Annotated in this window: 48 protein-coding genes and 5 pseudogenes; 19 read left to right on the top strand and 34 right to left on the bottom strand. The window is 62.4% G+C overall.

Going from position 1 to position 57,183, the window contains the following annotated elements; genetic code table 11:
* Nucleotides 1-449 precede the first annotated feature (449 nt).
* A complete protein-coding gene (locus tag AC3WL8_RS18920; protein WP_492378577.1) occupies nt 450-2,270 on the bottom strand; it encodes a tannase/feruloyl esterase family alpha/beta hydrolase in 1,821 nt (606 codons plus the stop codon).
* A gap of 1,400 nt (nt 2,271-3,670) precedes the next feature.
* Between AC3WL8_RS18920 and hisN the strand changes: the two genes are divergently transcribed.
* Nucleotides 3,671-4,456: a histidinol-phosphatase gene (gene hisN / locus AC3WL8_RS18915; protein ID WP_492378576.1), complete on the top strand. Its 786-nt coding sequence runs from the start codon at nt 3,671-3,673 to the stop codon at nt 4,454-4,456.
* An 85-nt stretch (nt 4,457-4,541) separates the two neighbouring features.
* Here the strand turns inward: hisN and AC3WL8_RS18910 are convergent, their stop codons facing one another.
* From AC3WL8_RS18910 to AC3WL8_RS18900, 3 genes are read right to left on the bottom strand one after another with little or no spacing between them, the layout of a single operon-like run.
* A complete protein-coding gene (locus AC3WL8_RS18910; protein ID WP_492378575.1) occupies nt 4,542-5,435 on the bottom strand; it encodes a beta-keto acid cleavage family enzyme in 894 nt (297 codons plus the stop codon).
* A 2-nt stretch (nt 5,436-5,437) separates the two neighbouring features.
* A complete protein-coding gene (locus AC3WL8_RS18905) occupies nt 5,438-6,199 on the bottom strand; it encodes an SDR family oxidoreductase (RefSeq protein WP_492378574.1) in 762 nt (253 codons plus the stop codon).
* A 46-nt stretch (nt 6,200-6,245) separates the two neighbouring features.
* A complete protein-coding gene (locus AC3WL8_RS18900; protein ID WP_492378573.1) occupies nt 6,246-7,013 on the bottom strand; it encodes an SDR family NAD(P)-dependent oxidoreductase in 768 nt (255 codons plus the stop codon).
* Nucleotides 7,014-7,273: 260 nt separating this feature from the next.
* Here AC3WL8_RS18900 and AC3WL8_RS18895 point away from each other — a divergent pair, with 260 nt between their 5' ends.
* Genes AC3WL8_RS18895 through AC3WL8_RS18885 form a run of 3 tightly spaced genes read left to right on the top strand, consistent with a single transcriptional unit; the run spans nt 7,274 to nt 11,677 of the window.
* Entirely contained in the window at nt 7,274-9,346 is a 2,073-nt protein-coding gene (locus AC3WL8_RS18895; RefSeq protein WP_492378572.1) for a hydantoinase/oxoprolinase family protein, read from the top strand.
* 13 nt (nt 9,347-9,359) lie between these two features.
* On the top strand, nt 9,360-11,156 hold the full coding sequence (locus AC3WL8_RS18890) for a hydantoinase B/oxoprolinase family protein (RefSeq protein WP_492378571.1): 1,797 nt from the start codon (nt 9,360-9,362) through the stop codon (nt 11,154-11,156).
* Nucleotides 11,156-11,677, top strand: a complete 522-nt coding sequence (locus AC3WL8_RS18885; protein ID WP_492378570.1) for a gamma carbonic anhydrase family protein — start codon at nt 11,156-11,158, stop codon at nt 11,675-11,677. Before AC3WL8_RS18890 ends, AC3WL8_RS18885 begins: the two co-directional genes overlap by 1 nt.
* Nucleotides 11,678-11,736: 59 nt before the next feature.
* Here the strand turns inward: AC3WL8_RS18885 and AC3WL8_RS18880 are convergent, their stop codons facing one another.
* From AC3WL8_RS18880 to AC3WL8_RS18870, 3 genes are all read right to left on the bottom strand, one after another.
* Nucleotides 11,737-12,537: a GntR family transcriptional regulator gene (locus tag AC3WL8_RS18880; protein ID WP_492378569.1), complete on the bottom strand. Its 801-nt coding sequence runs from the start codon at nt 12,535-12,537 to the stop codon at nt 11,737-11,739.
* Nucleotides 12,538-12,691: 154 nt separating this feature from the next.
* Complete coding sequence (locus AC3WL8_RS18875) at nt 12,692-13,738, bottom strand: Leu/Phe/Val dehydrogenase (protein WP_492378568.1); 1,047 nt, start codon at nt 13,736-13,738, stop codon at nt 12,692-12,694.
* Between the two features lie 99 nt (nt 13,739-13,837).
* Nucleotides 13,838-17,368: an indolepyruvate ferredoxin oxidoreductase family protein gene (locus AC3WL8_RS18870; RefSeq protein ID WP_492378567.1), complete on the bottom strand. Its 3,531-nt coding sequence runs from the start codon at nt 17,366-17,368 to the stop codon at nt 13,838-13,840.
* Between the two features lie 143 nt (nt 17,369-17,511).
* Between AC3WL8_RS18870 and AC3WL8_RS18865 the strand changes: the two genes are divergently transcribed.
* On the top strand, nt 17,512-17,988 hold the full coding sequence (locus tag AC3WL8_RS18865; protein ID WP_492378566.1) for an Lrp/AsnC family transcriptional regulator: 477 nt from the start codon (nt 17,512-17,514) through the stop codon (nt 17,986-17,988).
* 89 nt (nt 17,989-18,077) lie between these two features.
* Here the strand turns inward: AC3WL8_RS18865 and AC3WL8_RS18860 are convergent, their stop codons facing one another.
* From AC3WL8_RS18860 to AC3WL8_RS18835, 6 genes are all read right to left on the bottom strand, one after another.
* Nucleotides 18,078-19,301: a porin gene (locus AC3WL8_RS18860; RefSeq protein WP_492378565.1), complete on the bottom strand. Its 1,224-nt coding sequence runs from the start codon at nt 19,299-19,301 to the stop codon at nt 18,078-18,080.
* A gap of 84 nt (nt 19,302-19,385) precedes the next feature.
* Nucleotides 19,386-20,138, bottom strand: coding sequence for an ABC transporter ATP-binding protein (locus AC3WL8_RS18855; protein WP_492378564.1), 753 nt, complete (start codon nt 20,136-20,138; stop codon nt 19,386-19,388).
* The gene (locus AC3WL8_RS18850; protein ID WP_492378563.1) at nt 20,128-20,943 is read right to left on the bottom strand and encodes an ABC transporter ATP-binding protein; all 816 of its coding nucleotides are present in this window, start codon (nt 20,941-20,943) and stop codon (nt 20,128-20,130) included. The genes AC3WL8_RS18855 and AC3WL8_RS18850 overlap by 11 nt, the downstream gene beginning before the upstream one ends.
* Entirely contained in the window at nt 20,940-21,884 is a 945-nt protein-coding gene (locus AC3WL8_RS18845; protein WP_492378562.1) for a branched-chain amino acid ABC transporter permease, read from the bottom strand. Before AC3WL8_RS18845 ends, AC3WL8_RS18850 begins: the two co-directional genes overlap by 4 nt.
* Nucleotides 21,881-22,741 carry a branched-chain amino acid ABC transporter permease gene (locus tag AC3WL8_RS18840; RefSeq protein ID WP_492378561.1) on the bottom strand — a complete coding sequence of 287 codons (861 nt, stop codon included), beginning with the start codon at nt 22,739-22,741 and terminating at the stop codon, nt 21,881-21,883. The genes AC3WL8_RS18845 and AC3WL8_RS18840 overlap by 4 nt, the downstream gene beginning before the upstream one ends.
* A gap of 17 nt (nt 22,742-22,758) precedes the next feature.
* The gene (locus AC3WL8_RS18835; RefSeq protein ID WP_492378560.1) at nt 22,759-24,000 is read right to left on the bottom strand and encodes an ABC transporter substrate-binding protein; all 1,242 of its coding nucleotides are present in this window, start codon (nt 23,998-24,000) and stop codon (nt 22,759-22,761) included.
* Between the two features lie 243 nt (nt 24,001-24,243).
* Here AC3WL8_RS18835 and AC3WL8_RS18830 point away from each other — a divergent pair, with 243 nt between their 5' ends.
* Nucleotides 24,244-25,452: an alpha/beta hydrolase family protein gene (locus AC3WL8_RS18830; protein WP_492378559.1), complete on the top strand. Its 1,209-nt coding sequence runs from the start codon at nt 24,244-24,246 to the stop codon at nt 25,450-25,452.
* Nucleotides 25,453-25,719: 267 nt separating this feature from the next.
* Here AC3WL8_RS18830 and AC3WL8_RS18825 read toward each other — a convergent pair whose 3' ends face one another.
* Nucleotides 25,720-25,929, bottom strand: coding sequence for a helix-turn-helix domain-containing protein (locus AC3WL8_RS18825; RefSeq protein ID WP_492378558.1), 210 nt, complete (start codon nt 25,927-25,929; stop codon nt 25,720-25,722).
* Nucleotides 25,930-26,114: 185 nt separating this feature from the next.
* Here AC3WL8_RS18825 and AC3WL8_RS18820 point away from each other — a divergent pair.
* Nucleotides 26,115-26,669: pseudogene (locus AC3WL8_RS18820) on the top strand (cysteine dioxygenase family protein); the annotation flags it as partial.
* Nucleotides 26,670-26,768: 99 nt separating this feature from the next.
* Here the strand turns inward: AC3WL8_RS18820 and AC3WL8_RS18815 are convergent.
* The 8 genes from AC3WL8_RS18815 to AC3WL8_RS18780 form a co-directional block, all read right to left on the bottom strand.
* On the bottom strand, nt 26,769-26,906 hold the full coding sequence (locus AC3WL8_RS18815; protein WP_492378557.1) for a hypothetical protein: 138 nt from the start codon (nt 26,904-26,906) through the stop codon (nt 26,769-26,771).
* A gap of 1,297 nt (nt 26,907-28,203) precedes the next feature.
* Nucleotides 28,204-28,524, bottom strand: a complete 321-nt coding sequence (locus AC3WL8_RS18810) for a type II toxin-antitoxin system RelE/ParE family toxin (RefSeq protein WP_492378556.1) — start codon at nt 28,522-28,524, stop codon at nt 28,204-28,206.
* Nucleotides 28,521-28,802 carry a type II toxin-antitoxin system Phd/YefM family antitoxin gene (locus tag AC3WL8_RS18805; RefSeq protein WP_013958564.1) on the bottom strand — a complete coding sequence of 94 codons (282 nt, stop codon included), beginning with the start codon at nt 28,800-28,802 and terminating at the stop codon, nt 28,521-28,523. The genes AC3WL8_RS18810 and AC3WL8_RS18805 overlap by 4 nt, the downstream gene beginning before the upstream one ends.
* Before the next feature lie 549 nt (nt 28,803-29,351).
* Nucleotides 29,352-30,170, bottom strand: coding sequence for an enoyl-CoA hydratase (locus tag AC3WL8_RS18800; RefSeq protein WP_492378555.1), 819 nt, complete (start codon nt 30,168-30,170; stop codon nt 29,352-29,354).
* Nucleotides 30,171-30,194: 24 nt separating this feature from the next.
* Nucleotides 30,195-31,610, bottom strand: coding sequence for an aldehyde dehydrogenase family protein (locus AC3WL8_RS18795; protein ID WP_492378554.1), 1,416 nt, complete (start codon nt 31,608-31,610; stop codon nt 30,195-30,197).
* The gene (locus tag AC3WL8_RS18790; RefSeq protein WP_492378553.1) at nt 31,607-32,377 is read right to left on the bottom strand and encodes an enoyl-CoA hydratase/isomerase family protein; all 771 of its coding nucleotides are present in this window, start codon (nt 32,375-32,377) and stop codon (nt 31,607-31,609) included. The genes AC3WL8_RS18795 and AC3WL8_RS18790 overlap by 4 nt, the downstream gene beginning before the upstream one ends.
* A 2-nt stretch (nt 32,378-32,379) precedes the next feature.
* On the bottom strand, nt 32,380-34,482 hold the full coding sequence (locus tag AC3WL8_RS18785; RefSeq protein WP_492378552.1) for an acetate--CoA ligase family protein: 2,103 nt from the start codon (nt 34,480-34,482) through the stop codon (nt 32,380-32,382).
* On the bottom strand, nt 34,475-35,479 hold the full coding sequence (locus AC3WL8_RS18780; RefSeq protein ID WP_492378551.1) for a Bug family tripartite tricarboxylate transporter substrate binding protein: 1,005 nt from the start codon (nt 35,477-35,479) through the stop codon (nt 34,475-34,477). The genes AC3WL8_RS18785 and AC3WL8_RS18780 overlap by 8 nt, the downstream gene beginning before the upstream one ends.
* A 127-nt stretch (nt 35,480-35,606) precedes the next feature.
* Here AC3WL8_RS18780 and AC3WL8_RS18775 point away from each other — a divergent pair, with 127 nt between their 5' ends.
* The gene (locus AC3WL8_RS18775) at nt 35,607-36,515 is read left to right on the top strand and encodes a LysR family transcriptional regulator (protein ID WP_492378550.1); all 909 of its coding nucleotides are present in this window, start codon (nt 35,607-35,609) and stop codon (nt 36,513-36,515) included.
* Between the two features lie 271 nt (nt 36,516-36,786).
* Nucleotides 36,787-37,308 (top strand): hypothetical protein, encoded by a 522-nt coding sequence (locus tag AC3WL8_RS18770; RefSeq protein ID WP_492378549.1) that lies wholly within the window; start codon nt 36,787-36,789, stop codon nt 37,306-37,308.
* Nucleotides 37,309-37,804: 496 nt separating this feature from the next.
* On the opposite strand, the pseudogene AC3WL8_RS18765 reads toward AC3WL8_RS18770, so the two are convergent.
* The 5 genes and pseudogenes from AC3WL8_RS18765 to AC3WL8_RS18745 form a co-directional block, all read right to left on the bottom strand.
* Nucleotides 37,805-38,055: pseudogene (locus tag AC3WL8_RS18765) on the bottom strand (biotin/lipoyl-containing protein); the annotation flags it as partial.
* 159 nt (nt 38,056-38,214) lie between these two features.
* Nucleotides 38,215-39,021: a sterol desaturase family protein gene (locus AC3WL8_RS18760; RefSeq protein ID WP_492378548.1), complete on the bottom strand. Its 807-nt coding sequence runs from the start codon at nt 39,019-39,021 to the stop codon at nt 38,215-38,217.
* Between the two features lie 127 nt (nt 39,022-39,148).
* The gene (locus AC3WL8_RS18755; protein ID WP_492378547.1) at nt 39,149-40,528 is read right to left on the bottom strand and encodes an MFS transporter; all 1,380 of its coding nucleotides are present in this window, start codon (nt 40,526-40,528) and stop codon (nt 39,149-39,151) included.
* A gap of 141 nt (nt 40,529-40,669) precedes the next feature.
* Nucleotides 40,670-41,950: an iron-containing alcohol dehydrogenase gene (locus tag AC3WL8_RS18750; protein WP_492378639.1), complete on the bottom strand. Its 1,281-nt coding sequence runs from the start codon at nt 41,948-41,950 to the stop codon at nt 40,670-40,672.
* Complete coding sequence (locus AC3WL8_RS18745) at nt 41,947-42,708, bottom strand: alpha/beta fold hydrolase (RefSeq protein ID WP_492378546.1); 762 nt, start codon at nt 42,706-42,708, stop codon at nt 41,947-41,949. The genes AC3WL8_RS18750 and AC3WL8_RS18745 overlap by 4 nt, the downstream gene beginning before the upstream one ends.
* A 138-nt stretch (nt 42,709-42,846) precedes the next feature.
* Between AC3WL8_RS18745 and AC3WL8_RS18740 the strand changes: the two genes are divergently transcribed.
* The gene (locus AC3WL8_RS18740) at nt 42,847-43,560 is read left to right on the top strand and encodes a GntR family transcriptional regulator (protein WP_492378545.1); all 714 of its coding nucleotides are present in this window, start codon (nt 42,847-42,849) and stop codon (nt 43,558-43,560) included.
* Nucleotides 43,561-43,576: 16 nt separating this feature from the next.
* Nucleotides 43,577-43,735 carry a hypothetical protein gene (locus AC3WL8_RS18735; RefSeq protein ID WP_492378544.1) on the top strand — a complete coding sequence of 53 codons (159 nt, stop codon included), beginning with the start codon at nt 43,577-43,579 and terminating at the stop codon, nt 43,733-43,735.
* Nucleotides 43,736-43,749: 14 nt separating this feature from the next.
* On the opposite strand, the pseudogene AC3WL8_RS18730 reads toward AC3WL8_RS18735, so the two are convergent.
* The 3 genes and pseudogenes from AC3WL8_RS18730 to AC3WL8_RS18720 all read right to left on the bottom strand — a co-directional run.
* Nucleotides 43,750-44,217 (bottom strand): annotated as a pseudogene (locus AC3WL8_RS18730) (altronate dehydratase); the annotation flags it as partial.
* Between the two features lie 253 nt (nt 44,218-44,470).
* A pseudogene (locus tag AC3WL8_RS18725) lies at nt 44,471-44,587 on the bottom strand (IS5/IS1182 family transposase); the annotation flags it as partial.
* Nucleotides 44,575-45,207 (bottom strand): TetR/AcrR family transcriptional regulator, encoded by a 633-nt coding sequence (locus tag AC3WL8_RS18720; RefSeq protein ID WP_013958643.1) that lies wholly within the window; start codon nt 45,205-45,207, stop codon nt 44,575-44,577. The pseudogene AC3WL8_RS18725 and the gene AC3WL8_RS18720, both read right to left, overlap by 13 nt.
* A 281-nt stretch (nt 45,208-45,488) precedes the next feature.
* Between AC3WL8_RS18720 and AC3WL8_RS18715 the strand changes: the two genes are divergently transcribed.
* The 5 genes from AC3WL8_RS18715 (at nt 45,489) to msrA (ending at nt 51,296) form a co-directional block, all read left to right on the top strand.
* Nucleotides 45,489-46,382, top strand: coding sequence for an NAD(P)/FAD-dependent oxidoreductase (locus AC3WL8_RS18715; protein ID WP_013958644.1), 894 nt, complete (start codon nt 45,489-45,491; stop codon nt 46,380-46,382).
* Nucleotides 46,383-46,478: 96 nt separating this feature from the next.
* A complete protein-coding gene (locus tag AC3WL8_RS18710) occupies nt 46,479-47,342 on the top strand; it encodes a class I SAM-dependent methyltransferase (RefSeq protein WP_013958645.1) in 864 nt (287 codons plus the stop codon).
* An 803-nt stretch (nt 47,343-48,145) separates the two neighbouring features.
* A complete protein-coding gene (gene msrB / locus AC3WL8_RS18705; RefSeq protein ID WP_492378543.1) occupies nt 48,146-48,664 on the top strand; it encodes a peptide-methionine (R)-S-oxide reductase MsrB in 519 nt (172 codons plus the stop codon).
* 40 nt (nt 48,665-48,704) lie between these two features.
* The gene (locus tag AC3WL8_RS18700; protein ID WP_492378542.1) at nt 48,705-50,537 is read left to right on the top strand and encodes a cytochrome c biogenesis protein DipZ; all 1,833 of its coding nucleotides are present in this window, start codon (nt 48,705-48,707) and stop codon (nt 50,535-50,537) included.
* A 24-nt stretch (nt 50,538-50,561) separates the two neighbouring features.
* Nucleotides 50,562-51,296 carry a peptide-methionine (S)-S-oxide reductase MsrA gene (gene msrA / locus AC3WL8_RS18695; RefSeq protein ID WP_013958648.1) on the top strand — a complete coding sequence of 245 codons (735 nt, stop codon included), beginning with the start codon at nt 50,562-50,564 and terminating at the stop codon, nt 51,294-51,296.
* Between the two features lie 521 nt (nt 51,297-51,817).
* On the opposite strand, the gene AC3WL8_RS18690 is transcribed toward msrA, so the two are convergent.
* The 3 genes and pseudogenes from AC3WL8_RS18690 to AC3WL8_RS18680 form a co-directional block, all read right to left on the bottom strand.
* Nucleotides 51,818-52,009, bottom strand: a complete 192-nt coding sequence (locus AC3WL8_RS18690; protein ID WP_018310244.1) for a hypothetical protein — start codon at nt 52,007-52,009, stop codon at nt 51,818-51,820.
* 761 nt (nt 52,010-52,770) lie between these two features.
* A pseudogene (locus tag AC3WL8_RS18685) lies at nt 52,771-52,913 on the bottom strand (IS5/IS1182 family transposase); the annotation flags it as partial.
* 126 nt (nt 52,914-53,039) lie between these two features.
* Entirely contained in the window at nt 53,040-53,243 is a 204-nt protein-coding gene (locus AC3WL8_RS18680) for a hypothetical protein (protein ID WP_492378541.1), read from the bottom strand.
* A 194-nt stretch (nt 53,244-53,437) separates the two neighbouring features.
* On the opposite strand from AC3WL8_RS18680, the gene AC3WL8_RS18675 reads away from it, so the two are divergent.
* From AC3WL8_RS18675 to AC3WL8_RS18665, 3 genes are all read left to right on the top strand, one after another.
* Nucleotides 53,438-53,809: a tautomerase family protein gene (locus AC3WL8_RS18675; protein WP_492378540.1), complete on the top strand. Its 372-nt coding sequence runs from the start codon at nt 53,438-53,440 to the stop codon at nt 53,807-53,809.
* A 396-nt stretch (nt 53,810-54,205) separates the two neighbouring features.
* The gene (kce, locus tag AC3WL8_RS18670) at nt 54,206-55,129 is read left to right on the top strand and encodes a 3,5-dioxohexanoate:acetyl-CoA acetone transferase (protein ID WP_492378539.1); all 924 of its coding nucleotides are present in this window, start codon (nt 54,206-54,208) and stop codon (nt 55,127-55,129) included.
* Nucleotides 55,130-55,731: 602 nt separating this feature from the next.
* On the top strand, nt 55,732-56,601 hold the full coding sequence (locus AC3WL8_RS18665; protein ID WP_492378538.1) for an AraC family transcriptional regulator: 870 nt from the start codon (nt 55,732-55,734) through the stop codon (nt 56,599-56,601).
* Between the two features lie 120 nt (nt 56,602-56,721).
* On the opposite strand, the gene AC3WL8_RS18660 is transcribed toward AC3WL8_RS18665, so the two are convergent.
* Nucleotides 56,722-56,844, bottom strand: coding sequence for a hypothetical protein (locus AC3WL8_RS18660; protein ID WP_492378537.1), 123 nt, complete (start codon nt 56,842-56,844; stop codon nt 56,722-56,724).
* Between the last annotated feature and the right edge of the window lie 339 nt (nt 56,845-57,183).

Here is a 57,183-nt window from a genome sequence, read left to right as displayed (position 1 = left end):
TTTGCGGTTCGGGTTGCGTCCTGATAGCCGACCAAAGCTGTTCTAATGTCCGACCTCGTGGGGTACGGTCCGCCGTGGACCATGGCATGGCATGGCAACTTCCGCGCCTGTCCGGAGATCATTGAACACTTCTTTGCAAAATGCCTGCGCGCCGGGGGGAGATGAATCGGCTGAGAATCGAATGACCGGTCTGGGAAGCCATTGGAAGCGACCTTCCAGGCTGGCGACCCGCTTGATCCCTACAACATACATCGCCGGACTGGACGGCGGGCGAACGCGTCGTCGGCGGCAAGAGGTGCTAGATCAGCGGCGCTTGCGGTTGCTCATCGGAGTCTCCTGTGTGGGTCGATAGGGAGTATCCGACGGCGTTCCCTTGAAATTGATTCAACAATCACGCGGTAGGCCTGCGCCCCCTCTGCCATACAACCGGAGAGGGGGATAGACAAAGGTCAGGGCGCCGGCGCGCCTCGGACCTGGGCCGCGTACGGCGTGTAGAAGCTGGAGCCCGCCCACGGGGCTGTGGCGACGTTGTACAACGCAGCGCCTTGCGTGTAGTTGGCGCCGTCGCGCCAGTCGCCCGAGCCCTTGTATTTGGCAATCGCCGGGTATGGATACACGGGGCGCGACGCGGTCACCGCGCTCGTCGTCGCATCGGTCTGGTAAGTCATCACGTCGTTAGGCGCCGTGCCCTGCTCCACCCAGGCGGTCACGCGCGACACCAGGTCGATATTGGGATTGCCCTCGCCACCGCCGCAGTGGCTCACGCCAGGAACCAGGTACATGCGCGCAAATCCGTCAACGGTGGAGGCCCCCATCGTGTCCTGCATCGCCTCGTAGTAGGCGATGGTGAACAGCGGCGAAATGTGCTGGTCGGCCCAGCCGTGCCACAGGATCAGCTTGCCGCCAGCCTTCTGGAATGCGGACAGGTCTGGGTTGGTCGCATCGTTCAGCGAATGGTTGGCCCGCAGGTAGTCGGCGAAGAAGTTGGCGTCGTGATAGCCGAACGTATTGATGTTCGGCATGGTGGGCGAGCCCGTGAAGATCAGGTTGTAGGCCCCGGTCACGATCATGTTGCTGAACAAGCTCGTCACGGGCACGGCCCGGTCGGTCGAATTCGAGCTTGGCACTTCTACGCCGATCCAGTTGGCTTCCGAACCGAATTGCGGCGAGCCGGCCAGCATGCGCTTGCCATTGGTCGTATCGAAGGGGCCACTGTAGATCTGGCTGGCGGTGGCGACCTCGGCGGCCGTCAGGCATTTGCTCGTGTCGGTGGCGCCCGCCGCGCACTGGATCGACACCGGATTGAAGTGGCAGACGCGCGGGTCGGCCAGCAGCCCATCAGGCGCACCGCTGGTGCCGCCACACGCCGCCACCACGGCCTGGTGCAGCACGCGGGCCTTGTCCGCATACAGCACAACATTGCCGGTGTTGTCGCCGGTGGTGCTGTTCGAGATCACGTTCCAGCCGTGATACAGCGAATTCTGGGTCTGGAAGTGCGCGGCCGGCGCGCCGGCAATGATGCCGTTGTAGTCGTTCGGATACCGCTGCGCGGCCATCAGCGCCTCACGCCCGCCATCGGAGCAGCCTACGAAGTACGCGTACTTCTGTGGCTGGCCGTAGTAGGTCTGGATCAGCTTCTTGGCCGCCAGTGTGGTGATGTGCTGGCCGCGATAGGCGAAGTCGGCCTGCTTCTGCGGGTCTGTAGACCACGTCGCATCCGCGCCGGTGTGCCCCATGTCGGTTGCCGCCGTCGCAAAGCCGCCCTGCTGCACCAGCGGGCAGTTGTAGCTGAAGCTGAATGAACTCTGCTTGGTCGGATCACTGAGGTTACCGCACAGGCCGCCGCAGCCCAGTTCGGCAAAGCGCTGCGTCCAGGTGCTGACTGGCAGTGCCACCTCGAACGTATTCGCCGGCGCCAGCGTGCCCTTGACCGTGCAGAACTGCACCGATGCACCGTTGACGGTTGCGGTGGTGACCGTGGCCGACGCAATCGTGCTGCCGGCGCCGCCGATGTCCGTCAGGTCTACCGAGGCGAGCTTCGCGCAGTCCACCACGGGCGCCACCACCTGTAACGTGGTGGTGGTTGTCCCGGTGCCCGGCGATGGGGTGGCCGTGCTGCTGCCCGATGAAGCGGTGGCACTGCCGTCGCCCCCACAGCCTGCCAGGCCCGCGGTTGCCAAGCAGAGGGTAAGCCACGCCAGCAATGACGTGGCTGAAGCGCGCGCGATGGGGGCGAACGCAAGCCGCCCGGCGCAAAGCCGATTTCTCATGGATGTCTCCTGGAACGGTCGCCTCTCATTGAGGCGGGGCCGGCAGCAGCGCCAACCTCGCCACGACAGTGGGCGATGAGTGAAATGTCGGCGTCGGACCTGCACCACGGTACGCGCCAACGAGACGAAGGATGCGCGTAACCGCCTCTCGCGCGGTTGCAATGTGACGCATCCTCCGTTGCCGTTCGCTAATTGGCGACGACCGCCCGACTGTTCCCGAAGCGCGTCAATTCCACCAGGCGGCATTTCGTTCAGGAGAACTACGAGTGAACCCTGAAACTGAACAACAAACGGGTCGATCTGACGCTGTTGTTCGACTTCAGCCGCATCGCGCTGACGGTTGGTTGAGCGCGAAATCTGTGCGGCGGGGCTGATGTCGACTGCGTAAGGGTTGGTTGTGGGTATCGGCGAGGTGTTTGGCGGCGGGGTCACACCAGTCGTTGCCGACTAACCTGGCATCCCGTACATCGTGATCTCGGAATGGGCGCACTGGCGCCCTCGCGCTGCCGGTTTCGTACCGTGCGTAAAGGAAACTAGGCCGCCGAGCCACCGTATGGAAGCGCAGGCGGTTCAATGACCCATGGCTCTCCCGAGCCTCCGAGTCCCACGACCGCCGATGAAGTCCGGGCAGTCTCTTTGATCCGCCTCGACTTGTCGAGGCTTACCGCGATACAGCCGCCAAAGAACAACGGACACGTCGGCCACTAGCCGGCCAACTGGCGCCTGTAAAGAATGCATCACGACACTTGCGTCACTCCCAGCACTGCTGTCGACTACGACCGTCCGCTATGTTCAGCTTCGGTCATTGTGGGAAGGGATCGCCGCCGGCGGCTATGGGTCGTATAGAGACGACGAGCATGACCGTCCGCGCGGTCCCTCGTGACGCCTGATGGAGATGGCTGTTACCGAGCGGCAACACTTCCTGATCAAGCCGCGGAGCGTGATTCGGAGTTGTAAGACGGGAGGGGTCGAGGATCGGTAGCCATTAGCGCATTTTAGGTGGCTCATTGGCCTCGGAGCTGGAGTCAAGGACTTCGCCCCCGCTTTGGCGCAGTCTCCTACAAGGGCGTATCTTGGTCGTAGGCCTATCTTGGTCGCAGGCCATTGTCGCTGCCGTAAGGGCGCCGCGGCCTATCTCGATATCAGTGTGGTGCTACACCGACCGACGCCTGGGGGCTCGAAACGGTGCACCGGCGCCACCTCCGTCTCGCTTTTCCGGGCACTTAGCGGCGGGGCGAATCGAAGGAAGCCGGAAATGAGGTGGCGCTAAGGCGTTCGCCCCGCTCCTGCCTGAAGACGCGGAGACAGCGCATTGATGCCTGAACATGTTCCGGCCTGACACCAAGGACTACAATAGCGAGCACGATTTCTCTATGCTGCACGTCTAAATCGCTATGCCAATGCACGCAGATCAGCAAGCCGAATTTCTCACCTTTGCCGGTCGCCTGGCCGATGCAGCCAGCGCTGTCACGCTCGCCTATTTTCGTGCGGTATTCGAAGTGGTGGACAAAGGCGCCACACGCTTTGATCCCGTTACCGTAGCCGACCGGGAAGCTGAGCGTGCCATGCGCGAACTGATCCGAAGTACCTATCCCACCCACGGCATTCTGGGCGAAGAGGAACAGCGAATTGCCGGGACGGAGCCGTTCTCGTGGGTACTGGATCCCATTGACGGGACGCGTGCATTCATCACGGGGCTGCCGCTTTGGGGGACGTTGATCGCACTCAATGATGGCCAGCATCCGGTACTGGGAATCATGGATCAGCCATTCACGCGCGAGCGCTTTTCCGGTGACGGCAAGCAGGCCTGGCTGAATGGCAAGCTATTGGGGGGGCGGTCCTGCAAGTCGCTTTCGGATGCCAAGCTGCTCTGTACCACTCCCGACATGTTTGAAGCCGGTGAGCAATGGGAGGCTTTCCAGCGCGTGGCGCGGGCGGCCAAAATGCAGCGATACGGCGGCGATTGTTACGGATATTGCATGGTCGCCGCAGGCCAGGTCGACGCAGTGGTCGAGGCGGGATTGCAGCCTTATGACGTGCAGGCCCTGATCCCGATTATCGAAGGCGCCGGCGGGATCATGACAAGTTGGACGGGCGGCGACCCTCAACACGGCGGGGCCGTGGTCGCTTGCGGCGACGTTCGCGTGCACGAGGAGATTCTTCGGCTACTGAACGGGCAAGGCTGAGTGATGTGCGATGCCATTCGATCCGCTCACGGAGAATGGCTGGCGCCAGGGACAGGATTCTTGCATGAACCCCGTCCCTGCCCCGCTAGGCGGGTCGAGACAAGCCCATGATGTCACGGGCTTCAGCCGGTGTGGCGACGGACATGCCCAGGTGCTCGATCACGCTGCACGCACGCTCGACAAGCTGACCGTTGGTGGCAAAAACGCCACGGCTCAGGTACAGATTGTCCTCCAGGCCAACACGCACATTGCCGCCCAGCAAGGCTGCCTGCGCCATCATTGGCATTTGGTCTCGTCCAATACCGAAGGCCGCCCACTGGGCATTCGGTGGAATGAGGTTGCGTTGATAAAGTATTGTCTCCGTGTTCGCCGGCGCCCCCCACAGGACGCCCAGCACCATCTGGAAGAGCGGCACTCCGTCAATCAGGCCCTCCTCGATTAGCGACTTGCCGAACAGAATGTCTCCGGGACCGAATACCTCCAACTCCGGCTTGACACCGAGTTCCTGGAAACGCCGAGCCATCGCACGCAGGGTTCGAGTGGTATTCAGGTAGACAAACTCGAGTTTGCCTTCTACCTGGTTTCCAGTCGTAATATCGAGTGAGGCAATTTCCGGCAAACAATCTTCGAGATGCTTGACCCGCTCAGCCACGGGGATGACGTCACTTTCGGGTAGCGCCCTCGATTCGTCTTCGGGATCCGGCAGCAGGAACGCGCCTAGGCCACAGGTGAGATTCAGCACGATGTCCGTACCCGAAGAGCGTACCCGATCGACCACCTCCTTGAATAGCATCGGATCGCGGCTGCCTCCGCCCGTCTTGGGGTCGCGCACGTGAACGTGCGCGACAGAAGCACCGGCCTTCGCCGCCTCCACGCAGGCATCAGCAATCTGTGCCGGTGTAATCGGCATCGAAGGATGCTTGGGATTAAACGGAGCGTTTCCTGTTACGGCACAGGTAAGGATAACTTTTCGTGACATTGTCAGATCTCCCATTCGACGTTTCCACTGACGGCCAGTAGCTCGCCGGTAATCTTCGCCGCGGCATCCGACGCGAGAAAGAGAACGGTCTGCGCAAGGTCTTCTGGCTGAACCTTGCTGCGCAACGATATGTACTTCAGGTAGTCCGATTCCACTTCGTCGGCGGCGCGCCCCGATTCCTGTGCGATGTTGGCGACGATTCGCCGCATCCTGTCGTTGTCGATCATGCCCGGCAGGATCGCGTTGCAACGAACATTGAACGGACCCAGCTCGCGGGCTGCATTCAAGGTAAGCGACTCGACTGCGGCTTTTGACACCACATAGGGCGTGCGCATTGGCAGCCGGGTACGCGTGGACCCGGTCGAGAAATTGATGATTGCGCCATGACGGTGCCGCTTCATGGCGGGGACGACACGCTTCATGAACTGGAACATCGCGCCAACATTGACGTCGAGTGTCTCGCGCCATGCCTCGTCGGAGATATCTTCGATCACCGCTCGGGGGCCCGCGATGCCGACGTTGTTCACGAGGACCGAGATATCGCCAAATTGGCGCTCGGCCTCCCACACTACTCTCGCAACGTCATCGGGCTTGCCCACATTGGCGACCGTTCCGGTCATGCCGGGGTTGGCGCGCAGGGTCTCGGCCAGCGCATCGCCACGTACGTCACAGATGTGCACCAGCGCGCCTCTAGCGCGGAAATGCTCTGCGATAACGCGGCCGACACTATCGGCACCACCCGTCACCAGGACTCTTTCTTTCATCTCGGAAATGCCTTCTTTTCGTTGATTCGAACACCCGGTCACGCCTTCACAGCCCGGCGGATATGCCCTCGTCCATCAACAGGCAACTGCCGTGCATGGCGCGCGCGGCGTCGGAAGCAAGGAATGCGATGGCGCCAGCGATGTCCTCAGGCTCGGAGAACGTTCGCGTGCTGGGCGTACGTGCCGCCATGAAATCGCGCAGCCCCTGCATGGCAGCCTCATTGCGAATGTCGTCGTTCATGGCGGTGGCCGTATTGCCGGGCGCCACGCAATTGACGTTGATGTTTTCACGGCCCAGTTCGCAGGCCAAGGCACGCGTCACGAGGATGATGCCGGCCTTCGTCGCACAATAGATCGCATAGGAGCCAAACCCGGTCAGCCCGGCGACCGACGCCACATTGACGATTCGCCCCCCACCGTTGGCCTTCAACACAGGCACTACCGCGTCAATGGTGTTCCATGTGCCCTTCAGGTTCGTGTCAATCATCTGGTTGACATGCGTGGCGTCGGAACTGCCAGCCGGTGTCGGCTTGAAGATTCCCGCGGCATTCACCAGAACGTCGATACGGCCGAACGCGTCGTGAACCTCCGCGATAAGCCGGCGGGCCGCGTCGGGATTACGGACGTCGCATGCGAAACCCGCCGCATCGCCCCCTTTGGCATTGATGGCTTCCGCAACCTTGCCAGCCTTCGCCTGGTCCGCGCTGGCAACTACGGCGACGCGGAAGCCCTCCGCCGCAAGCTTCCTTGCGGCGGCTTCGCCAATGCCTTGTGAACCGCCGGTAACGATGGCGACTTTCGTTGTGTCGTGCATTTTCCTGCTCCTCCGTTCTGAATTCGTCGGCCGTCTTTCGGCCGGGGTCTCGCTCAGGAGCAAAGGTAATCGTTTTGTGATCACAAATCAAACATAATTTCAGCTTCGCCGCAGTTTTCCTTATTTGGTTAGTGGTTTACCCTTATTTTTTCCGTTTTTCTGACGATGTTGTTGTGATCACAAAGAGCAGTAAATATACTGATCTCGCTGGCGGCGTCATGAGGCGACGCCCCACCGGGTTGGCTCACAGGAGACAGTTCATGCGTTTTGCAGTAGACACAGGCGGTACCTTCACCGACCTCATCGTTGAGGATGAGGCCGGCGACTTGCATATGTTCAAGTCCCCGACGACGCCGTCGGACCCTATCAGCGGAGTCCTGAATGCCCTGCAGGTTGCCGCCGACGGCCTTGGGCTTGCGCGCGACACCATGTTGTCGCGCGGCGAGATGTTCATCTATGGGACCACTCACGCGATCAACGCCATCATCACGGGCAACACGGCGCGTACGGCCTTGATCGTGCCGTCTGGCCACCGCGATATCCTTACCTTGCGGGAGGGGGGGCGCCTGGAGCCGTTCAACTTCACGGTGGCGTACCCCGATCCGTTTGTGCCAAGGGCGCTCACCTGGGAAGTCCCTGGCCGCATCCTGGCTGACGGCACCGAGCTGGAGCCACTGGACGAGGCCGCCCTCATCCGATCCCTTGATGAGATGCGACGCGCAGGGATCGAAGCCGTTGCAGTATGCCTGCTGTGGTCGATCGTGAATCCTGCACACGAACTGCGGATCGCGCAGCTCATTCAAACCCAACTTCCCGGCGTGCCGTTCACGCTGTCGCACCGGCTCAACCCGATTCCGCGAGAATTCCGTCGGGCCTCGTCCAGCTGCATCGATGCTTCCCTGAAGCCCATGATGCGCGCCTACATGCATACGCTGGTGGACCGGCTCAAGTCAGCGGGCTTCCCGGGACGCGTCGTCGTGGTCACCTCGCAGGGCGGCGTCATGGATGCGGACCACGTCGCGGACGCGCCCATTCATCTCATCAATTCCGGCCCTTCGATGGCCCCCGTTTCCGGCCGCTACTTCGCGCGGGCCGACGAAGACACCGGGACGGCAATCGTGGCCGACACCGGCGGCACGACCTACGATGTCAGCCTGGTGCGCCGCGGCCGCGTACCGTGGTCCCAGGAAACCTGGATCGGCGCGCCCTACCGCGGCGTCATGACGGGCTTCCCTTCGGTGGACGTGAAAAGCGTGGGCGCAGGCGGTGGCTCCATCGCCTGGGTAGACAGTGGCGGCATGCTGCACGTTGGCCCCAACAGTGCCGGCGCCGTGCCGGGCCCCGTCTGCTATCGCCGGGGCGGAACGTTGCCGACAGTCACGGATGCCTCGCTCGCGTTGGGCTATATCGACCCCGACTTCTTCCTCGGCGGCACCATGAAACTGGATGCGGCCGCTGCTCGTGAGGCAATTCAGGCCAATATCGCTACCCCGCTGGGCATGTCAGTGGAAGCTGCCGCGGCCTCCATCATCAGCATTGCCACTGAGAACATGGTGCAGGCCATCTGCGACATCACCATCAACCAGGGTATCGACCCAAGCGAGGCCGTCCTCATTGGCGGCGGTGGCGCTGCCGGACTGAATTCCGTACTGATTGCACGTCGCCTGAGTTCACCCCGCCTAGTCATCCCGCAAGTCGGTGCCACCATGAGCGCTGCCGGCGCCATGATGTCCGACCTGACGTCTCATTACCACGCCACCTTCTTCACGCGAAGCGATGCGTTTGACTTCGCTGGCGTGCGGGAAGTCCTAAACGACCTCACTGGTCGTTGCCAGGAATTCATCGATGGGCCAGGTGAGGGCTCCCTGGCTCAGACCGTAACACTCTGGGCAGAGGCACGCTATCCGGAGCAGGTATGGGAACTTGAGGTTCAGTTGCCGCCGCATGGCATACATTCGGAGGCGGACATTTCCGCGCTCGTTGAAGGCTTTCACCGGGCCCACGAGGAAGTCTTTGCTATCCGCGATGCAGACTCGCCCATTGAAATCGTGGGATGGCGAGCGACGGTTGCCTGCCGCATCCGTGCGCAGGAGGGCGGCACGCTTGCCAACTCGATCGCGCGCCCGATAGCAAATCCCGTTCGCAAAGCCTATTTTGAGGGCGCGGGCTATGTCGACACTGCCGTGGTCCGCTTCGAAGCACTTGACTCCACCGAAACGGTCCACGGGCCCGCCATCATCGAGTCGTCATTTACCACTGTCGTGTTGAACCCCGGCGCGAGCGCCACGCGTCGGGCGAGCGGCAGTCTTTCTATTTTTCCCGGCCGCGATTAATCAGGAGCCACTCATGCAACGAGACACGATCGAGCGTCCCGCCACGGATGGCGTCCAGCTCGCATTGATTACCAACCGGCTTGAAGGCGTCGCCCGCAAGATGGCCAATACATTGCTTCGCAGTGGTCGGTCCGGCGTGCTCAATATCGCGCGGGACTTCTCTTGCTGCATCGTCACCGCGGATTGCCAACTGCTGGCGGCTGCCGAAAGTCTACCCATCCATGTGCTGAGCGGTCCGGACATGATGAGCGCGACAATGAAAAAGTTTCACCCGCAACTGCGCCGTGGCGATGCATTCCTGCACAATTCACCCTATCACGGCTGCTCTCACCCGGCCGACCACACAATCCTGGTGCCTGTAATTGACGACCAGGGCGTTCACCGCTTCACGGTGGTCGCCAAGGCGCACCAGGCCGACTGCGGCAACTCGGAGCCAACCACTTATATGGGCGGTGCCCGCGACATCTACCATGAGGGAGCCTTGATCTTCCCCGCGGTCAAGGTGCAGCAGGACTACAGCAATATCGACGATATTGTGCGCATGTGCAAAATGCGCATCCGCGTGCCCGAACAATGGTGGGGCGACTATCTCGCGATGGTCGGTGCCGCCCGCATTGGAGAGCGCGAGCTGCTGGCGATCGGTGAAGAACTCGGATGGGACCGACTGGAGCAGTATGCAGTCGACTACCTGGATTACTCCGAGCAGCGCATGATAAGCGCCATTCAGTCCCTGACTCCCGGTCGAGGGACGGGCACCAGCACTCATGACGCGCTATTCCCCGGCATGCCGGAGGAAGGCGTAACGATCCGCGCCGAGATCGAAGTGGATGCCGCCAATGGCAAGGTGACGGTGGATCTGCGTGACAACCCGGATTGCCTGCCGTGCGGTCTCAATCTCAGCGAAGCGTGCGCACGCACGGCGGCGATGGTCGGCGTCTTCAACAGTATCGAGCACACCGTGCCGAAAAACTCAGGGTCCTTCCGCCGCATCGATATTCGCTTGCGCGAAGGCTGCGTGGTTGGCATCCCGCTGCATCCCACCTCGTGTTCAGTCGCCACCACGAATATGGCCGACCGCGTCGCCAATGCCGTGCAGACCGCCGTGGCCGAGATGGCAGATGGCGCCGGACTGGCTGAATGCGGTGCCGTGATCCCACCGGCAATCGGTGTGATTTCGGGCATCGACCCCAGTACGGGTCACCGTTTCATCAACCAGTTGTTCCTTGGCTTCACCGGCGGCGCCGCGGGGCCGATGGCCGACGCATGGCAGACCATCGGACACGTTGGTAACGCGGGCCTGTGCTTCCAAGACAGTGTCGAACTCGATGAAATGCGCCACCCTCTGTTTGTTCGCTCTCGCAGCTTTGTACCCGACAGCGAGGGAGCCGGTCGCCACAACGGTGCGCGAAGCATGTTTGTCGAGTTCGGCCCGCGCGGTTGCGAAATGGAGATTGGCTATGTCAGCGATGGCTCTGTCAACAGTCCCAAGGGCGTCCGTGGCGGTCTCGCCGGTGCTAACTCCGCGCAGCAGCGACGCCTGGGATCCGGCAATCTCGAAGCCCTGCCGGCCGGCGGCGTCATCACACTGCGCGACGGCGAGACCATCCTATCCTACTCCTGCGGGGGCGGAGGCTACGGCGACCCGCATACCCGAGACCCCGAGCTGGTTCGAAAGGACGTGACCGAGGGTTACTTGAGCATCGAGCGTGCGCGTGACGTCTATGCCGTGGTAGTGAGCCACGATGGCGCACTGGATAGCACGGCGACCGCGAGATTGCGTAACGAATTTTCCCCACGGAAGGCGGCGTGATGCGGGTACGTTTTGGCAAATCGATACCGTCGATCGGCAAGTCCTGCTTCCTTGCCGACAATGCGACTGTAGTGGGCGCCGTGACACTGGGAGAGAACAGTTCCGTATGGTTCTCCGCGGTACTGCGTGCGGACGTGGAACCGATTACCATCGGGGCCCGGACCAACCTCCAGGACGGCGTTGTCGTGCATGCCGACCCAAGGCATCCCGTCATCATCGGCGATGGCGTAAGCGTCGGCCATCAGGCTCGCTTGCACGGATGCAGCGTCGCGGATGGGGCCTTGATCGGAATCGGCGCCACGGTGCTGGACGGGGCGCAGATCGGCAAACAGTCCCTGATCGGGGCCGGTGCGCTGATTCCTCCCGGAAAAGTCATCCCGCCGCGAAGCCTTGTCATTGGTGCGCCAGGCCGTGTCGTGCGAACGTTGACCGATGAGGAAGTCGCCGAACTGGCTTGGGCAGCCGATGAATACGTGAAGCTTGGCCTGGCCTACCTACAGGAGGCGGAACAGGTCATTTAGGACCCGCGAGGGCTGGCGGGCCACTGGCGCTCGCCGTTCCTGTCGATGATGCCAGCGTATTACTCCGTCGTCGCCGGGGCCCTGCCCCGGCGCTTTCGCTCTGCGGCTGGCACCAGGATCGGCGTACCGTCCGCAGCGAAGATCTGCGTCTTGTACCACTTGGCCGCATCGAGGATATCGGACTGCACCGCGTCGCTGGATGCTTGCGGATCGCGCTTTGCAAGCGCGGCCAGAATATTGAAGTGGTGCATGATGCCCCGGTCATGCAGGATCTCGCGGGTCGACTGCATCTGCTTCATGACAGCCGCAATGTAGGGCCCGCTCTGCAGCCAGAGCATTTCAATGATCGAGACCAGCAACTCCGAACGGGAGGCCCGGTAGATCGTAAAGTGCAGTTGCTCGTTTGCCGCGACCGCGGCCGGCACATCGCCAGCGTCCACAGCATGACTGTAGTCTTCCGCCGCAGCTTTGATCAGGGAGAAGTCTGCCTGCGTCATGCGCTCGGCAGCCAGCCACGCAGCGCGCCCCTCGAGCGTGGCTCGCGTGTCGATGAGATCGTCCAGGCGCTCCATCGACACATCCGGGACACGCAGCGTCCGATTCGGCAGCAGTTCCAGGGCGCCCTCGGTCACCAGGCGGCTTACGGCTTCGCGGACAGGCATTGTGCTGGTGCCGAGCAAGGTGGCAAGACCGCGAATGGTTACCGGGCTCCCCGGAGAAAAACGCCCTGATCGCAATGCGTTGGCCAGTTCGGTATAAGCGCGTTCGCGAAGCGCAACGTTGGTCAGCCGGGAAACCGCCGGACCGTCGTCGTCGAACCCGTCCTTGTCCTGGCGCCCCTGTTCGCCCAGCCCGCCCATTGGATGCTCCTGTGATCTCTGATAGTAAAAGCGCCCTAAAATCGGCATCGAACGCCTCGAATGCGCTTTTAGGGCTTATTTGTGATCACAATTATAGGCGATCCAGCATTGGACTGTCGAATCGCCACAGGAGCAATGGCTCAGGAGCAATGGCTCAGGATACGCCAGCGAGTTTCTCCAGCGCCCAGTGGTCGGCTGCACGCGATAGGGGCTCGGCCGTATCGCGTGCGCGCAAGAACAACGACTCTACCCGGTCGGCGATGCGCAGCACCTCAGCATCCACATCCGATTCAGCAAAGCCGCCCTCGTATTCACGGACGCAGCTGATAATCCCGCCCGCGTTCACGAGATAGTCGGGCAGATAGGCGATGCCACGCTCATGCAAGGCGTCGCCATCGGCATCCGTGGCCAACTGGTTGTTGGCCGCCCCTGCTACCAAACGCGCACGCAGGGCAGGAATGCTGTGCCAATTCAGCGTCGCGCCCAGCGCGCAGGGTGCCAAGATGTCGACATCCTGCGCGGCGATATCGTCCACCGCAACGATGGTGGCGTCGAACGCACGACTTGCCGCGGCGGAGCGGCTCGCGTCAATATCGGCAACCACCAGCTTGCAGCCCGCGCGGTGAAGGCGCTCGGCCAGCGCCCAGCCTACTGCGCCAAGACCCTGCACCGCGACGCGGAGGCCCTTCAGCTGCCGAGCGCCGAACACATGCAACGCGCCACGTTCGATGGCGGCAAATACCCCCAGCGCCGTCTTTGGAGAAGGATTGCCACCGAAGCCGTTTTCGCGCGGAATGCCCGCCGCATATGGCGTGACTTCGCGCACCGAAAGCATATCCGCCACCGATGTGCCGACATCTTCCCCAGTGATATAGCTGCCGGCCAAGGCTTGCACCGCCCGTCCGAAGGCCTGGTACATGGCCTTGCGCTCATGCTGCCGATCTCCGCGCAAGATGACGGCCTTCCCTCCGCCAAACGGAAGATCCGCCATCGAATTCTTCAGGCTCATTCCCCGCGACAGGCGCAAGGCGTCTTCCATGGCCGCAAGGTCAGATCCATAGCTCCAGTAGCGGCATCCTCCGAAGGCCGGACCGCGCGCCGTGCTATGGATGGCAATGATGGCCCGTAGTCCGGTCTTCTCATCCGTGACCAGCGTGACGCGCTCATGGGGCGTGGTGCCGCCTAGGCCAAATAGGCTCACGGAGTGATCATCCGCGCCTGAAACTTCGTATGCGTTCATTGGGAAAAGTAGTAAGTGCCATAGAAATTGTGCCGACCGAAGCCGGCACGCATGATTGCGTCATCTGTCACTGCGCCCGATCTTCTCGCGAAGGCGTTCGAACTCCGGCCTCGCCTCTTCGAAATGACGCATCTTGATGTGCCCAAATCCCCGGACCTTCTCGTACAACCGAACCAGCGCTATAGCGTCATCCATGGTCTTCAATGACAGTCGTTCGAGAACCGCATCGACGTCGCGCTCGAATTCGATAATCAGCCGACGCTCCAGCTGACGATCGGCCTGCAGACCAAAAGGATCGAGCACCGTTCCACGCAGTACCTTGCCGTGCCGCAGCACATGCATCAGCGGCACGATGAACCAGCCCTTCAAGGCAATCTTGCGACGCATTCCACCGGCACTGCCCGCTCGCGCCAGTATCGGAGGAGCCATATGAAAGACACGCTTCGCTCCGGGTGCAAAGCCCTGCATCAGGGCTCGCGATGCCAGAGGGTCGGTGTGAAGGCGCGCCACTTCATACTCATCCTTGTAAGCGAGGACCTTGAAATAGTTGCGTGCGACGGCTTCCGTCAACACGCCCGGCGCGCCCGAGATATGGCCTTCCGCTCGGGCGACACGGTCCACCAGGACGGCATAGCGCCGGCCATATGCGGCATTCTGGTAGGCACCAAGGTCTTGGGCGCGCGCGCTGACGAATCCCCCGATGGTAAACGGCGCGCTTGGCGCAGCGGCGGCTTGCCCTGCCTTCTGCAACGCCGTCGGGTCGTGGGCCAGAATCCGGCCCCACAGGAATGCCCGCCGGTTGGCCTCCACAGCAGCGCCATTGAGTTCAATGGCACGCTGGATCGCGATCTCCGAAACCGGCAGCCAACCGCGCTGGAAGGCATGGCCTACCAACATCAGGTTAGCCGCGAAGGTGTCGCCGAAAATCGTCTGCGCTGCGGCGCTCCAGTCATGGAATTCCGCCCTGCCCTCACCAAGCACACGTTCAATTGCTTGCTGGTGGGCCGGCAGTGAAATCTGCATATCGCCATCGCCGACAAAATCCGCGGTCGGTGTCATTGCGGTTTCCACCACAGCATGCGCCGAGCCTGGATGAAGCCTTGCCAGCACGTCTGGAGAGGCCGCCACCACAGCATCGCAGCCAAGCAAAAGGTTGGCGCTCTTCGGCTCGATGCGTGCCGTGGCAATGTGGTCAGGCGACTGGGCCAGCTGAATGTGGCTGACAACCGCCCCATTCTTCTGGGCCAGTCCGGTGAAATCGAGCGTCGAGGCGCCCCGGCCCTCCAGATGAGCCGCCATGGCGAGGATCGCGCCGACGGTGACGATCCCGGTCCCGCCGATCCCTGCCACAAGTACCCCACAGTGCTGCAGCAGCTCGGGCGACGTTGTTGCGGGCGGCGGCAACGTAAGCTGCCACTCGGCTTCCAGACGCTGCAGCGTGCCCGATTGCACCGCACTTTGCCGCTCCCCCTCGATGGTCACGAAGCTGGGGCAGTAACCTTGCACGCAGGTCATATCCTTGTTGCACGCCGACTGGTTGACAGCGCGCTTGCGGCCAAGCTCCGTCTCCAGCGGCTCGACGGCGATACAACCGGAGCGTGCCGAGCAGTCTCCACAGCCCTCACACACGGCAGGATGGATAGCGATGTGCCGCTTGGGCGTTGCCAGCGAACCGCGCTTGCGCCGGCGTCGCTTCTCGGCGGCACACGTCTGGTCATAGATGACGGCGGAGACGCCACGGTATTCACGCAGGCGTTTCTGAACGGTATCAAGTTCGCTGCGGTCAACCACGGCCACACCGGCGGGCATCTCGTCCGTCGAGCGATACCGCGCGGGTTCCTCCGAAACCACCACGATCTCTCTCACCCCTTCGGCCACGAGCTGTGCGGCGACCTTCGATACTGTCAGGCCCCCTTCGGTCGGCTGCCCGCCGGTCATCGCGACCGCATCATTGAAGAGGATCTTGTAGGTCACGGCGGTCCTAGCCGCCACGGCCTGCCGAATCGCCAGGCTGCCCGAATGCTGGTAGGTCCCGTCGCCCAGGTTAACGAACAGATGTGGCATGGTGGAGAAGCTCGAAAGGCCGACCCACTGCACGCCCTCGCCACCCATCTGACAGAAGGTAGCGGTTCGCTCGCGCTGCCCCAGCGCCATGATGTGGCATCCGATGCCGGCCGCAGCATACGAACCGTCCGGCAGGCGCGTGGAGCTGTTATGCGGGCAGCCGGAACAGAAGAACGGCTTGCGCGACAATACCGGCGCCGCCGCATGAATTGGAATCATCCGTGAACCGGCAGCCGCTTCAGCGCCGGCACGCTGCGTCCCACGCGCCTCGGCAACAACAACGCCCTGAGTGCCGAAGAACCGGCGAAGGACGCCCGCCACCTGCTCGGGAGAAAACTCCATCGTTGCAGGCAACCATGTTTCACCGTCAGGTCCATGCTTGCCGTACACCGCGGGACGGTCTTCCGGCCGGTGGTTGTACAACAACGCCTGGATCTGCTGCTCGACGATACTGCGCTTTTCTTCCACGACGATGAGCGCCTGCATGCCCGCGCAAAAGCGCTCCACCCCTTGCCCTTCCAGCGGCCAGGACATGCCGACCTTATAGACGCCGATACCGAGGGATTCCAGCTTGGCCGTATCCAGATCGAGGCGCCGCAGCGCCGCCATCACATCGAGGTGAGCCTTGCCCACGGTGATGATCCCGACCCTGGCGCCTGCCGGTCGTACCACCGTGCGATCAATCGGATTGGCACGGGCAAAGGCAAGCGCGGCGGGCAGCCGTTCCTCGATCAGGCGCCGCTCCAATTCGGCACGCTGCTGCGGCCACCGAATAGCCGTATCGAGACCGAAACCTCGCTCGGGAATCTCGATATCGGTGGGAACGGCAAAGCCGCCGTGCAAGCCCGCGCCAGGCAGCGTCATCGACCTGCCACTCTCCACCGTCTCGGTAATTGCCTTGAACGCGACCCACAAACCGGAAAAGCGTGAGAGCGCGTAGCCAAACAGGCCGAACTCGACGTACTCCTCCACGGAAGACGGAAACAGGATGGGCATCATTGCCCCTTCGAACACGTGGTCGGTCTGATGCGGGAACATCGAAGACTGCGCCGCGTGGTCATCCCCCGCCACCGCCAGCACGCCGCCGTGGCGCGACGTACCAAGGATATTGGCATTGCGGAATACGTCGCCGGTCCGGTCAACGCCTGGCCCCTTGCCGTACCACATCGAGAACACGCCCTCGACCCGCTTCCCTGGAAAGGCATCAATCTGCTGTGCTCCCCACAGCATCGTTGCCCCCAGATCTTCGTTCAATCCGGGTTCGAAGCGAATATCATGCTCGGCGAGCATCTTTCGCTGTCGCCACAACTCTTGATCCAGACCGCCAAGCGGTGATCCACGATAGCCAGAAACCAGACCACCGGTGCGCAACCGGGCGACGCGGTCGGCACGTGCCTGTTCGAGCAGGATGCGCACCAGCGCCTGTGTCCCCGTGAGGAACACCCGCCCGGAAGCGCGCAGATAGCGATCCTCCAGTCGGTAGCTTTCATCGGTAAGAAAGTGGTTTTCGTTTGCGCGCTGATTCATGCTTTGCCTCCGTGCTTCTGATTGCCTATGCGGAAAATTCTAGGTATCCATCGCCTTTGATATGTGCCAAACTGACTCAAAGAATTGACTCCAATTAGCACGTTTCTCTGATCTTTTTTCCGAAATACCTCCAGGTGTGCCAAATGCGTTTTGACCGTACCGATGTGCGTATCCTTGCCGAACTTCAGCGCGACGCGCGAGTGCGGGCCAATGAACTAGCGGAGCGAGTTGGTCTCTCGCCGTCTCCCTTCTATCGACGTATCCGGCTGCTGGAAGAAGAGGGAATCATCGAGGGCTATGTCACGCTGCTGAATCAGGAGAAAGCAGGCTTTCCCGTCAGTGCATATGTGCAAGTGGCGATCGAAAAGAAGACGGAAGTCCGGCTGGCGCGCTTTGAGGCGGCCATCGCGAAGCTCGATGAGGTGATGGAGTGCAATTTGATGACCGGCAGCTTCGACTACATGCTCCGTGTCGTGGCCGCGGATATTGCGGGTATCGAGCGATTCGTCATGACGCAGTTGACGACCATTGAAGGTGTCAGTGACATCAGTACTTCGTTAGCGCTGCGCCGGGTGGTGTACAAGACAGCGCTGCCGGTCCAGGAGCCCAGCGGCTCCTGATGACTTGCGCCGGATGTATTCCTCCGGCGCAGCCGATGCAATGGTGAGCTGGCCACGCCATGGAAGGGCCGGCCAGACTGTGGTGGCGTCTAAAACAACGTGCGGATACCAGCGCCCACCGCCAGCTGATTGTGGCCGATCGTCGCAGGGCTGGCGAGGATGCTCGTGTTACTCCCCGCACCCAACATTCCCTTGGGCTTGTTGTTTGAGTACGCCACGTCGACATACAAGGTGGTGCGCTTCGAGAACGCGTAGCCAGCCCCGATCTTGAAGAGATCTGCGCCGGCCTCGCTGACCTGCTTGTCCTGGAGGTGCAGCCAGTCGGCAGTCAGACGCCACGCAGGTGTCGCTTGATAGGCAGCTCCGACGTAGTAGTAATTCTGGTCCGCTCCGGTCGTCGGATTCTTGAATTTGGCAAAATTCACCCCAGTCTTAAGCGCTCCCCAGGTATAGGTAACGCCAATGGTATAGGCGCGCATCCAGGGATTGTTGGTCTGCCCCGTTGGATCCTTGCCATCGAAATATCCCGACGCGAAGCCCAGTCTTCCATCGGTCCAGTTCAGGTTGGCCGTCAACGTGGACTTGTTCGAGAAGCTGCCCGGGGTACCACCAAGGCCGTAGGTGACGCCACCGCTGAATCCATAGAACTCATCCGGCAGCATGTACTTGATTGACTTGTTGACCCACGTGTACATCAGGCCGCCGTTGGCGGCGCTGTAAGCACCGGAGGCAATGCCGGGAAACCCTTCGCTCGGCTTGAAGTTCGAGGAGTTCTGGAATGTCGCGTTTGCGAGCGAACCAAAGTTCATATAGCCCGTAGCATCGCCGGCCGAGATGCCATCGAAGAATGAAGACCAGTTGCGCCCTAAGCGTACAGTCCCCCACGGCGCAACCACACCTATCGTTGCTCCACGGTCGAACAATGATCCGGTGTCGTGCGGAAATGGCACGGAAGCATTGGCGACGCCCGTATCCGCCGCGAAGCCGCTTTCCAGCTTGAACGCAATCTTGTATCCCGCGCCAATGTCTTCGAGACCGATAAGCCCCCAGCGACTGGTCAACTCATTTCCGGAGGCCAGCGCGAGCGCTCCGGCCGCGCGCCCCGTGGACGGATCCACCCCGGCCACCGACCGATAGTTCAAACCGACGTCGAGCACGCCATATAGGTTCAGGCTTGCGCGGGCGGATCCACCAAAGCCCATACCGATAGCAGCCAGCGCTATCCCGATTCGACTGACTGCCTCCCTGCGCCGCTGCCGATAGGCCACGCCTCGCATTGACTGCACGACTGCCACTTCCTGATTCCACCTCATGTGTCTCCTCCAAGAAAAGCATTTCAATGCAATACCGGCTCCCCTTGCCAGCCCCGGGAACGCGTCGTCGCTATGCGTAGCTCCTCAGGCCAGCGCCGGTGTTTCGGCCGACGCAACGCCCAGGAAGCGCTCCATCAGTACCGGCTGGCTTGCCAGTTCTGTCGCGCGATCCGTATATGCGACGCGTCCACTGACGAGAACCGCCACGTCATCAGCGACCGAAAGGGCAATCTTGCTGTTCTGCTCAACGAGCAGGATCGACAGGCCAGCCTCCCGCAGCCGCGCAACGATCGCAGCGACTTCGTCAATCATTTGGGGAGAAAGCCCTTCCGTGGGCTCATCCATCAACAGCACGCGCGGGCGGCTCATCAGCGCCCGGCCGATTGCCAGCATCTGTTGTTCGCCACCGGAAAGCGTTCCGGCACGCTGATGGAATCGTTCCCCTAGTCGTGGAAACATTTCCACAATCTGGGCGATAGTCCAGGGCGGGCCTGAATGGGCGGCGTCGGCGGTCCTGGCAACGGTCAGGTTTTCGCGTACAGACAAGAATGAGAAAAGGCGACGCCCTTGCGGAACCAGTGCCACACCGTGTCGGACAATGCTGTCAACCGGCAGCCTGACGATGTTCTCGCCGAACAACTGAATGGCACCTCGATACGCGGGCACCATGCCCATGACCGTGTGGATGCAGGTAGTCTTGCCCGCGCCGTTTCGGCCAAGCAGCGCAAGCACGGTACCAGGGCGAACGGTCAGCGAAACGTCCTGCAGAATTTCACTTTGGTCGTAGCCCGCGGTGACGCCGGACAGCGCAAGTGCGGGAAGGGTATTAGTGAGCAAGGTATATCTCCTGCGTGCGAGGGTCAGCCAGGACCGAGTGCTTGTCCCCATCGACGACAACGCGGCCGCTTTGCAACACCGTGATTGACTCGGCATAGGCAAGCGCCACATCCATGTCGTGCTCGACCATCACGATGGTCAGAGTCTTCGGCAGGTGCGACAGCAGTTCGGCAACGCCCACACGCTCAGCTCCCGACAGCCCCGCCAACGGCTCGTCCAGGAGCAGGATGCTGGGCTGCTGTGCCAGGGCCATAGCAATCTCCAGCCGCCGCAGTTCTCCGTACGAGCAGGCGTGCACGGGCGTCTCGGCGCGGACCTCGAGGTCCACACGAGCTAGCACGGCACGGGCGTCAGCTTCGAGCGCTGAGCCGCCGAAACGCTTCCAAGGGCTCAAGCGCTCGGCCGAACGTGTGGTCTGCCCCCCCGTCAGCGACATCAGCACGTTATGCAACAGCGTCTTGTCGCGAAAGGGTGTGAGTATCTGATAGGTCCTGCCCACGCCCATGCGCGCCCGGGCATGCGTAGGCTTGGCTGTGACATCTTGTCCAAGCAACGAGATACGGCCGCGCGTGGCACGCAGGTCGCCCGCGATCAGATTCAGCAAGGTTGTCTTTCCGGCGCCATTCGGCCCTAGGAGTAGCCGGCGCTCCCCCCGCCGAATCGTCAGATTTACACCCTCCACGACGCGCAGGGCGCCGAATGAAATAGACAGGTCAACAAGGCCGATTGCAGTCGAACTGCCGTCGACAGAGACCCCCGAAGTGGCGGCATGCGTGCCCACCGAAAGGACTGAGGAGTGGATCATCGAATGCTCCTGCTACGAAGGAGAGAGGCCAGGCCAGGCACGATCCCCGCGGGAACAAACAGCACCACAGCAATGAGCAGCAGGCCCAGGCACGTTGGCCAGCTCTCGATATAGCCACTTAAAAGTACGCGAAAGCCGACGACGATCCCTGCACCGACCACAGGTCCGAGCAGTGTGGCAGGCCCGCCGACTATTACCATCAGCAAGCTTTCTGCGGTTTCGCCAAGCGATAGCGAGTGGGGACTGATGAATTGCTGGTGAAAAGCAAGCAGCACACCTGCAATCGCTGCTACCAGTCCGGCAAATGCGAAGGCGAGCAGTCGGATACGCCAGACGTCAAAGCCCAGGGCCGACATCCGCCGCGGCTGCGATCTCGTGCCGTCCAGACACCGGCCGAGTTGCGACTGCATGAACCTTTGCACCAGGCATAGCATCGCGAGAAAGCAGACCGCCACGAACTCAAACCAAACGATGGGGTTGTTCGTATCCACCCACGGCAGCACAGGCCTGGCAATTCCAGTCATGCCATTCTCACCGCCCGTCACGCTGCCCCAGTGCATTGCTACCCCCCACAGCACCTGGGCAATGGCCAGCGTGATCATGCCGATACTGAGTCCACTGGTTCGTAGCGCAAGAATGCCGACGACTACCGAGAGCGCTACGGCGGCGCCCACCGCAATCACTGCGAGCACCCAGGGCCCCAGCCCAGTGTGCTGGCCGGCGATAGCCACTCCGTAGGCCGCCGCACCCGCTAGCGCCGATTGCGCGAACGACAGCAGTCCGCCCAGCCCAAGTAGCAGGTTAAGACTGGTGGCAATCAAGGCGGCGAGCATGATGTGGACCGCCAGGTCCAGGTAGAACGGCGACTCGCTCGCCAGCGGCAGCATAAGGACCAGCGCACCAGCAATGCAAGGGCCGGCGAAAGATGTAAAGGCCTTCATGCGACGACCCTCCCGAACAGTCCCTGAGGCCGATACGCCAATACGACAATCATCGGCACGAACAAGAGCACGTATGACATCTCCGGGACAACCGACTGTCCGAAGCTATGAACCAGGCCCGTGATCAAGCTTCCCAGCATCGCACCGGGGATACTGCCTGTTCCGCCTAGCACTACAACGATCAGCACCAGAGGAAGCACCTCCATATCGAGACCCGGGAAGACCGACAGGATTGGTGCACCCATTGCGCCGCCAATGCCGACAAGCGCTGCACCGACGAAGAAGATCGTCATGAAGAGTCGGTCGACGCGAATGCCAACTGCGCGGGCCATGGTCCGGTCCTCTACGGCTGCGCGCAATCGAGCACCGAGCAGCGTCCGAGACAGTGAGAGGTCCAGAGCTACCGCCGTAACCACTGCAAGTGCCATGACGAACAGTCGGTATAAGGGAAAGATAAGTTCGCCAAGCGATACCGCGCCCATCAGGAGCGGTGGCACAGCGACCTCCAGTGGCATGCCGCCCCAAACGGTCTTGCAGCTGTCGGCAATGACGAATGCCATCCCGAGGGTCGCGAGCACCTGTGCCAGCTCGTTATGGGCAAGCCGCCGCAAGATCGCGCGCTCCAGTGCGATGCCGAGAATGCCGACGACCATGGCGCTGCCCAGGGCGGCAAGCGCGAATGGAAGTTCTGCATCGACCAGCGTGACACAGAGATAGCCCCCCAGCATGAACAGCGCTCCGTGTGCCATGTTGGGGACGCTCATCAGACCGAAGATCAGCGTGAAGCCCGCCGCCATCAGAAACAGCACCGAAGCGAAGGTCAGCCCATTAAGCGTCTGGATCAGAAACGTAGACATGGTGAATCCTTGCCGCATCAGTCGAGGTTGCGTGACGGTGGGTAGTCCCGCGAATAGACGGGATTGGCCAGGAACGCAGACGGGTCATACGTCCAGAACTGGGTGACACCCGGGTATTCGCGGACGACCGTGTTGACCAGCTTGCCCCCGACGCGCGCGACCTTGCGGATGTAGACGGTCACCACGGGGTTCCCGAGGCGATCCAGCGTTAGCGGACCGCGAGGGCTTTGCGATATGCGAACCGCGTGCATCGCGTCGGCAAGGGCTCGGCCAGAGAGTGCGGTTGTGCCACCCGCTTGCAGTGCCTGTTCGAGAATCAGCCCGGCGCTGTAGCCGCCGGTTGCATAGAAGCCTGGCGCGATGTGGTACTGCTTGCGAAAGCCCGCGACATAGCGGTCGTTGGCGGGCGAGACGATGGCACCGCTATACCAACCAGCGGAGACGATTCCGAGGGCCTCGTCGCCCATTTTCTCAAGCAGGGATTCATCGACCGTATTCATCCCTGCCAGCAAGGGAATCCTCTGCTTGAGCCCGTAGTCGCGGTACTGCTTCAAGAAGCGCGCTGCATTACCGCCGGAGAAATTGATCAGGACCGCGTCAACGTTCGGGCGAATCTGCGCAATCACGGTCGCGAAATCCGTAGCGTTGAATGGCGCCCACAGCTTTTGCACAATCTTCCCGCCGGCTTCCTCGAAGGTCCGCTGAAATCCAGCTACCGTTTCATGGGAAAAGGAGAGGTCCTCCGCTACGACCGCGATGCGCCGGTACTTGAGGGTATTGGCGGCGTACTCGCCAAACGGATGCATGGCCTGCGCGGAAGTCGACGAGCTTCGCACCATCCAGGGGTCCGCCTTGCGCTGGGTCAGGTCTTCCGCCGCGGCGGAACTGAGAATGACCGGGATCTTCGCCCGCGCGATATCGTCGCGAATGGCAACGGCCTCGAAGGCGGCTAGCGGGCCGATCACCACCTCGACACGATCGCGCTCAGTCAGTTGCAGGAACTTCGCCTTCGCGACTGCCGGCGACGCCGCAGTATCGGCTACCACAAGCTCCACGTCGCGGCCGGCGAGCTTTCCGCCCCGCTCTTGCAGCAGGTATTCGAAACCGTCCTGCATCTGTTGCCCGATCCCCGCGGCAACACCTGTCTTGACGGTCAGCAACCCCACGCGCAGTGGCGCGGGTTGCGCCGCCATCAGCGACCCGTTGAACACGCTGGCGACCAACGCGGCCAGCACCATCCGAAGCCTTTGACGTGACATCTGTTCTCCCCTTTTGGCGGTCAGGCACCAAGCACGGCCTGCGTGTTTGCACTATCGTTTTAGTGATCACAAATATCAACTAGGGTATACGAGGCGAACAGCAAAGTTACGCGGTCCTGGCAATTTTTCGGCGTATCACTGCCATTAAGTGCCGCAAAGGGCATTTTTCATGTGGCGACAACTTTCTATTGCGTGATCACTGATACCACACTATATTTCTGCCGAAACTCACAGGAGAAACCAATGGATGCAATGCGAAAAGGCCAGCGTTGGGTGCTCGACGCGTTCCTCGCTGTCGGTGGACTGGACGTCCTTCACCCGGACGCCGGCGCGATCTTCGAGCAGATTGGCTACGACTCGACGGACCTGAAGCGGGTATTCGGGCCGGTCAAGGCGGGCTCGATGCTCCCTTCCGCGTGGAGCGCGGCCGCCAGGGAGATTGAGCATCGTGCCCGGCATTGGGAGGAACGTGGCTTCAGCCAGACGGCGCGTCGGCTATATGAGCGCGCCACGCTGCTATACGCACGCACGCATTACTCGATCCTCGGCGACGACCCTCGCCGGATGCGATACCTCGAGAAGGTGGTTGAGTCCTTTGAAAAGGTGATCGCGTTCGCCGACCACCCGATCGAGCGGGTTGCCCTGCCTTTCGAGGGTCACCACCTGCATGGGATCCTGGAAATGCCCCCCAACGCCGAGAAACTACCCTGCGTGATCCTGCTTCCAGGCATGGATATGTTTAAGGAGGACTGGCATAAGCTGATGGAGCAGCGGATCCTCCCCCGCGGTTGGGCAGCCTTTGCGCTCGACGGCCCAGGTCAGGGCGAGAGCCTGACCAGGGGCCTGAAAATGTCGCTCGATAACTATGATCGAGCCATTACTGCGGTGATCGATTGGCTGTCCGCAAACCCGGCTATTGACTCCGAGCGAATCGTGATCATGGGATCCAGCATGGGATCCTGGTGGGCAACTCGTGCTGCCGCAGTCGAACCGCGCATTCGTGCCATCGCCGCCAACATGTCGAACCTGGGCGACAAGTACGTGCTGCTCAATCAGGCACAGCCCAGTTTCATGGCAAACCTGATGTTTATGACCGGCATTACCAATACGGAGGAAATTCAGGCGCTATCGAAGGCCATGACGCTCGAAGAGATCGCCCCCAAGGTCGACATTCCGTATCTGATCATCACTGGCGAGAATGACGAACTGACAACGCTGGACTCCAGCATTGGTGTGTATGAAAAGCTGCGCGGCCCCAAGGAACTGTGGATTTACCAGTATGAGTTCCACCCGATCGGTCCACAGTCCGATGAATGGCTGACAGCCTCACTGGACTGGCTCGGACACGCGCTGGCGAATGAGTTCGCTCCGAAGCACGAACTTCGCACCTTTATTACGAAGCAAGGGGAATATCTCGAGGGCAGCGGTGAGCCGCCCTGGTGGCATCCCTGATTCCTCGAACGGGCGAGCATGGACTGACCCGGGCATCCGCACAAGCGGATGCCCGGTGAGCCTTGGTGAATCATCCCGCCGCCCTCTATGCCACATCCGCTCACCGGACAGCGGCAGGCTTCAGGAAGATCTCTGGGTAGTTGATTTCCGTTACGACGCGCCCCTGCAAGCCGGCCTCGAGGGGCCCTCCCTCATCTTCGGTAAAGCACCGCAAGCATCGGTCCGCTGATGCTCGCGTTCATGGCACACTTTGCACGAAAAGTACGATTACCCCTGAGTGAGCTCTACACCCGCCGCGTTCCGGTTGACGAGTTCCGTCCCGAGCGCCCTTTCCAGGGCACGAAGCAAATGGCTGGTGGCCGAAGGCGACATGCCGAGCTTGGCACCCGCGCCGGCGATGCCATCCGCCGATACCAATGAAAGCAAGAGTTCGAGTTGCCTGAGCGTTGGCACAACGCTGGCAGCGTGACGGAACATATTGAACTCCCTTTCATGGTTTCCCGCGCTGCGCGGAATCTTAGATGATCGTGCTGCAGGTAGCCACCCTCCTTTCCTGGCGTGGCGCGCTTGAGTGCAAGCTCAATTGAGCATGAAACAAGCTCTCGCTAAACTCACCGGACAAAAGTCCATCGATCAATGGAAGCAAGCAACGGAGCCACCCTATGCACCTATCCTGGCACTTCGATCAATTTGTACGCAGCTTCACGCAACTCGTTGACAACGCTGAGGGCAACGAAGCTCAGATACTGGCCCAGGGACGCCAGCTTCTGGCCGACCTTGTGAGCCGGGACGATTGGCTGCCGAGCCAGTATGCGCAGCCCGATCCGCTCTTCTATCAGCAATACCTGCTTCACGCCGATCCCACGGATCGTTTCTCGGTGGTCAGCTTCGTTTGGGGGCCCGGCCAGCGGACGCCGATCCATGGCCACACCGTGTGGGCACTGATCGGCATGCTGCGCGGCGGCGAGCGCGCGGAAGGATTCGGGGTGGCGGAAGCAGGGAAGCCCATGCGCTCGCTGGGCGTTGGCGATCTCATGCCCGGCACGGTCGAGTGTCTTTCGCCAGTTACGGGTGACGTGCATCGGGTCTCCAACCTCTACGACGACAGGGTCTCGATCAGCGTCCATGTTTACGGTGGCAATATCGGGAAGATCCACCGGCACGTCTTCGACCCACACACCAGCGCCACGAAGCCATTCATCTGCGGCTACTCCAACGAGAAAGCGAAGGCTCGCCGATTGCCCGTTCCGATGCGGGCATCCGCCACGGGTTTGGTCGCGGCTCGCCGCCATCGACCCGGCAGATGCCTGCAAAGCTCACACGTAACCGGCATCCAGTGACCAGACGACGAACAGCTCATGGCGCTGCTTGTGCCGTAGCCATTGCACCGCACAGGTGGCGCAGCGGTACCAGGCATCCCCCGACACCGAGGGCTGCGCAGCAATGAGGCGCATGGCCGGATGCGGCCTGTAACGCCGCGCGTCAAGCCGCAGGGCGGCGCAGTCTTCACACAGGATCGCGCGGGGCCGCCCTACTGGACACCTGCCCGGGCACTCCCGCTTGCAGCCGCGGCAGACTAGCGGCATGCCGCCGCGCCGACGTCCAGAACAAGACCCGCAATGCCTCGTCGCCTTCAGACCGCAGACTTGCGTCGCACAGGCGGATATGTTCCGCCTGCAAGACGTTGAGCTCAGCTGCGCTGCCTAGGCACAACAGTTGCCGATGCCCTTTGCTGCGTCGAATCCAGTCGTCAACCAGCTGCGCCAGAACTATCAGGTATTCCGCCGTGCCAGGCGCGGCGGAATACCTCTATCGACAGCATTGCGACACTGGTGGGCATTGCCAACACCGCGGCGTTCTCCCGCGCGTTCAAGGGCTGGATGCAGCACAGCCCGACTGCCTACCGCAAGGGACGCAGAAACATAGAGCCGCCCTGCCCTGCGGCTAGCCGCCACGACTGATATCTGCCTTCGCAAGCCAGCCCCTGCTCGTTCCTCCCGGCACGCTACCGGTCTCGCTGAAGGTCCGCGCAGCGTCTTACTGCCCCGAGGAATCACCGAAAGAAGCCCTGAGTACCGTCTCGCAGCGTTTGCCCGAGCCCTCCTTGAAGCCGCCGGTTGGCACCGACGTGCCATGTGGCGTGTCGAAACTGCTTCACAACCGGCGAAGGGGTTCCGTTCGATTATCTCTGATAAGCACAACGTTATCGAACCTTATCGCCGCGCCTTGGCCCAGTCGGCAAGGGCCGACCGCCTTGCGGCTGACGGAAGTCGCTTCCCGGCCATAACGGGTCATTCGTATGAGCTGTAGCCGCGACGTTCGGGCGGCCGCTTCGCAACCGGAAGCCGCCGCAGACTTTGTGTGTGCCCGAAGGACGCTTCAGGGTCGGGAAGCGACGCCCGGGATCAGGAAGGCCAAGGCTGCTGATCGGCCATCAGGGCCATTTACCGATGGCCATTGTGGTAGACGAATTCGGCGGCACCTGGGGATCGAAACGCACGCATCCCACCTATTCCCACGCGAACTCCTTTCCCCTGGGCATTGGAACCATAGATACATGCCAGCACTGCAATTCACACGAGGATCCCGTGAGCCCAGATCCGTGAAGGTACCCCGCCAGATCGAAGACCTATGACCTCGACCGCGAATTCGCTGCGCGAGCAACGTAAAGTTTGGCTCTGTGTGAGCTAGGTGTTGCGGGAGCAAGCGTAGGCTCCCACGGAGGACAGGCAAATGAGAACTTCTTAGGTCCTACGTTCTTAGGAGCCGTTTTGCGAGTATTGCTTTAAGGTCTCGCCTGGTGTCGCTTATGATGTGTATGTAAACGGTGTCGTTTGCAATCTGGTAGATGATTCTGTTCATGCCGCTGATGACTTGATAGTATTTCGTTGGTTGGAAATCTATCAACTCGGGTGGGTTGCTACCCTTCAGTGGGAAATCTTCTACCTGCTTGATTGATTGTTGAATCTTGCTTCTGGTCTCAAGCCAAGTCTTGTTGCCAAATTTATTAATGATGTACCGTCGCAAGTCTTGCAAGTCGGACTTGGCAGGCCCGAGAATTACAGACTTCATTCGATCCCTTCCTCCCTGTCCATGCGCTCCAGTTCGGCAAACACTTCGTCCGTCGGGGTGAAGTTGCCCGTCTCGATGTCATTCTGACCCATCGCCAGAATCTTCAGAAGGGCAACCGTCTGTTGCATGTCCTCATAGGATTGGGCATCCTGCACGACTACCTTTGCCTCGCCGTTCTGTGTGATCAGCATGGGCTCGCCGCTCTCGGTGATGTCCCGGACGATTTCTGCTGCGTGGCTTTTCAGATAGCTTATAGGCTTGACCTGACTCGGTTTCATATCCGCTCCCTAGGCTTGAGACTACCGGTCCAAATATAGACCTGAATTCAGTCTGCGTCCAGCACAAGGAATTTCCTGCGCTATGCAGTGGCGCATAGGGCAGGCAATCGATGCATGTCCTCGGTGAGGAGCCGACTCTACCAGTGGGCGCCAGACCTAGCCCAGACAGCCGCGTAAAGTTTTCCGCCCCGTATAGGTCAGGCAGCCATCGCTGTGGGCCAATAGTCCACTCATTAGACGCTCGACGTTACCTAAACTGCATTGGCCGCCCGGCTTGGGCGGGGAAGGAGTGCGTTTTTAATCACGCATAGATATGCGGAACGTTCTTCGACCAGTACAGTCATCCCGAGAACAGACATGACGCATGTCCATGTCGATGATCTGCCGGCTGTAACGCAGCGTTGAATGACCGCTGTACTTCAGAAGTTGACGCCGGAGCCGTACTGGGGCGAACGACGGCAGCGGGTCGGTCAGAGACGGTCGAGCTTCGAGGTCAGCAATCATGCGCAGAAGCAGAGTCTTGCCGCCGCGCATGGGACCGATTGCCGGTCACCGGCCGGAAAATTGGGCAGGTCTGCGCTCGAGGAAATGCGCAACCCCTTCCGTAAAATCCTCGCTCTGGATGCTTTCGAACATTTCGGCATTGGCGACTCGTGTGGCCTCGGCCAATGACTGGAACGGCTGCTCCCACAGTTGCCGCTTCATCACACGAATAGATCGGGGCGAAACGTTCTCGGCCAAGTCGTCGGCATAGTCGAGCGTGGTCGCCATGAGGGCGTCCGCATCCACCGCACGGTCGACCAGGCCGATCCGCAGCGCCTCGTCAGCCAGCAGCTTGCGCGCCGAGTACAACAGGTCGGCCGCATGACCGGGGCCGACCACGCGCGGCAGCAGCCAGGAGATGCCGTGCTCGGCAATCAAGCCCCGACGCGCGAACGCGGTACTGAATGCGGCGTCGGCACTGGCGAAGCGCATGTCGCTGTAGAGTGCGAACACCAGCCCCAGCCCCGCTGCCGCACCATTGATCGCCGCGATCACGGGCTTGCGCATGGCCGGGAAGTAGCCATAGCGGGTCTGGTAGTCGGCGCGCCGGTTCATGTCGAACGGGCGCATCCACTGAGAGGCGCGGATATCGCCCGGTGGCAGCACTTCGAGCTCGTTGATGTCCATGCCGGCGCAGAAGCCCTTGCCTGCCCCGGTCAGCACCACCACGCGGACGTCGTCGTCGCGATCGACGGCCTCCATGGCGTCGCGCAGTTCGGCCTCCATGACCTTGGTCAGCGCATTGAGCTTGTCCGGCCGGTTCATGGTGACCACGGCGATCCGCTCGCTTTTTCCGGCGCGAGCAACGGTAATCTGACTGTACATGTTGCGATTCCTTTCGATGTCGTACTAAGGGAGCTGAACGGATCTCGGTTCCAGGAACTCCTCCAGCCCATACACGCCGCCTTCCCGCCCGACGCCGGACATGCCGAAGCCGCCGAACGGTGCTGCAGGATTGAACCGGGCGCCGTTGACGTCCACCTGCCCTGCCCGCAGCCCGTTGGCGACCACTTCGCCAGCACCGTCATCGGCAGCCCAGACACTTGCTGCCAGCCCGTAGCGCGTGCTGTTGGCCAAGGTGATCGCCTCGTCGACGCTGTCATAGCACAGCACCGCCAGCACCGGTCCGAAGACCTCCTCATTCGCCAGCCGGCTGTCGGGTGCGACGTTGCCGTAGATGGTCGGCGCGACAAAATAGCCGGTCGCCGGCACCGGCACATCGACACCGCCGGCGATCCGATCAAAGCCTGCCTGCTCCGCTTCGGCGATATGCGCCTGCACGCGTTGACGCTGCCGCGCCGATAGCAAGGGGCCGATCCGGGTTTCGCCATCGGCGGGATCGCCGAGCATCATCGCTGCTGCCGCCTCCGCCAGCAGTTGCCGGCACTGCGGGTAGTCCTCGCGGGGTACGATCAGCCGGGTAGTCGCGCTGCAAGTCTGCCCCGAGTTGAGGAAACATGAGTTGACCGTCGCCTTGACCGCCCTGGCGAGATCCGCGCCCGGCAGCACGACGGACGCGGACTTCCCGCCCAGTTCCATCGACACACGTTTCATGTCGCCGGCCGCCTGCGCGGCGACCTTGCGGCCGACAGCCGTGGAGCCGGTGAACGACACCATCTGGATGTCGGGATGCGATACCAGCGCCTCGCCGACCGCCGCGCCGCCCAACACGAGATTCAGGACGCCCGGCGGCAGCTTCGTCTGCTCGCACGCGGCCATCATCCGTTCGGTTACGGCCGGAGCCAGCTCTGACGGCTTCAGCACCACCGTGCAGCCGGCCAGCAGCGCTGGCGCCACCTTGGCCGTGATCTGATGCAGCGGGTAGTTCCACGGCGTAATAGCGGCTACCGCCCCGACCGGTGCCAGCGTCACGCGGGAATTGCCGATCGTCCGGACGAAGGCGAACGTGTCCGCCAGCGCCGCCGTGGCGCGCCACGCCGCGATTGGTGCATCGACCTGGATCCGACGCGACAGCTTCAGCGGCATGCCGACTTCGCGCGAGATCTCATTGGCCAGCTCCGCCGCGCAGTCTTCCAGCGCGTCGGCCAGCGCGCGCAGATACGGCGCCCGTCCGGCTGCGCCCAGCGCCTGCCAGCCAGGCTGCGCCCGCGCGGCCGCCGCCACGGCTTCGGCCACATCGCCCGCGGTGCCGAGACTGACATCGGCCAACGGGGCTTCGGTCGCCGAATCGTAGACGCGAATTGACTCGCCGGCTCGAATCGGGCGACGTGCGCCGTCTATATAATGTTGGGTAAATTGCTTCACTGCGACTCCCTTGTGTTGCGTTTGTCGAGGAACGCAGCCATCACGCGCTGCGGTTCGCCGTCGGCATAGCATTCGAGTTGCGCCCGGATTCCGGCGACACAGGCGTCATCGAATCCCGGCTGCGTCATGGCGCGAAAGCGCTGCTTGGACAGGCGCACGGCGGTCGGCGGCAGCGCCGCGAGCGATCTGGCCTGCGCGAGCGCCTGCGCCATCAGTTCGGTCTCGCCGCATAGTGCCGTCACCAGACCGATATCGAAGGCGCGCTGGCCACTGACCAGATCGCCCGAGAGCGACATCTGCACGTTATGGGTGTGCCCCACGTGCAGCGCCATCAGGTAGGATCCGACGATGCTCGCCAGGCCTGCCTTGACCTCCGGCTGCCCCCAGCGACTGTCTGCTGTGGCCAGCCGCCAGTCCGCACACAGCGCAAGCTGGAACCCCGCGCCTGCCGCCACACCCCGCACGGCGGCCACGCAGGGCTTGTCCAGGTCGCGTACGGCCTGGTACATCGCCCGTTGCCGATTCAGCCAGGGCACGAGCTGTTGCCAGGTCACCGTGGCCGCCTCATCAAGATCCTGTCCGGCACAAAACGCCCGCTCGCCGGCACCGGCCAGCACGACGGCGCGCACCGAAGGCTCGGCGTTGAGCCGGCCAAGGGCTTCGATCAACTCGCCGCGCAAGGCGTCATTGACCGCATTCATTCTGGTCGGGCGGTTCAGCGTGACGATGGCAATGTCGTTATCCCGTTCGACGCGTACAGTTTCCATGTTCAATTCCACTTGAGTTCCACCACGGCATCGACCGCCATGACCCCTTCGCCGGCAGCCATCACCATCAGCGGGTTGATATCCACCGATGCCAGCGCAGTACGGTGACACAATGCCCAGTCGCCGAGCGCCACTGCGGACGCTGCCAGCGCGTCGAGATCAAGCGCCGGGATGTCGCGATAGCCATCGAACAGCGGCGCCAGGCGCAGTCTTGCGCAGGCCGCCTTGACGTCTTCGGCCGTGAACGGCGCCAGGAGGGTCACAACGTCCTTGCGTAGTTCGATCAGTGTGCCGCCCTCCCCGATCATCACCAGCGGCCCGAACACATGATCGACCGAGACCCCCAGCGCAAACTCATGACGGCCCTTGACCATCGTCGCCACAATTACCCGTGGCGATTCCACGCCCAGCCGCTGCAGCGTGTCGAGGCAGTCCTGCGCCGCCCGGGCCACGCTGGAGGCATCGGTCAGTCGAAGCTGCACGAGGCCGTGCTCGCTCTTGTGCGGGACGTCCGCCGCACAGCCCTTGACCACCACCGGCACCCCGCCGAGCGCGTCAAACGCCGCTACCGCCGCATCCACGCTGTCACAGAGTCGGTGCGCCACGATCGGTACGCCGGCTTCGGCGAGCAAGGCCAGGCTACGGGCTTCGTCCTGCAAGCCGCTGCCGTTGAGGCGCTGCGCGTCAGGCCAGGTCGACGCCGTCTCCGTCACCGTTGCCGCCGCGGCCAGCCGATGATGCGCGACATACTGCGCAAGCGCTGCAACGGCATCGGCTTCGGTGACAAAGGCCGGCACGCCGTGTCGCACGAAGACCTCGCGGACCGATTGTTGCGTCGCGCTGGCCACCAACGGCTTGGCTTGGCCCGCGCTGAAGGCGGCGGCGTCGCGCGCCAGTGCCTCGACGTCGTAGCCGGGACCCGCCACCGGAATGCCAACCATCACCATGTCGGCCTGCGGATCGGCGCCCAGCGCCTGGAGCACGCGCGGGAACATGTCGGCCTTGCCCAGCAGCGCCGCTGTCATGTCGAGCGGATTGCTGGCCGTGCCGAACTCGGGCAGGATCGCGCCCAGTTCGCGCAGCGTTGCCGGCTGGAGTTCGGTCAGCGGCAGATCGTGCCGTTCGGCCAGGTCGGCCGCCATCACACCCACCGCACCGCTATGGCTCATCACGACCGTGCGGCCCTGCCCCGGGGCGCGCTGCTGCAAATACAGCGGCACCGCGCGGACCAGTTCGCCAATGTCACGCGCACGCCAGATGCCGTGACGTGCCAGGAAGGCATCGATCGCGGCATCGTTGCCGACCAGCGCACCGGTATGCGAGGCCGCCGCCTTGGCACCGCGCTGGCTGTTGCCGGCCTTGATCGCCACGATGCTGGCGCCACGCGCTCGGGCCACTTCCGCCGCGCGGGCAAGCTGGGCAGGGTCGGACACCGATTCGAGGTAGACCAGGATCAACCGCACATCGGGGTCCGCCGCCACGGCTGCGGTCATCGCGCAGGCGTCGAGATCGGCGTCGTTGCCCGTCGCCACCAGGTAGCGCACGCCGTAGCCAGCCTGGCGCAGCAATGCATAAGGCATGACGCTCGCTGCGCCACTCTGGCTGATGATCGCGATCGGGCCGTCCTGGGGCGCCACCTCCATGAACATCGTCGAGAAATTGAGCACCGCGCCGCTGGCAAAATTGGCCGTGCCTTGCGCGTTCGGGCCTACCAGCCGCATGCCGCTGGCATTGGCCACGGCCACCAGTTCCTGCTGCCGCTGGCGTCCCGCCTCGCCCGTTTCGGCAAAACCCGACGCCATGATGACGGCAGCCTTGACGCCCGCGGCGCCGCACTTGCGCACCTGCCCAAGCGTGGCTTCGCCCGAGACTGCAATCACGACGGCGTCCGGCGCCTTGCCGATCGCATCAAGATCGGGGTACGCACGATAGCCCTGGATGACCTCGCGCGCCGGGTTGACCGGAAACACCTCGCCCGCATAGCCGAAGGTGCGCATGTAGTGGATCGGTCGTCCGCCCACCTTGTTGGGGTTATCCGAGGCGCCGATGACGGCCACCGATGCGGGCGAGAACAGGGCGTCGAAGGTTGCTGTGGTCTCAGTCAAGGGTCGCTCCCGATGCCTTGACCACCGGCGACCATTTGCCCGCGTCATGCTGGATCAGTTTCGAGAACTCGGCCGGCGTTCCCGGCAGGGGCCGGGCGCCCAGCGCGGCAAGCTGTTTCTGCACGTCTACCTGCGCCAGCACGGCCTGTAGTTCGCTGTTCAGGCGACGGATCACGTCCGGCGTGGTGCCCTTCGGCGCCGACAGGCCGAACCAGATCGTCACGTCGAAGCCCGGCAGGCCGGCCTCGGCAATCGTCGGCACCCTGGGCAGCGCTTCCGAACGGGTCGCGCCGGTCACGCCTAGCGCCTTGACCTTGCCCGCGTTGATGTACTGCCCCTGGCTGGATACCGTGTCGAACATCATCGAGATGCGTCCGCCAAGCAGGTCAGTGAACGCCGCGGCCGAGCCCTTGTACGGCACATGGACGATATCAATGCCGGCCATCGACTTGAACAGTTCGCCGGACAGATGGTTGGAGCTGCCGTTGCCGGCTGAGCCGAACGTCAGCGTGCCCGGCTTCTGCTTTGCCAGCGCGATCAGTTCCTTGATATTGCCGACCGGCAGGTTGTTCGACACCACCAGCACGTTGACCGTGGACGCCACCGAGCCCACGGCATCGAACGACTTGAGGGGGTCCACCTTCAGCGAGCGGTAGAGCCACGGGTTGATGGCCATGGTACCGGTGGTGGAAAAGAAGAGCGTATAGCCGTCGGGTGCCGCCTGCGCGGCGGCCTCGGTGGCGATGGTGCCGCCGGCGCCGCCGCGGTTGTCGACCAACACTGGCTGTCCAAGCTGTTGCGACAGGTGCTGGCCGATCAGTCGCGCCATCGCGTCAGTGGGTCCGCCGGCCGGAAACGGCACGACCAGGCGGATCGGTTTGGCGGGATAGCCGGTCGAGGCGGCAGCGGCGGCACTGAAAGCCGCCGGGGTGGCAGCGACCAACAAGGCGCATAACGGCCGCCGGAATGCGCGAAGCACAGCGGAAAAGCACGGCATGTTGTCTCCAAATGTTGCGTAAGCCCTCTCTGCAGGGAGGGATGTCCTCAGTGTATGGAGTCCTGAGCCAACTCAAAAGAGTAGAATCATCGATATCTGATATCGACTTTTTGGATGGAGTACCAGTGTGAACCTGAAACAGCTCGAAACCGTGGCACTGGTGGCCGAAGTGGGATCGCTGTCACGTGCGGCACGCTCGCAGGGGATTGCCCAGTCACTGGTGAGCCGTGCGATTGCGCAGATCGAGGCGGAATGGGGCGACCGGCTGTTCGAACGAACCGGCCGAGGCGTGGTGCTGTCGGAATTCGGCCAGCGGGTCTTCCCGCATGTCCAGTTGCTGCTGGCCCAGTCGGCACGGCTGCGCGATGAGGTCAAGGACGCGGCGGGCGTCCCGTTCGGACAGGTGAGGATCGGCGTGCTGCCGTCAATGGCGCCGCGCCTGATACCGGCGCTGTTCGAGAATCTGCGCGCTTCGGCGCCCGGTGTCCGGCTGCGCGTGGCCGAAGGCTTCAGCGGACAACTCGACGAGGAACTGGAATCGGGCCATCTGGACCTGGCGGTCATCAACCGCTATGGTCCCGGGCCCCGCCAGGGAGAAGACGTGCTTGCTGAGGTCGCCACTTACCTGATCTGCGCGCCCGGGCATCCGCTCGCCGGGGCGGCGACGGTGCCGTTCCGCAAGCTCGGTGGCCTGCCGCTTGTCCTGCCACCGGCCCCCAACGGGCTGCGATCGATTCTCGACCAGCACGCGCGTCAGCTCGGCATCTCGCTGGATGTGGCGCTGGAAGTCGAATCGCTGAATACGATGAAGGAGGTTGCGCTTTCGGGTGGCGCTTTGACAATACTTCCAATCCTCGCGGTGGATCACGAAGTTGCCACCGGGCACTTGTCCGCCGTCGAGATTGTCGAGCCGCGCTTGCCACGGATCATTGCCATGGGCGTCACGCGACATCATCCGTTGTCCCGGGCGGCACGACTCGTTCTTTCTCGACTTCATGAGTTGGTGCCTGAAGTCGCAAGTAACACGAGTGCCTAGTTGGTGCCCAATCAAGGTGTCTTACACACCTGAGTTCGGGGAGGGTCGGCTGCTGGCGGCCGGCGGTGGACCGTTTGCGGCCATGAGCGGTCACTCCGGTCTGTGCTGTCGCACCCGCGTAACACCGCCTCGTCGTGCTTCTAGCCTACGGCTGCTGGTCGGTGATACGTTTCTCATTGGCCGGACCGGCCGTTTCGGGAAATGCATATGAGCGAGCTAGTTAAGGCACCCAGACTCTCGGTTTGGATAAAGAAGGAACGGGAGACCGTTGATGAGGCCTGACACGAAACTTTCCGACGCCCGCGATCGCTTCCCGAGCATGAACTGGCTGGCCAGTCCTTGGGCGGTGGCAATTGCAGGTGGACTCTGGTTCGCCGTTACTGCCGTCATTAGTTTGCCTCTCCTCGATGCGGGATTCAGGCGCGGCCCGCAAGCGTATGGGGACATCTCACAACTTGGGCGTCTCGCTTTTATCCATTTCGCCTTGCCATCGTTCATTGCCGGTATGGCTTTTGCCAATCACATCGTGTTTGTGAGCTCACCGTGGCTTTCATTCTGGCTCGGAGCCTTGCTCGTTGTCCTTGCCAACATTGGTGCAGCGGCTAACACGGCATTGCTCGTCGAAGGATGGAATCATTTCGGGACGGCGTCTATTGTGGCTGCCGTGATGTATTTCATTGTTGATGTCGTTGCCTTCCGGGGCATTCCTTTTCTAATCGGTGGAGTTTCCGCAGTTCTGTTTCGGGGCGCAATGAGATTCTATTTTGAGTCCTACGACGATCCCAATCCGTAGATCCCGGTGACGCGCGCGACGCGAGCGACGGCCGTAGGTCGCATGGCAGCTTGAGACACTCACCCCGTAGATCAACGATGAGTTTATGTTTTGGGAGCGCGCCTGACCGACCGCTAAAGCAGAGGGTTTTTTGATTAGCGGTCGCGGCCGCAGAGGGTGCAAAGCGGTGAAACTGAAACGAAGCAATCAGGGCAACCGCCCCAGCCACAATCAACAGCGTCACACCGAGATAGAACGATGCGGTTACGATTTGCGCTGTAGCTTCGCCATCCGAGGCGAATGTCGGCGATGCTTTGTGAAGTGCCGCCAGGCGCGGAACGCTCGAACGGGCGCCCTTCTTGCGTTCCACCGGCTGAGAAAGCAATTCGCCCAGCGCGCCCAGCCTATGCCGAGGGGGCGTGGCGCATTAAGACAGAGCGCGTATAAGCGACCAAGCCGCATCTGAACAGTGCATCTTCATGTCGCCCCAGCTTGACACGAGGTCTCATTGTCAGAGTCAATCTGGCCATTTCAACTCTATCAATAACCCGTTTGCGGCCACCCGATATCCCTGTCGCACATGTACGGCGGCGACCTCGCAATCGCTATCGACGGCAATATGAGTCTCGATCTTCATCGCCTCCAGCGCCGGCCAGCAGTGCTCGAGGCCGCGCGCTACCCCGGCTGGACTGCCACGGTGATGATCGAGCCCGCCATCGGTTCGGCAATATGTCGCGGCTTGCCCGGCTCGGCCACCTGCCGGGAGTGGCAAACCACGGCAGCATTCGGCCACTTTCGGTCGATTTGACCTTGATCAACGAGTGACCCAACCTTGCAGAGATTCGGACAGTCGTTAGCAAAGCGTTCGAGTGGTTAGGGGAGACCCAGCAGCGATAGCGCAGGACCATCCCCATTTTCATGAGAGGGTCACGCAACCATCGCGCGGCGCTCCTCGTCGTCCAGCAGGGGTCCGTCGAGCGTCACGCGCGAATGGTCCGTGCGGAACTTCTGGATTACCGGCTTCAGCTCTTCCTTGACGTGCGCTTCGCTGTAGCCGTTGAACAGATGCCCGATCAGTCCCCGGCGCAGGTCCGAGGTCCCCATGATGTAATCCGCGATCGGGAACGTCAGGTTCATGTTGTACTTCATCATGATGCCCATATTGTGATGGGCGGTGTGATGGCGCCGGATAGTGTTGATAAATGGCATGTTGCGCACGAACCAGTTGTCGTGCACGTGGCAGCAGTAATGGAACGTCTCGTAGACCAGGTACTGGGCCACCATCGTGATGAACACGAAGTAGCCGGCGTTGGCGTTGAGGATCAGGGACGCCGCATAGCCCAGCGCACCGCCGCCCACGCCCAGCGTCGCCAGCACGCGCCACGGGAAGAACACGATGCGGAATTCACGCGTCGTATCGATGGTGGGCTCCTGATCGGTGAAGTACTGGTGATGCTGGCGCGTGTGGCGTTCGTAGATCGCGCGCAGGGCAAAGACGTCGATCCGGCGGTGCATGACGTAGCGGTGCATGAACCATTCGACGAAGTTGCCGGCCAGAAACACCGGCAGGATCAAGGCCCACTCCCACGTAACGTCGTGCAGGCGATGGATCGCCCAGTACAGCGCGGCGATGCCCACGCCATAGATGACAGTGATGTGCAGCAACCCGTTGTAGAGCGGGCTGATGTCGGCCTCGTACTGCTCCCTGAACTGACGTTGGCGTTCAGTCATCATGATTGCATCTCCGGTAAAAGCCCTCTCACTAACATATTAGTTGGATATAAAAAGGCCAAGATCCAAAAAATGCCCCTGTCGCACAGGGGGCTCTCAGCCGCGGCGCGCTGGCCGCGCTGGCGAATCGTTATTGAGAGACTTCCTCCAGCGCCCTGCCGCGTGTTTCCACACCGAGCATCAGCACCGTCGCCGCTGCCACGGCGAAGGACATCGCCCCCAGTGTGAAAATCCCGCCCTGCCCGGTCACCGGCAGCAGCACGCCGACCAGGTAGGGCCCCGCCAGCGAACCGATGCGGCCAATCGACGAGGCAAAGCCGGAGCCGGTGGCGCGCGAGCGCGTGGGATAGAGTTCCGGGGTGTAGGCATAGAGCACCGACCACATGCCGAACAGGAAGAACTGCATGCACAGCCCGGCGGCGATCAACTGCTCCACCGGCACCTTGTGCACCGCCGCCTGTCCGTAAGCATATGCGGCCACAGCGCTGCCGAGCAGCATCAGCGCGCAGGTTGGCTTGCGACCCCATTTCTCGAGCAGCCATGCCGAGAACATGAACCCGGGAATACCAGCCAGCGAGATGTAGACCGTGTAAAGCACGGACTTGGTCACCGCATAGCCGGCCTGCTGGAGCAGCGCTCCGAGCCAGGTGGTCAGGCCGTAATAACCGAGCAGTGCGAAGAACCAGACCGACCAGAGCATGATCGTCCGGCGCGCATAGGGACCTGACCAGAGTTCCATGAAACGTGCCTTGCGGCTAGCGGATGGCGCACTCCGGTAGGTCGTCGCGACGGGGGGCAACGCGCGGCCCCAGGCGCGCTCCACGCGCTGTTCGATACCTGCCATCACGGCGTCGGCTTCGCACTTGCGTCCCACATCCTCGAGCCAGCGCGGCGATTCCGGCACTATCCGACGCACCACGAACACGAATACCGCTGGCACGGCCAGTGCGATGAAGATGCCGCGCCAGCCAATCATCGGCAGCACAAAATAAGTCAGCGCGCCGGCGGCGATGAAGCCGATCGGCCAGAACCCCTCCAGGATGGCCACATACTTGCCGCGGCTCTTGGCCGGCACGATTTCGGACACCATCGACAGGCCGATCGGGAACTCCATGCCCATACCAAAGCCAAGCAGCACGCGGTAAAGCATCAGCGTCGTGACGTTGTCAGCCAGCCCGCACATCAGGCTGCCCACGCCCCAGAAGATCATGCTGACCTGGAATACGGGCTTGCGGCCGAAGCGATCCGCCAGCAGGCCGGCGATGGCGGCACCCACGAACATGCCCAGGAAGCTTGAGCTGGCGAGCATGCCGGCCTGTGCGGCGGTCAGGCCGAACTCGGCCTTGATCGAGCCGAGCACGAAGGTCATGAGGCCGAGATCCATTGAATCAAAAAACCACGCGGTGGCGATGATGCCGAACAACGAGCGCTGATAGCCCGTCATTGGCAATCGTTCCAGCCGCGCCGCTACGCCGGCCTCCAGCCTGAGGGCGCCTGCTGACATATCCATGGTTGTCTCCTGTGTAGGTGAAGCGCACTCTTTGCGGCGCGCTTTTGTAATATGTTAGTTGGACATTTCTAATATTCAAGCCATTGTTTACACCATGCCGCTGCGGCGCGGCATCGTTCAATCCATCGTTCAATCCATCGCTCAATGCAGCGCTATGCCGCGCGGCGTGGGGAGATAGCTGGGGCTTCGGCGGAGATTGCCATGCCAGGCATGCCGGACGATGGCGGCATAGCGCTCCGGCACGTCCGGCACGGGAAATGCCTTGGCGAGGCGCGCCACACCAAGGGCATCTTTCACCAGCGTCTCCAAGTCGTCTTGCGCGATACCGCATTGCTGCAGGGTCGTGGGAATGCCGAGGTCACGGACCAGATCGCGGATCACGACGGGCAGGCGCGCCACGGCCCTATCCGAGTCGGGCTCCTCGATCCCAAACAGCCTCGCGACGGCAAGCATCTCGTCGCCACGCACATCGCGCAGGGCATCGAGCACGTATGGCAGCATCACAGCATTGGTCGTGCCGTGCGAGCGATGCGTCAGCCCCGCCACGGCATAGGCGATGCCATGCACCGCGTTCAGGCCGGCACTGCCATACGACAACGCGGCATAGAGGCTCGCATGGCTCATCCCGATGCGCGCTTCGGTGTCGTCGCCGCGTTGGTAGCTGCGTAACAGATATTGGCAGCACAGGCGTATCGATTCATGCGCGAACAACATCGTCAGGGCATTGCGACCGCTGTAGCCCGGATCGGCGTCCCCGCCTCGGTCGAAACGGGCGGCGTCGAGCGTCAGGTATGACTCGATCGCGTGGGTCAGCGCATCGATTCCCGCATCGGCCGTGACGCGCTGCGGGCAAGTGTAGGTGAACTCGGGATCGATCAATGCCACGGCGGATCTCAGCCGGTTGTCCATGACGGCGACCTTGGTGGCGTTCTCCGGGTCGATCAGGATCGCCCCGGGCGTGGCTTCGGATCCCGTGCCGGCGGTGGTGGGTAGCGCAACCAGCGGCAGGATGTAAGTGGCGCTTTCGATCGTGCCAATGAAATTCCGTATCGGTTCGCCGCCGGGCATGGTCAGGCAAAGGGCCTTGGCCAGATCGATATTGCTGCCCCCGCCCAGTGCGATGACGTGATCGAAAGGCACGCTGCCTGCCTGCGCCCGAATGGCTGCCGTGGCTGTGTCGCAGAGCGTGGTCGTGGGATCCGGCATGCCGCCGTCATAGACCGTCAGTTCCACGCCGTGCGCGCGAGCGGCAGCGACAAGTTCATCGACCCATGGCGTGGCAGACGTGAAGAACGTATCCGTGACCAGCAGGCCGCAGCGATAACCGAGACGCTGCAACAGCGCAGGCAACTGGGCGCGGCTGCCGGCGCCCATGATCAGACGCGCTGGCGCGCAGAAATAGATAAGGTCCTCCACTCTCATGATGTCTCCTGTCGGGATGGTCTGGAGCCGTGCGCTGCTGCCGGGCGCGGCCATTGTTTGCGCAGATACGCGGCCATGTCCTCGGTGCGTTCGGTAAGCACGTTGTGGCCAGCGCCTTGCAGAACGTGAAATTCGGCGCCACGAATACCGTCGGCTAGCATCGCGCCGTGAGTCAGCGGGCAGTCGGAGTCCTCGCTACCGTGCAGGACAAGCGCGGGGCACGTGATGTGAGCCAGCTCGCAGCGCTGATCCGTCCGCCGGATCGCGTTCCAGGTCCATGCCACGGCGCGATGGTTGGCGGCCTCGCGCAGCCCGAGTCGTTGCTCGCGTGCCGCGATGGCTTCCAGCAGCGCATCGGGTGACGACGGCGGGAACCAGGCCACCCGGTCGAGGTGCGGCGTGCCCGAAACCAACAGCAACTCGGTAGGCGACGGCCACGCGGCCGTCGTGCGGGCCTGCGACAGATAGGCCAATGCCACGGACACCCCCATGCTCCACCCCGCCAGCACGAACGTCCCATCAACATGGCGGGCAATCGTCCGGCCCAGCTCGCGGGCGTAGGCGTCCAGCGTGCAGTCGTGCGCATTGGCGGGTGCCCTCGCCCGGCCCCGGCCGGGCAGGTTTGGCAGGATGAACGTGCATCGGTCTGCCAACTGGCGTGCGAGTGGCAGCCAGGCGCCCCGTGTGCCCTGAATCCCATGTATGGCCACCACGGTGATCGGCCCCTTTCCCACGACTACGACATCATCGTCCGCCACGGCGCCCTCCGGTACACATCTAATATATTAGTGGGATAGTAGCAGAAAGGCTACGAGAAGCAAGGGCGAAATACAGCGCGCACAGAAGATGCGTACGGCTCATATACAATGGGTTCTCCGTGCATCCAGATCTCGGCCATGACCTTAAAATCCGCCACGCGCACCCGTTCTGCGCCAGTACAAGAGCCTGAAGAGGTCCCAGGACTGCGGGGCAAGCTGACTGACCTGGCGTACGAGCAAATGGAAGAGGCAATCGTGACGCTGAAGCTGGCGCCGGGTAGCTCCGTATCGGAGTTGCAACTCAGCGAGATGACGGGAATCGGCCGCACGCCGATCCGGGAGGCGATCCAGCGCCTGGCGCGTGAACACTTGATCATGGTGCTGCCACAGCGCGGCCTGCTGATTGCGCCCATCGACGTGGGCAAGCAGCTTCGCTTGCTGGAGACGCGCCGCGAGGTAGAGCGGCTGATCTGCCGCTGCGCCGCACGCCGCGCCACTGCCGAGCAGCGCGACCACTTCAAGCGCCTGGCGAAGGAATTCGAGCAATCATCGCGTAGCGGCGACGACGTGGCCTTCGTGCGCGCGGACCGGGAATTCAATGAGTTGTGCCTGGTTGCCGCCCGTAACGAGTTTGCCGAAGGGTCGATGCGGCTGATGCATGGGTTGTCGCGCCGCTTCTGGTATCTGCACTACAAGGAGGCGGCAGACTTGCCAACGATGTCGAAGCTGCACGCCACCGTGGCCGCGGCAATTGCGCGCGGCGATGTCGACGGCGCAGGGGAAGCACTCGACGCGCTTCTGGACAATATCGAGGAATTCACGCGAGCGACGGTGCTGGGGGACTATCGATAGCACGCCCGCCGGTGGGATGTGGTTCGCGCTGCCGGTGTCCTACCCGACCGGCGTCGCCATTGGCGGGCACAAGGGCGGCCGGCTCTACATCACCAGCGCCCGGCGACCGGTGGCGCCTGATGTGCTGCGCTCCGCGCCGCTCTCGGGCCGCCTGTTCTGCGTTGCGCGCGGGTAGGCGGCGCGCTGGCCTCAGACCGTCACGCCCACAGGCCAGGGCACGAACTCGTGCTCACCCACGCCAAGCGCCTCGCTCTTGGTCTTCGTGCCCGACGCATGCTGCAGGATGCGGGCGAAGATCTCCTGGCCCATCTGCTCCAGCGTGGCGTCCCCGTCGATGATCGGGCCGCAGTTGATGTCCATGTCCGCTTTCATGCGCACGTGCATCGGCGTATTGCTCGCCAGCTTGATTGTCGGGGCCGGCACGGGACCAAAGCACGAGCCCCGGCCCGTGGTAAAGCAGATCAGGTTCGCCCCGCCCGCGATCTGCCCGGTGGCGGCCACCGGGTCATAGCCCGGCGTATCCATGAAGACCAGGCCGCGCTGCGTGACGGGCTCGGCGTACTCGTACACCTCCATCAACGGGGCATTGCCGCCTTTTTTGGCCCCGCCCAGCGATTTTTCGAGCACATTCGCCAGCCCGCCCGCATTGTTGCTGTGAGGAATCGGAATTCTCGAGACTGCGTTCTCCGAAAAATCAACGACTTAGCGTCCAATTCGGTCCGCGCTCGTTCGGATGAGAACCGGAAATAGCGAGACTGACCTGAATTGAAGCGCGAATTCGTTGGACTGCCCCGCACCGGTCGCTCACTGTCTCTTTGCGACCCTTCTCTGTCGTTCCACTTGGGCCGCAGTAGCGGCCGCTATCGTGTGTAAAGCGGCCTCTGCCTGCCCGCGCGGACGGCTTTTGCGCTCATGCGGCCTCGCCCATCAGTCGTCCACGCATCATCCATAGGTTGCTCAGGGCGAACAGCGTATGCAACTGCTGCGTGTTCTTCATCGGCCGCGATGGCATCTTTAGATGCCACCGTGCGCGGCGATGAACATGGCGACGGCCGACCGGCAATAGGATTCGATTTCGTTGTCGTCCTCTGCTCTCGCCTCGTCGAAGCGGGCGATAAGCAGGAGATCGGATCCTTTGAAAAGCGCGGCGAACAAGCGGGCGGACTGGAGAGCATCGGGTACGTTCAGAATCGCTTTCGCGTGCAACTGGCGCAACACGGCCTCGATTTGGGCGATGACATGGGCGGGGCCGGCTTCGTAATGGAGCTTGCTTAACGACTTTTGATTCGTCTTGTCGGCCAAAACCATGGCTTCGACACTGCGGACGTCCGGGCTCAACAGCGTGCGAAGCAGGGATGACCCCACCGCCATGAGCTGATCTTCGGCCGAACCGTCGACGCCTTCAAAAAGAGCCTGCGGTGCAAACTGCTCGCAGCGGGCCACCATGGCCGCGCTGAACAGCGCCTCCTTGTTCTCGAAGTGCCGATAGATGCTTAGCTTGGATATCTTCGCCCGCTGGGCGACCTTGTCCATGGTCGTCGCTTGAAAACCCAGTTCCACGAAGAGTTCGCAGGCGGTGTCGACTATCGTTTGGCGAAGCGCCTCGTTGGCGGGCCGACCGCGCCGGCCCTGGCTGTTTTCGGTCACGAAAATTCCAGTACTTGACAGTATTCAAATTCTTGCACTACGATACCACGGAGTATCGAAAATGTGCAAGCCAAGGGTAGGTTCCAACCGGTTGTCCAAATCAGCTTTCCCCGGGCCGCCCGGCGATAACGAATGCGGCATTGTCCAGCCGGTCAATAGCCATGGGCAACTTTCTGCCAATGCCGAAGCCCTGCTCGCTGACCGTCTCAAGCGCTTATCTCCGGACGTTATTGCGCACCAGGCCTAGCCACCCCTCTATCCACAACACGGAGCCCATCACCATGAATGACGTCATCATCATCGGCGGCAGCTTTGCCGGCCTCGCCGCCGCCCTGCAGCTCGGCCGTGCGCGCCGCAAGGTCACCGTTCTCGATACCGGCCGGCCGCGCAACCGCTTTGCCGGCCACTCGCATGGCCTGCTCGGCCACGATCACAAGCCGCCGCTGGACATCCTAGTCGAGGCGCGACAGCAGCTCGCGCGCTATCCAACGATCAGGCTGGTCAATGCTCGGGCCGAGAGCGTGTCTGGTGCCATCGACGATTTCTGCGTCGTCACTGACGATCACGAAAGCCTAAGGGCGCGCCGCCTCATCCTGAGCTATGGCGTAGCCGACCAGATGCCTGATGTTCCGGGCTTTGCCGAAAGCTGGGGCACGTCCATCGTGCCCTGCCCCTATTGCGACGGCTTTGAAGTCGCCGGCCAGCATTGGGGCCTCGTCTGGTCCGGCCCACAGTCGCACCAGTCTGCCAGGCTGTTCCGCGATTGGACTGACAAGTTGACTGTCTTCGCCGATGGTCATGACATTGCGGCCGATATCCAGGCCGATCTGGCGCGCCGCAACATACCTGTCGTCGATGGCCGGATCGTCGAGATCGCCCATCACAAGGGCCATATCACCACGGTCAATCTCGATACCCGCCGCAATGTCGCGGTCGACGTCCTGTTCGCCCATCCGCGCAACAAACCGTCCGCAAGCCTGCATGAATCACTGGGCCTTGCCACGGTCGATACGCCCACTGGCATCGTCCTCAAAGTCGACGAGCGCCGCCAAACCAGCATCCCCGGCATCTACGCCGCTGGCGACCTCGCCACGCCCTTCTTGCCCTCGGTCACCCAGGCATCATCGCAGGGCGCGATGGCGGGTATCTTCGCCCAGCAGTCGATGGTTGTTTGAGAGCACAGATTCCTTTCTCCCGTTGCGTCGTCGCCTTCGAAAAGGTTGGCGTAGATCGGCGCGGTGAAGGACGGATCGTCGAGTCAAGGAGATGACATGGCAGAGCAAAGTGCCGATCAGGTCGGTGACTGGAACGGTCAAAGCGGGGAGCGCTGGGTTGCCAACCAGGCCCGGCTCGACGCTATGGTGGCGGTGTTCGGCCAGGCCGCGATAGAAGCCGCCGCGCCTGCGACGGGTGAGCGCGTGCTGGACATCGGCTGCGGCGCGGGCGCGTCGAGTCTGGCTCTCGCAGCCCGCGTCGGCGCAGGGGGCCAAGTGCTGGGCGTGGATATATCCGAACCGCTGATCGGCCGAGCGCGCGCGCTTGCGCAACGGGATACGCCGGCCCTGTTTCAGGTGGCCGACGCCAGCAGCGCAGAGCTGCCCGAGGCCGCGTTCGACATCCTGTTCTCGCGTTTCGGGGTGATGTTCTTCGACGATCCGATAGCGGCGTTCGCCCACATGCGACGCGCGCTCCGGCCCGGCGGGCGGGTCGCTTTCGTCTGCTGGCGCGGCGCGGCCGAGAACGATTGGGTGCGCCTGCCGATGGGCGCGCTCAAGGGCATCGTCCCGCCGAGCGCGCTGCCCGATCCCGAAGCGCCCGGCCCGTTTTCCTTCGGCGACCGGGGGCGCGTGGCACGCATCCTGACGGCGGCTGGCTTCACCGATATTGCTATCGCCCCCTTCGACGCTTCCGTCCCGTTCGGCGAGGGCGGGACGCGGGACGCTGCGATCGACGACGCGGTGAAGATGACACTCGAGGTCGGCCCGTTGTCGCGTGCGCTCGCTGATCAGCCCGACGACATCCGCGCCCGCGCCTCGGCCGCAGTTCGTGCCGCCTTCGCGGGCCTCCCCGGCGAGCGGTCGGTGATGATCAACGGCGCGGCGTGGATCGTCATGGCACGCAATCCGGTAGGCTGACAGGGATTAAACAGGGAGACGCCCCCGCTCGGTGGAGTGGGGCGTTTTTGGCCGGCCAAATTGATGTCCCTCCAAGCTTGGAAGCCGCCATTAGTGAGCTAGAGGCCTTGATGGCGAGGTACAGGCCGCTTCTGGCCGGTCTCGACCCGCTGACCATTTGGGACCGGACTCTGCAGCGCCAGAAGCGACTTCGGACCCGTCTCTGCCGTCCAGCGACTCAACGCCGAACGGCCGGAGTGGTAGATTTTCCGTCAATCGGTAGCGTTAGACTGTCCCCGTGCGCGGCCCGAATGACCGTTCGCGGCTGCTCAACGGACTGATTTTTGCCGATCCCCAGCGCCCGCTCTTGGCCGGCTCAGGCCGTAGCCCGCCGACCACACGAACCGGCAACGAACGGACATAAGGGATGTTCTGATGTTCCAATTTCGTTGAAGGTGCAGGAACTGGAGTGGTTGCTCGATTCGAGGCAACAGTCACTTCACTGAAGAGATTCCGGGCGAGCCGAAGGGAGCCGCTGGCCTGTAGAGACGGCCACTCCGAAAAGGGCCAGAATCGTCATCATGCGGCCGCGGATGACCGGCGGCCGCTACATCGTGCCGGCGTCACATGCAGGGCGGTCCCATCGGATTCTTGTATCGCTGTGTATCAAGCTGGAGTCTAGCTACTTGCGCTGACAACCCGCGTCGCAAGGCACTACAGGCCAGATACACCGGTCACCTTAAATGCAGCAGTAAGCGCGACAGGAACAGCCAGCGGAAGTGCTTGCCAGACCTGCGCCGCCCTCACCTGCATAGGAGGCCATCATGCGCATCAACAGGCGCTTTTTATTGTCCGGCGGCACCTTGGCCGCCACGCTTGCCGCCATGGGCGGCTGGCGTGCGCTGGCCGGCGGCGCGGCGATTGCTGGCGAGACCCGCAAGGTAGCGGAACGCTTCGAGGTCACCATGAGCGACGAGGCGTGGCGCCGGAAGCTGTCCCCGGCCCAGTACGCCGTGCTGCGCAACGAGGGCACGGAGCGACCCTTCAGCAGCCCGCTCAACGGCGAGCACCGCAACGGCATCTTTGCCTGTGCTGGCTGCGAGCTCGACTTGTTCTCCTCGAAGACCAAGTTCGACAGCGAGACCGGCTGGCCCAGCTTCTGGGCACCGCTGGAGAATGCCGTGGGTACCACCGAGGACCGTACCCTCGGCATGCTGCGCACCGAGGTCCATTGCCGGCGCTGCGGCGGTCACCTGGGACATGTCTTCGACGATGGCCCGAAGCCGACCGGCCTGCGCTATTGCATGAACGGGGTCGCCATGACATTCCGGCCCGCCGCCTGACGACTCCCGTGAAGCCCTCCCTGTCGACACGTACAGAACCATGCTGCTCCTGATCCTTGCCTATCTCGGCGGTGCGCTCACCATCCTGAGCCCCTGCATCCTGCCCGTACTGCCGTTCGTATTCGCACGCGCGGACCAGCCCTTCGCGCGCAGCGGCCTGCCGCTGCTGGCCGGCATGGGCATCACCTTTGCGCTGGTGGCCACGCTGGCCGCCGTGGGCGGCGGCCGGGTGGCGCAAGCCAACCAGTATGGACGCTGGCTCGCCATTGCGCTGCTGGCCGTGTTCGGCCTGACGCTGCTGCTACCTCAGCTTGCCGAGCGGCTGATGCGCCCGCTGGTCAGCGCAGGCAGCCGCCTGTCCAACTTCGCGCAAGCCGATGGCCGTGCAGCCAGCCCGGCCTCGTCGTTTCTGCTGGGCATCGCCACTGGGCTGCTCTGGGCGCCCTGCGCGGGACCGATCCTGGGCCTCGTCCTGACCGGCGCGGCACTGCAAGGCGCCAACCTTGGTACCACGCTGCTGCTGCTGGCGTATGCGGCTGGCGCGGCGACGTCACTGGCGGTGGCCCTGCTGATCGGGGGACGGGTGTTCGCGGCCATGAAGCGTTCGCTCGACACTGGCGAATGGATACGCCGCGGCATTGGTGCCGCCATGCTCGTCGGCGTGGTGGCGATCGGGCTAGGTCTCGATACCGGCGTGTTGGCGCGTGTCTCGACGATCGCCACGGGCGGACTGGAGGAGCACCTCGTCAACAGGCTGGCCGGCAACAAGGCCGCCGAGAAGCAGGACGGCACGATGATGATGAGCGCGAATTCGAAAGGCCCGGTGCCGGGCGACGCCAATGGCGGCGCGATGATGATACGTGCCGGGGGCAGGGCAGCGGCGCTTCCGGTCGAAGGTCTGTTCCCGGGACTCAACGGTGCCGTCGAATGGTTGAATTCCCCGCCGCTGCCCGCCGAGGGCCTGCGCGGCAAGGTCGTGCTGGTCGACTTCTGGACCTACTCCTGCATCAACTGCCTGCGCACGCTGCCCTACGTGAAGGCGTGGGCCAACAAGTACAAGGACGAGGGGCTCGTCGTCATCGGCGTCCACGCACCGGAATTCGCGTTCGAGCGCAATATTGACAACGTGAAAAGGGCCTCCCGCGAGCTCGGCGTGACCTATCCTGTGGCGATTGACAACAACTTCGCCATCTGGCGCGCCTTCGGCAACCAGTACTGGCCCGCGCACTACTTCATCGACGCGCAGGGCCGAATTCGCTTCCACCATTTCGGCGAAGGTGAATACGAACACTCGGAAGCCGTGATTCGCCAACTGCTGGAGGAAGCCGGCCACGCCGATGTGGCGAAGATCGCGATGGCCATGCCGGCCACGTTGAACGACAAGACCGGCGGTGGGGTGCAGATGGCGGCGGACAACGGTGCGATACGATCGCCGGAGACCTATGTTGGATACGAACGCGCGGAGAACTTCGGCTCGCCTGGCGGCGCGGCGCATGACCGGCCCAAGGACTACACGGCGCCCGCGAAGCCCGACCTGAATCAATGGGGCCTTGCCGGCAACTGGCGCATCGGCGCGGAGCGCGCCACGCTTGACCGCCCGAACGGACGCATCGTCTACCGCTTCCACGCACGCGATCTGCACCTCGTGCTCGGTCCGGCCCAGGACGACAAGCCGGTCAGGTTCCGCGTGACGATCGACGGCGCCGAGCCAGGCACGTCGCACGGCACCGACACCGCACCGGATGGAACCGGCGAGGTCACCGCCCAGCGCCTCTACCAACTGGTGCGGCAGGACGGCGAGATCAGGGACCGCACGTTTGCCATCGAATTCCTCGATCCCGGCGTGGAGGCCTATGCCTTCACGTTTGGCTAACCCTTCGAACCCAAGGAACCTAACATGAACGCGATTGCAGCACTGCAGCGCTGGACACACGCCACCGCGCTTAAGCTCATGGGCGTCGTCATGCTGGTGGCCGTTGCCGCCATCTGGGGGCGGCCCGCACTGTCCGCCGAGGACGCGGTACGCATCCCCGCCCCCTCGCAGGACGAGAAGCCCGGTGATGACCACGCCGCGACGGCCGTGTTTGCTGGCGGTTGCTTCTGGGGAGTCCAGGGCGTATTCCAGCACGTACGTGGCGTGACGCGTGTGACATCAGGCTATGCCGGCGGCGCGGCCAGCACGGCGCAGTACGAGAAGGTAGGCTCAGGCACGACGGGCCACGCGGAATCCGTCGAGATCCGCTACGACCCGGCGCAAGTCAGCTACGGCAAGCTGCTGCAGGTCTTCTTCTCGGTGGCACACAACCCGACCCAGCTCAACTACCAGGGGCCCGATCACGGCACCCAATACCGCTCCGCGATCTTTCCGGTCACGCCGGCGCATCGTGCGATTGCCGAGGCCTATATCGCCCAGCTTGGGGCAGCCAAGTCGTTCCGCGCACCGATTGTGACGCGCTTGGAGGACTACAAAGGGTTCTACCCGGCGGAAGCCTATCACCAGGACTTCCTGACGAAGAATCCGCGCCACCCATACATCGTGATCAACGACCTTCCCAAGATCGGCAACCTGAAGCAGATCTTTCCCGATCTCTATCGCAATGATCCCGTGTTGCTGAGCAGGTCGGGGGCCTGAGACTGGGGTACGGGGCGCAACGCGCCTCAGGCGCAGGTCGTACCCGCTACGCATATCTCTCCGCGCCATATAGCATGCGATGCGGCGTCGCGCTGAGGCAGTGACCGTCAGCTAACTGGGCTTCTGGCTCTCGGCAATTCGAACCCCCTCAATCACTGCCCTGGCCAGCCGAGAGGATTTCGTCCGTTCGGTCGCTTCAGACCTTTACGCAAGCGGGATTCACGCCGCTGGAGATCTTGTGAGCATCCGTCTCAGAACGACCCTTCTCTGTCATTTGACAGCGCTGAGATTAATGTCCGCTGACAGGATAGGAGCCGCCAGAAGCCAGGCCGGTCGCTAGGCGCGACTCGAAAACAAAAAGCTACGGAGTAGCCGCCGAAGGAACGCGCATGGGCCACGGCGGCATCACCCCGCCGGGCTGATGCACATTTGCTGATAGGCGCTGCCGGCGCCGACATCGCCAATAGGATGCCGGCCGACCAACGCACGATGGCAAGAAGTCGGCCGGCAAGGCGCTGCGGTCAGTACTTCGGGACTGGGCGGGCGCCACCTGCCCAGTCATGGGTGTACTGATAGACGTTCTGGATGTAGTCTGCGAGGCGCTGGTCGATCTGGCCACCCTTGATGGCGGACATTTCGACGCAATCCAGGACTTCGATGGCCGGCAGGTCATGAATGACAATGGTCGCGCGTTCGTTGGTTTGGGTAGCCATGATGAAGCTCCTTTGCTCAGGTCGAGTTAGTGAGCATTGGATGTAGCGAGTTGCCGTGTCCCTTGCTCACTAGTCGTATCGCATGTCGCGTGCCAGTGTCTTGGTGTGCGTACGTCGCCACGGATTGGGCCCACGGGGAGCGATAGGCGACGATTCGACTACCGTGATGTGGGTGGGAAACCAACAGACGCTGTCTCTACGTTGGGCCGTGCCAGACGGTCCCGATGGAGTGAGATTTTGGTGGGCGACATCGTCAATCACGACGCCGGCCTTCAGCGCCTTCCCCTAGTCCATAACCGTGGTCCGGAGTGCCGTGCGCAAGGGATTGGGTTGCCGACCCACAAGACCCGTGCTGCCTGCTGAAGGCCCGGTGGCCTCCATTAAAGAGCTGAAGGACCCGAACGTGCTCCCCAGGCAGGCCAGACAGCCCAATGTGAAGCGAAAGATCTGTGCTGCCTGGAAAGGACGCTGCTCACCATTCTCAATCAGATAAGCCGGGACAGCCGCTCGGCCGATGAAAGTGAGGGTGTGTCGTTGGCGGGCCAAAGTCCCTTGTCACTAGGGAGCGGACATTCGAATGACTCGGTGATCGCGATGACCAACGTCGCTTGCTGGCCGGAAACAGACCCAGAGAGGAAACTGGCTCACCGCATCGCCTCACTTCCTGCGCATGCCAGCGCTCATGCCACGACGGCCGTGGATACTGTGGGTTTACCCCGCTTTGATGGACAGTTACGCAAGGGAGATCGAATACGAGGCTAGTCGAACAGCTTTCGCGTCAGCACATGCCCGACGTGCATGCGGCGAAACTTGAGCAGGGTTGTCGCGTCTGGCACTGCTTTGACCCCAGGTCGATCCCGGAAAACGCGCACATTGCCATGCTGTCATACAGCGCGTCTTGGAGGGCGCGCAAAACGGGGGCAAACGACCGGGTCACCGTTGAGAGGCCAATGAGCCACCTAGAATGCAGGCGTGCCTTCCGATGCTCGGCCGGCGACCTCTGGAGCCGGAAATGACACATAAGCCTAAGTCATACATAACGTGCTCCTTTATGTCGCTCGCTGGCCACGAGATAGATGCGAAAGTCGGCCACGATGCCCTGCTGCGCCTCGTATTTGGCCCGTGACTGCGCTAAGGCCAGCTTGATCTCGCGCATCTGTCTCAACAGGCTGTCGGCTTGTGCCAACGCTGCCGTCAGCCGCTCCTGCAGCGCCCGGGCGTCTAGCGGTGCCAAGCGCGTGAGCAATGTTTTAGGGCACTACATACGTCGCACTGGCGGGCCCGGCCGATAACGAGCTTGGCCTGGACCTGCGGCACGACGCCATGTCATGGCACTTCCAAGCAAGTGGTGGCGCCCCGTTGCAATCATCCGCGGCGACGTTCCGAGACACTGAGGCCTCAGCAGCCCCATTTTCACGGAGACACAACATGCCCATCATTGTTTGCGAATGTAAGGTCGGAATCGAAGCTGGCGTCAAAGCCAGGATCGCCAGCGAGTTCACGAGCGCGATTAGGGAGATCATCCTCTCGCCGCTCGACTTGATTAGCGTCGTATTCCATGAGGCCACGCCCGAGAATACCTACCGTTCGGGAGAGCCCACTTCCGAAACGCTGATCTTCTGCCACATACGTGATGGGCGCAGCGACGGCGCCGTGCTATCGCTGGCCAAAAAGGTGAGTTCGATCTGGAGCGCGTGCACCGGGGCAACCGAGGACGAAGTCGAGGTTCTGGTCACACTGTATCCCGCCAAATACGTCGTGCGCGGCGGTGAACGCCTGCCCGAAGCCCCTCGCGTCTGAGGATGGGGCAGCCCTCGTGCATCTGCATGCGGGCGACCCAGAACCCGCCAGCCGGACCGCACTACCGAGCGATTCGAGCCGATCCACGCAGCGGTCCGGGTGCGCTCCAACTGAGTCGTGAATCTAAGACCGGAGGTTCGCCAACCACGAGCCTCGAAGAGCGCGTGCGCCGCGCCATTAGTTTCAGCGCCCGCCATGCTCGGACTATGGGGAGCGAGGTCTCAGCCCCGCTGCATCCTAAAACCTCGATCCGAAGATAAAAGGAGACAAGTTAATGAAGTCAACCCGCCCTAAAGCCGGCAAGAGCAGATTCAAGCTTGCAATCATCGACGCATCGCTTGCCAGGCGCGCTGGCTCTCGAACTGACCCCCGGATGCGGATTTCCTGCTTCATATCATGAGCAAAGTCATCATCACATGCGCTGTCACCGGTGCGATTCATACGCCCTCAATGTCACGGTATCTACCGGTCACACCGGAAGAGATCATCGAAGCCTCGGTCGGTGCGGCCGAAGCGGGCGCCGCAATCATTCACCTTCATGCACGCAATCCTGTCACGGGCAAGCCGGACCAGAGCCCCGATGCATTCGGCCGATTCTTGCCGCAAATCATGGCACGCACCGATGCAGTGTTGAATATCACCAGTGGCGGCTCGCCCTATATGACGATCGAGGAGCGCATTCAACCGTCAATGCGCTTTGCGCCCGAGGTGGCTTCACTCAACATGGGCTCCATGAACTTCGCGCTGTTCCCGATGCTCGCGCGTTTCAAGGAGTTCAAACATGCATGGGAGCGCGAAGCGCTGGAAGCCAGTCGTGACCTGATTTTCCGCAACACCTTTAAGGATATTGAATACGCCCTGTCGCAATGTGACGCCAATGACACGCGCTTCGAATTCGAGTGCTACGACGTGGGCCACCTCTACAACTTGGCGCACTTCGTCGAGCGCGGTCTGGTCAAGGCGCCGTTCTTTGTTCAGACCGTGTTCGGCATCCTGGGAGGTATCGGCGCGCATCCTGAAGACGTGTTGCACATGAAGCGGACGGCCGACCGACTGTTCGGCAATGACTATCGCTGGTCGGTGCTGGGGGCAGGCAAGGATCAGCTTCGCCTTGCAGCAATGTCTGCCAGTATGGGCGGCAATGTGCGCGTCGGATTGGAAGACAGCCTGTGGCTTGGACGGGGCACGCTCGCCGAGAGCAATGCAGCGCAGGTGCGGCAGGTGCGGCAGATTATCGAGGGGCTTGGACTCGAAATCGCCAGCCCGAACGAAGCCCGAGAAATCCTGCAATTGAAGGGCATTGGGAAAGTCAGATTCTGAGAAGGAACAGGGTCGACGTTTTTGCCCAAGCAAACCGCGTTGCCAGGCCCATGGGGCTGCGCGCCGAGATCACGCGCGCCCGATGCGGCCGACGCTGCAATCGGCCAGCAGTGCCTTTCAACGGGATGTGGGGACGCCATCGGCTAGACCTAAGTCGCGGATCTACCTTCGCACTTCGATCGCCTGCTGATGGCCCGGGATTTCCCGCTTTAGCGGGGAGGGGCGCGGACTGTCATCTTGAGCAGCAAGTGCGATGCTAGATGGGTCAGCAGCAGAGTCAGAACGCGCTGGCCATTGCACCATTGAATGCCACTGCGCCGGCGGCGAAGGGCATGGGCAGGCCGTCGGACACGCCGGTGATCTGAAAGTATGCAACGGGCCCCTCGCGGGCCCGTTGTCCTGGCTCATCGCATCGGCGTTGCTTCAGACCAGCACGAGTCGAGCCAAGGTGTACGGTGCGCGGGAGCAAAGCGAACGCGGTTGACGTCCGTGCGTCAGCGACCCCCTCGCCATAAGGGGTATTCACCCCACTGATTCGCTTGCGAGGTCAAGGGGGCGCGCGCACAATGAGGCCGGAAGCAAGGTCGAAGCGGAGGTAAGCAATGCATGGTCACCTAGACTCACAAGCTGAATACCGAGAGGTGGGGGGCGAACTCGTATCCGGCACCATTGTTGACTCGCGCACTACACATGTTGAGGTCCTCGCGCGCCGAGCGACCGGGCCTATCTCTTGGCGTTTTCGTCAACCGCGGCTCGCGCTGTTCTGGTTTCGGAACGGCCTCAAAGAGTTGCATCTGGAACTCGACGGCCGCCGCATCCACTCGGGAATAAAACAAGGAACAAACCTTGCTCTGTTCCCGGCCTCGATTTCCGTCGAAGGCGAGTTCGACGTAGCCCCGCACTTCGACTACACGGTGGTCTTTCTCGACCCGATCGTTGCCTCCGACGCCGGCTGCCACTTCAATCGGCCGCTGATTGCCTTCGGCAACGAAGATCTGCAACGTGGCCTTTCAGTCCTATGCCGTGAGGCGCGCAATGCGGACAGCCTTTACGGGTTGTTCGCCGAGGGCTGGGCAATGCAAGCACTCGCCCTACTGGCGCGGGTCGACGGCAGCCAGGCAGCCACCATTCGCCCGTGCGGCGGCCTCGCACCTAGCAGCTTGCAGCGCGTTATCGACTACATCGAGGCCGACTTGTCGAGGCCGTTCACGATCAAGGGCTTGGCGCAAGTTGCCGGTGTCAGTCCCCGGCATTTCATGCGGGCTTTTCGCGAAAGTGCCGGGCAGACGCCCTTGCGCTTTGTGTACAGTCTGCGTCTCGAGCGGGCCAAAGAGTTCCTCTTGGATCCTCATCGCACCGCAACTGAAGTCGCGCTGGATTGCGGCTTCAGCCACGCTCAGCACTTCAGCACCGCATTCAAGAAGGCGACCGGCGTCACGCCGTCGGATTTCCGCAGGGCTGCGACGCGCTGATGCGTTACGCGGCCAGTAGGCGCGCCCACTCCTCTGCCACCAATCTGGTCCACGCACGTGGACCAGACAGGTGGTACGCACGTTGCGACGATCTGCTCGAGCAGTGCAATGCTTGCTACTTCAGCAACTTCGCTGGTATCGGAATACCTCGGGCTCAATGACGTCGATCAGGTTGCCAGCGGCCGCCAGGTTGCCAACGTCCAGCGCACACTGCGCGGCATCGACCGGATCTTCATCGCGCATGGCAACTCCCTCGAACCGGTCGCCAACGAAATCGCGTTGATCGATGCGGCAGTTGCATCAGGCGTTCGGCACAACGTCAAACTCCCGCGACCCGACTTCTTCCCATCGTTTGGCACATGCAGATCAAAGCGCATTTGGCGCAGCAGCCGATCGCATCTACCGTCTTGCGCCCTAGCGCTTTCAGCCATGTGCTCAAGCGTCTGGGGCCCACATCGCCGCCGGTTCCTGGGCCGGCGTAGCAGGTAATGGGTGTGTGAACTTGATAACGAGCTTGGCCTGGACCTGCGGCACGACGCCATGTCATGGCACTTCCAAGCAAGTGGTGGCGCCCCGTTGCAA

Source organism: Cupriavidus sp. FW305-F7, assembly GCF_058782875.1.
This window is presented reverse-complemented; position numbering and strand designations above follow the sequence as displayed.

Coding starts and splice junctions, on each gene's coding strand:
- AC3WL8_RS18895 (WP_492378572.1), top strand. CDS start 7,274: ATGCGTTTTGCAGTAGACACAGGCGGTACCTTCACCGACCTCATCGTT.
- AC3WL8_RS18865 (WP_492378566.1), top strand. CDS start 17,512: ATGCGTTTTGACCGTACCGATGTGCGTATCCTTGCCGAACTTCAGCGC.
- AC3WL8_RS18825 (WP_492378558.1), bottom strand. CDS start 25,929: ATGTTCCGTCACGCTGCCAGCGTTGTGCCAACGCTCAGGCAACTCGAA.
- AC3WL8_RS18740 (WP_492378545.1), top strand. CDS start 42,847: ATGACCTTAAAATCCGCCACGCGCACCCGTTCTGCGCCAGTACAAGAG.
- AC3WL8_RS18710 (WP_013958645.1), top strand. CDS start 46,479: ATGGCAGAGCAAAGTGCCGATCAGGTCGGTGACTGGAACGGTCAAAGC.
- AC3WL8_RS18690 (WP_018310244.1), bottom strand. CDS start 52,009: ATGGCTACCCAAACCAACGAACGCGCGACCATTGTCATTCATGACCTG.
- AC3WL8_RS18910 (WP_492378575.1), bottom strand. CDS start 5,435: ATGTCACGAAAAGTTATCCTTACCTGTGCCGTAACAGGAAACGCTCCG.
- AC3WL8_RS18770 (WP_492378549.1), top strand. CDS start 36,787: ATGAGGCCTGACACGAAACTTTCCGACGCCCGCGATCGCTTCCCGAGC.
- AC3WL8_RS18920 (WP_492378577.1), bottom strand. CDS start 2,270: ATGAGAAATCGGCTTTGCGCCGGGCGGCTTGCGTTCGCCCCCATCGCG.
- AC3WL8_RS18890 (WP_492378571.1), top strand. CDS start 9,360: ATGCAACGAGACACGATCGAGCGTCCCGCCACGGATGGCGTCCAGCTC.
- AC3WL8_RS18810 (WP_492378556.1), bottom strand. CDS start 28,524: ATGAAGTCTGTAATTCTCGGGCCTGCCAAGTCCGACTTGCAAGACTTG.
- AC3WL8_RS18870 (WP_492378567.1), bottom strand. CDS start 17,368: ATGAATCAGCGCGCAAACGAAAACCACTTTCTTACCGATGAAAGCTAC.
- AC3WL8_RS18905 (WP_492378574.1), bottom strand. CDS start 6,199: ATGAAAGAAAGAGTCCTGGTGACGGGTGGTGCCGATAGTGTCGGCCGC.
- AC3WL8_RS18900 (WP_492378573.1), bottom strand. CDS start 7,013: ATGCACGACACAACGAAAGTCGCCATCGTTACCGGCGGTTCACAAGGC.
- AC3WL8_RS18755 (WP_492378547.1), bottom strand. CDS start 40,528: ATGGATATGTCAGCAGGCGCCCTCAGGCTGGAGGCCGGCGTAGCGGCG.
- msrB (WP_492378543.1), top strand. CDS start 48,146: ATGCGCATCAACAGGCGCTTTTTATTGTCCGGCGGCACCTTGGCCGCC.
- hisN (WP_492378576.1), top strand. CDS start 3,671: ATGCACGCAGATCAGCAAGCCGAATTTCTCACCTTTGCCGGTCGCCTG.
- AC3WL8_RS18850 (WP_492378563.1), bottom strand. CDS start 20,943: ATGATCCACTCCTCAGTCCTTTCGGTGGGCACGCATGCCGCCACTTCG.
- msrA (WP_013958648.1), top strand. CDS start 50,562: ATGAACGCGATTGCAGCACTGCAGCGCTGGACACACGCCACCGCGCTT.
- AC3WL8_RS18665 (WP_492378538.1), top strand. CDS start 55,732: ATGCATGGTCACCTAGACTCACAAGCTGAATACCGAGAGGTGGGGGGC.
- AC3WL8_RS18845 (WP_492378562.1), bottom strand. CDS start 21,884: ATGAAGGCCTTTACATCTTTCGCCGGCCCTTGCATTGCTGGTGCGCTG.
- AC3WL8_RS18760 (WP_492378548.1), bottom strand. CDS start 39,021: ATGATGACTGAACGCCAACGTCAGTTCAGGGAGCAGTACGAGGCCGAC.
- AC3WL8_RS18830 (WP_492378559.1), top strand. CDS start 24,244: ATGGATGCAATGCGAAAAGGCCAGCGTTGGGTGCTCGACGCGTTCCTC.
- AC3WL8_RS18800 (WP_492378555.1), bottom strand. CDS start 30,170: ATGTACAGTCAGATTACCGTTGCTCGCGCCGGAAAAAGCGAGCGGATC.
- AC3WL8_RS18715 (WP_013958644.1), top strand. CDS start 45,489: ATGAATGACGTCATCATCATCGGCGGCAGCTTTGCCGGCCTCGCCGCC.
- AC3WL8_RS18805 (WP_013958564.1), bottom strand. CDS start 28,802: ATGAAACCGAGTCAGGTCAAGCCTATAAGCTATCTGAAAAGCCACGCA.
- AC3WL8_RS18840 (WP_492378561.1), bottom strand. CDS start 22,741: ATGTCTACGTTTCTGATCCAGACGCTTAATGGGCTGACCTTCGCTTCG.
- AC3WL8_RS18860 (WP_492378565.1), bottom strand. CDS start 19,301: ATGAGGTGGAATCAGGAAGTGGCAGTCGTGCAGTCAATGCGAGGCGTG.
- AC3WL8_RS18660 (WP_492378537.1), bottom strand. CDS start 56,844: ATGCGCGATGAAGATCCGGTCGATGCCGCGCAGTGTGCGCTGGACGTT.
- kce (WP_492378539.1), top strand. CDS start 54,206: ATGAGCAAAGTCATCATCACATGCGCTGTCACCGGTGCGATTCATACG.
- AC3WL8_RS18815 (WP_492378557.1), bottom strand. CDS start 26,906: ATGCGCCTCATTGCTGCGCAGCCCTCGGTGTCGGGGGATGCCTGGTAC.
- AC3WL8_RS18835 (WP_492378560.1), bottom strand. CDS start 24,000: ATGTCACGTCAAAGGCTTCGGATGGTGCTGGCCGCGTTGGTCGCCAGC.
- AC3WL8_RS18885 (WP_492378570.1), top strand. CDS start 11,156: ATGCGGGTACGTTTTGGCAAATCGATACCGTCGATCGGCAAGTCCTGC.
- AC3WL8_RS18880 (WP_492378569.1), bottom strand. CDS start 12,537: ATGGGCGGGCTGGGCGAACAGGGGCGCCAGGACAAGGACGGGTTCGAC.
- AC3WL8_RS18790 (WP_492378553.1), bottom strand. CDS start 32,377: ATGGAAACTGTACGCGTCGAACGGGATAACGACATTGCCATCGTCACG.
- AC3WL8_RS18675 (WP_492378540.1), top strand. CDS start 53,438: ATGCCCATCATTGTTTGCGAATGTAAGGTCGGAATCGAAGCTGGCGTC.
- AC3WL8_RS18750 (WP_492378639.1), bottom strand. CDS start 41,950: ATGAGAGTGGAGGACCTTATCTATTTCTGCGCGCCAGCGCGTCTGATC.
- AC3WL8_RS18735 (WP_492378544.1), top strand. CDS start 43,577: ATGTGGTTCGCGCTGCCGGTGTCCTACCCGACCGGCGTCGCCATTGGC.
- AC3WL8_RS18780 (WP_492378551.1), bottom strand. CDS start 35,479: ATGCCGTGCTTTTCCGCTGTGCTTCGCGCATTCCGGCGGCCGTTATGC.
- AC3WL8_RS18700 (WP_492378542.1), top strand. CDS start 48,705: ATGCTGCTCCTGATCCTTGCCTATCTCGGCGGTGCGCTCACCATCCTG.